Below are 57,524 nucleotides of genomic sequence, written 5' to 3' on the forward strand. Positions count from 1 at the left end.
GGAAAGAGGAAAGAGGAAAGAGGAAAGAGGAAAGAGGAAAGAGGAAAGAGGAAAGAGGAAAGAGGAAAGAGGAAAGAGGAAAGAGGAAATTAGGGATTGACAAGTGGTTAAAATGCCGGATCATTTTACCGCTTACCGCTTACCGCTTACCGCTTACCGCTTACCGCTTACCGCTTACCGCTTACCGCTTACCGCTTACCGCTTACCGCTTACCGCTTACCGCCCACTGTCCCGGTGAAGGTGGAAGATATTTTGCCGTTGCCGGTTTATGGGGCTACACTTGTTGCGTCGAGTCTTTCGTGTAAATTTGTTTAACCCCTATACCATTATGGTTTGAAGTTTTTAAGCTTGTGAATAAATTCTCTATAACTCTCCGTTTTGAAACCGACTATCGGCAATCGATATGATCAGGATTTTTCGTCATTACATTTCTAGCGCGTTTTTATGGTTGCTCGTTTTTGAAGCAATCATGTTTTATTTCGCGATGTACCTGGGTAGTCAGGTACGTTTTCTTTATCAGCCTTCCTGGTATTCGGAATCCGATATCGTTAATGCCAGTCTGATTTTCGCGGCTATTTTTACGTTATGCAATATCTCGCTGGGATTGTACCGGCGAAATTTGGGCATCCACGAATACGACTTATTGGCGCGCGTCAGCTTTAGCTTCGGCGTCGGCATCTTTGTCGTGGTGTCGATTTATTACATTTTCCCCAATTTTTTAATCGCGCGGAGCGTATTGGGCGTCTCTATCGTGATTGCCTTTTTAGGCATGATGCTAATTCGGTATTTTTTTTATCGCTATGCAAAAATCGATAGGATTAAAAAACAAGTGCTGGTCGTCGGTAGCGGCAATAAGGCAAAAGAATTGGTCGAATTGAATTCCGGATATTTGCATAAGTCCTTTAATATTGCCGGTTTCGTGGCTTTGCCCGGTGAAATGTGTTGCATCGATGAAGCGCTGTTGATCAAGCAAGATAAATCGCTTAACGAGGTCGCTCATGATTTGAATATCGATGAGATCGTTTTAGCGATCGATGATAGGCGCCGCGGTATGCCGTTGACTACTTTGCTCGATTGTAAAATGTCGGGTTTCGATGTGATCGACTTAGTGACTTTTTACGAACGTGAACAAGGCCTTATCTCCCTTACGAATGTTTATCCGAGTTGGTTTCTATTTTCGGATGGTTTTGCGGTCAGCGGGTTAAGGTCAATAGGCAAAAGATTTTTCGATATTGTGGTTAGTTTGATTTTATTGGCGGTGGCCTGGCCCTTCATGTTAATGACTTCGATCGCAATTTTGATCGAAAGCGGAATCAAGGCGCCGATTTTTTATCGGCAAGTCCGAGTCGGCGAAAATAATCGTAACTTCGAAGTCATTAAATTCCGCAGCATGGTCGTCGATGCCGAGAAGAACGGCGCGCAATTCGCTCAAGAAAAGGACAATAGGATCACTAAAGTCGGCGCTTTCATTAGGAAATGCCGTATCGACGAATTGCCGCAAATATTTAATGTGTTAACAGGCGACATGAGCTTCGTCGGACCCAGGCCGGAGCGACCCGAATTCGTCGAAGGGTTTGTTGAACGGATCGATTATTATGCCGAACGACATCGTGTTAAGCCGGGGATTACCGGTTGGGCGCAGATATCGTACCAATACGGAGCTAGTGAAGACGATACGATTAGGAAACTCGAATACGATCTTTATTACGTAAAAAATTACAGTTTATTTTTAGATATCAGCATCATTCTACATACGATTGAAATTGTTGTTTGGGGGAAGGGGGCTAGGTGAGAATTTATATTGAAAGATGAAAGATGAAAGATGAAAGATGAAAGATGAAAGATGAAAGGTGAGGAGTTTGGAGAGGTTGATTTGAATAAAAAATGTATTTTAGTGACCGGCGGTGCCGGTTATATCGGTAGTCATACTTGTGTGGAGTTGCTTCAGGCCGGTTTTGAAGTCGTCGTGGTCGATAATTTATCGAACAGTAAATTGGAAGCGTTGCACCGAGTCGAATCAATTACTGGTAAATCCCTTGCGTTTTATCAAGTCGATATTAGAGATCGAAGCGGAATGGACCGGGTTTTCAATGAGTACAACATCGATGCGGTGATTCATTTTGCCGGACTCAAGGCGGTTGGGGAATCGTGCAGTAAACCTTTGGAGTATTACCACAATAATATTTACGGTACTTTGGTGTTGACCGAAGCGATGGCGGAGGCCGGAGTCAAAAATCTGGTATTCAGTTCTTCGGCGACGGTCTACGGCGATCCGCATAAAGTGCCTATCGAAGAAAGCTTCCCGTTGTCGGCGACTAATCCGTACGGAAGAACCAAGTTGTTTATCGAGGAGATTTTGAGGGATTTATCGGCTGCGGATCGGTTGCAGGGTTCCGGGGCAGCACCTTGGAAAATTGCTTTGTTGCGGTATTTTAATCCGATAGGCGCGCATGAAAGCGGTCTGATCGGTGAGGACCCTAATGGCATACCGAATAATCTCATGCCCTATATTGCGCAAGTGGCGATCGGTAAATTGACGGAGTTGTCGGTATTCGGTAACGATTACCCAACGCATGATGGTACCGGCGTTAGGGATTATATCCATGTTGTCGATTTGGCGAAAGGCCACTTGAAAGCGCTTGAAGCCTTGTTTGCTTGTCCGGCCGATCAAGCCGCTTGCACGGCGTTTAACTTGGGTACCGGCAAGGGCTACAGTGTTCTTGATATGGTTCAAGCATTTGAGCGGGTTACCGGTCAAAAGGTGCCTTATAAAATCGTTCCAAGACGGGCCGGCGATATCGCCGAATGCTATGCCGCCCCGGCTTTTGCGCAACAGCAACTCGGATGGTATAGCGAAAAAAATCTGCAAGATATGGTTGCAGATACTTGGCGTTGGCAAAGCCGAAATCCGCAAGGGTATGCTTAATCAATTCGTTTCCTGATTACTAACAAGCTTCAGCTAAAATCGGAACGTAACAGATCCCATGAATGCTGTTAATCGTCACCCAAGCAGGGATTGCAGAAGGGGGCAGATTGAATGGATGCGACTAGGCAAAGTATTAAAGGCACATGAGTATCCTGCGGGACGGGTTATTTAACCCGTCCCCAACGTTTCTGCTTGCTTCGGCCATGGTTGAAACGTTTCGGGCTGGGTTGTAAACAAACCCAGTCCAGCCGTAACAATTCAGCTCCCCGGCAATTATCGTTCCCATGCTCTGCGTCACTGCCATTAAGTTAAGGATTTTTCCGTTCGCCCTGAGTCTGTCGAAGGGTGAATGGAAAAATCCTGGGTCGATAAGTTAAGCCGTCCATGGTTCGACAGGCTCACCACGAACGGCTTAACTTAATGGCAGTGATGCTCTGCGTGGGAATGCCTGAGTACCGCTCCAGCGGTACGAGACGCTAGAGCGTCTCGGGCTGCATTCCCACGCTGGAGCGTGGGAACGATAAGGGGGAGCTGAATAATTATGTCCTGCCAAAGAGTTGCCAAACCTTCAACAAAGCTCATAGCTTCAAGATGTTATTTATCCATGAAATCCTAAGCGTTAACCGGGCCTTACTATGCTGCGTTGCAACAACAGTTTCATCACGGCTTGAACGCTTTCGTCCAGCGAGAGTGCATGCGTATTGACTATCAGCTCGGGTTTTTCGGGTTCCTCGTAAGGCGAGTCGATACCTGTAAAAAAAGGAATCTTGCCGGCACGCGCTTTTTTATACAACCCTTTCACGTCTCTTTGTTCGCAGGTTTCCAGCGGGCATTGGCAGTAGATTTCGATGAAATCGCCGTGAGGGACCAATTTCCGTGCGGAACTTCGGTCTGCGCGGAATGGTGAAATAAAAGCCGTTAATGTAATCACACCTGCTTCAATCATTAATTTGGCCATTTCGCCGATTCTTCTGATGTTTTCTACTCTATCCTCATCGCTGAAGCCCAAATCGCTGCAAAGGCCGTGTCTCACATTATCGCCGTCCAAAACGAAGGTCGAACAACCATAACGGTGCAAATAGTCTTCGACGGCATGAGCCAATGTAGACTTTCCCGAACCGGACAAGCCGGTAAACCACAGTATCACGCTTTTATGTTTATGTAGTTTTTCTCTGTCGTTACGGGTGATGGTGGCGTTATGCCAAACGGTATCGGTGCTTTTTTGAGTCATATTGATTTGATGGGAATGAATTAACGAAAGGATGAATAATGCGTTTCGAAGCGATCGATAAATTGCGGGAGAGTTTCTATCGGTAGATGATTGATGCCGGCCGCGGCTTTGCGTCCGCCTCCGGTAGGAAACATCGCGCATAGTTCGTCGGCGCCGGTTTTATGAGTATGCGGAGCCCTGACGCTGACTAAATAGCCGCCCGAGCGGTTATGGCTCAGTATCGCATGCGCGCGGTCGGGATGAGCATTGGCTAACTCGTTGGCGAAAACGCCGCTGATGCGTCTGGCCCAAGCTTCGTCCGGTAAGATGAAAACCGCCACTGAGGCTGTGCTGTATTCCGATGCGATGTTTTTGGCATATGCCATGTCATTGTCATAGCCATCCACCAATCGATGATAGATTTCAGCTTTATCATTGATAAAATCGAAAGGCGACGGGTAACCGGCCATTTCTAAATACAGTTCGTCGGGCGGAAAATGCAGGTCCTCGACGCAACTACCGTAACCGTTATAATTGATACAGATGCCGAGTTGTTTGAGCTGTTCGGTGTGCATTTCGGACAAGGATAGTCCGCTAGCCAATTGCATGGCCGGTTGATCTAGATTATCCCCGAATGCGGCCGTGATGGCCCATTCCCGGTAGCGTCCTTGTAAATAACGGTCGACGAGTATACTGGTGCAGACATTGGCATCTGTATCGATCAGAGCGGTTAATGCGGTATGATCGGGTATATCGCCGGACCGGTGATGATCGACATAGAATACTTCGGCGCCTTGATCCAGAATGCGCTGGAGCGCGGGCAGATTCTTTTCCAATGAAATGTCCAGGACCAAGACTTTGTCGCCGGCTCGAGCGTCGACTCGCTCGAGCAAATCGATATCGCGCTTAATGCCGGTCACCAGTTGGGCGTTCACGGGCTCGGCAAGCCGAAGCTGAATTAAGGCGCAAATGCCGTCGGCATCGCCATTGAAAACATCGAAGCGCATGCGTTTTTCCTTAAATAATAAACAATGGAAGGCAAAGTATAGGCAAAAGCCGGCGCGATACCAACTGCCTAAGAGAAAAGGTTAGATAAACCCGCTATAATCTTTATCGTTGTCTGTAAAAATTGTAATTATTCAGCATAAGTCATGTATGAGAAGGTGTCAGGCATTGATTTATAAGGCTGTCTGCAACAGGACGTTGCAGTCAGAGCTTACAGGGATGTATTCACGCGTCCTTAGAAATCAATGCCTGACACCAACCTACCGCATGCGCTGAATAGTTACTAAAAATTTATCATTACCAAGGATTTTCCTATGATACCTGTTATTTTATCCGGCGGTTCGGGCACCCGGTTGTGGCCGTTGTCTCGCGGACAATATCCTAAGCAATTTCTGCCGCTGGTTTCCGAGCGGACAATGATTCAGGAAACCGTGCTGAGGCTCAATGGACTCAAACATATCAAACCTCCAATCGCCGTTTGTAATGAAGATCATCGCTTCATGCTGGCCGAGCAAATGTGGGAAATCGGCGTCAAACCGGCCTCCATCATTTTGGAGCCGGTCGGCAAAAACACCGCGCCTGCGGTCGCGATGGCGGCTTTATCGGTCGCTTCCGACGACGTGCTTTTGATCTTGCCGGCCGATCACGTCATTGCCGATTGCGCCGCGTTTCATCAAGCCGTTATCGCCGCCGATACCTTGGCTCGGCAAGGGCAATTGGTGACTTTCGGTATTGTGCCGACACAGCCTGAAACCGGTTATGGCTACATACAACGTTCGCAGTCGCAACAGGGCGAGGCATTTAAAGTCGCGGCATTCGTCGAGAAACCGGATGCGGAAACCGCGCAGCGTTATATCGAAAGCGGCGATTTTTATTGGAACAGCGGCATGTTCGCTTTCAAAGCCGGCGTTTATCTCGACGAATTGGCGAAATTCAATCCCGAGATGTTGCAGGTCTGTCGAGAAGCACTGCAATCGGCGCAGCAGGATTTGGACTTTACCCGTATCGGTAAGGATATTTTTTCGACCTGTCCGGCCGATTCGATCGATTATGCCGTGATGGAAAAAACCGCCAATGCCGTCGTTATTCCGCTCGATGCCGGGTGGAACGATGTAGGCTCATGGACGGCTCTTTGGGACGTGACGCCGAAAGATGACTCGGGCAATGCAGTCTTCGGCGATGTTTTGGCGATCGACACCGAAAATTCTTATTTGTATTCAAAAGATAAATTGGTTGCAGCAATCGGCGTTCAGGATCTGGTCATTGTCGAAACCGATGACGCCTTATTGGTCGCAACCAAGGACAAAGTGCAAGAAGTCAAAGCGATCGTCGATTTTTTGAAAAGCCAAAAGCGCAGTGAAGCCGATTTGCATCGCAAGGTTTATCGTCCGTGGGGGCATTACGATTCGGTCGATAATGGGGAACGTCACCAGACCAAGCGGATTTTGGTCAAGCCGGGTGCCAAGTTATCCTTGCAGAAACATCATCACCGCGCCGAACATTGGATTATTGTCAAAGGCACCGCTTTGGTCACCAAGGGCGATCAACAGATTCTGTTGGCCGAAAACGAGTCGATTTATATTCCTCTGGGTACCGTGCATTGTTTGGAAAACCCCGGCGTAATTCCTTTGGAAATGGTAGAAGTGCAATCGGGTAGCTATCTAGGCGAGGACGATATTGTGCGTTTTCAGGATCAATATGGTAGGGTTTAATTCCATAGAAGCCAACTTAAGGAAATAACGCGTCATTCCGCCAGGGATTGGCGGAAGCCAGTACCAGGGATGGCAACGCGTAGCTTCGCATCTATGCCGATATAACGAATAAAGCCGCAAACCCACCACAGAATAAGCACTAATAAGTTGGCGCTTATTGGGTTTGATTCATTGTAGGCCCGAGCGACCTCGTCGGTTATCGATGCGATAGCGTTTATAACCCGCCAGCCAAAATTTTTAGATCTTAATTTCATTAACGGGAGATATCGATGAAACAAATTATCACGAAAGCCGTATTTCCGGTCGCGGGTTTAGGCACCCGGTTTTTACCGGCCACCAAAGCTAGTCCGAAAGAAATGTTGCCGGTCGTCGATAAACCGTTGATTCAATATGCAGTCGACGAGGCAGTCGCCGCAGGAATCGATACGATGATCTTTGTGATTGGCCGGAACAAAACATCGATTGTCGATCATTTCGACAAAGCCTACGAGCTTGAAACCGAGTTGGAAGCGAAAGGTAAGATTCAGACTTTACGGATGATACAAAATATCGTACCGCCGCATGTCTCCTGCGTTTATATTCGACAGTCCGAAGCGCTGGGGTTGGGACATGCGGTTTACTGCGCGCGGCCTATCGTGGGTGACGAGCCTTTTGCCGTCATTTTGGCCGACGATTTAATCGAAGACAAACACCGTGGATGTATGCGACAAATGGTTAGCGTATTCAATCAGGAACGCAGTAGTATTTTGGGAGTCGAGCGAGTCGATCCTTCGGAAACCGGTAGTTACGGCATCGTTAAGACAGAACCGGTTTCGGAAAAACTAAGCGATGTGAAGTTGATTGTCGAAAAACCCAAGCCGGAGCAAGCGCCGTCGAATTTGGCGGTCGTCGGACGCTATATTTTGACGCCGGCTATTTTCGAAAAAATCAAACGGACCAAAAAAGGCGCGGGTGGAGAAATTCAACTCACCGATGCGATCGCCGCATTGATGGATGACGAGCAGGTTTTGGCGTATGAGTTTGAAGGACAGCGTTACGATTGCGGTTCCAAGCTCGGCTTTTTAATCGCGACGGTCGAGCATGGTTTATTACATGAAGAGTTGAAAAACGATTTTGCCGAATATTTGAAAAATCTCGCGGCTCGGATTTAATGTGTGCGTAAAAGTTCAGTATGAGCTAATGGGGAGATCGGGGGCGTTCCTCGCATAGACGCCAACTTAAGGCATAAAACGTTGATTTGTAGTTGAAAAATAAAAGTGTGGCCACAACATAGAGTATTTTTACCGACGAAAGTGAAAATCCCTATGAAGCAGCCACAGCTAACAGATACGCCTTTTGATGAATTTTTGCAAGAGCTCCCGGCAGATTTCCAGGAGCAGGCCTATGAATTACAGGCGTTTGCACGGGCACGGAAAATCCGATCACCGTTGCAATTATTGCAGTTAGTCCTGTTGTATTGCGGACAGGACTTGTCGTTGCGCAGCTGTGCCGGCGAAGTTGCCAAGCTTCAAGGCTATTTGAGCGACACGGCGGTGACCAAGCGACTGGCGGCCTGCGTGGTGTGGATCAAGTCGTTACTGAAGCGTGTGTTCGGATTGGATAAACAGATCAACAATGGCTCCTTGAATTTCATTGTGATTGACGGTTCGACCGTGCAAGAACCCGGCGCGAAAGAAACAACGTATCGCTTGCATGTGGCGATCGACTTGATGAGCTTNNCACTTCGCGAGGTCAACGTCACGACCGATAAAGTCGGCGAGAGCTTGGATCACTATCAGTTGACTGCAGGTGATGTCGCGTTGGTTGATCGAGGCTACAACCAACCGAAGTCTTTAGTCCCGCTCATTGATCGCGGCGGCCACGTCGTACTGCGCTACAATCCACACAGCATGACGCTTTACGAACGGTGCAACGAACCGAAAGGTGTTAAAATCGATTGGGAACAGCGCATACGCGATTTGAATGGTCAGCCGGGTGCGATACCCGTTTATCTGTGCCATCAAGACAAACGTATTGAAGGCGTGGTGCATGCGATGCCGTTACCGCCGGAACAGGCNGCGCAAGCACGCCGCAAAGCGAAACAACGCGCGCGTGATAAAGGTCGCACGGCGAGCCAAAAGACCTTGATGCTGAGCGGCTGGGTGTTGATTTTTACTTCGCTCCCCGAAGCGCTGCTCGACACGAAATCAATCGCTGAGCTCTACCGGGTTCGCTGGCAAGTGGAGCTGGTCATAAAGCGGCTAAAGAGCTTGCTCGATATCGACCGGCTACGCGCCCGAAAAGACAGCAAGCTGGCGGATTTATATTTGCACGGCAAGTTACTGTTTGCTGCAGTGACTCAAAAAATAGCGCAGCGCCGATTCGGCCGGGCGGCCACCACAATGGACGGTGATCGTTCGATTACCCATTGGCGTTTATGGCGCACGATCGCCAATGAGATCAAGGCAGGACTTACGGCTTGTTTTCCAAAAAATAAGCGCTTTATTGATGACCACGTAAAAAGCCTTTGTGAACGTCCGCGCAAGAGAAAGCTTCAGGGTTTGCCGGATCGTGTTTTGGAACTCATTATTGAAGGTCGGGGAGGTGGCGTTAGTCTTGCTTAATCAAATACTTAGATTCTTAAGTTGGCGCTTATGGGCGTTCCTCGTCCCACCAAGCCGGTGAAAATGTTGTAGACCCTTCATGCTTCGACTTGGCTCAGCACGAACGGTCTACAACACATGCAACTCCACTTTTTAGGATTAAGGGAAGTTCTTTATGACTAAGTCCTTAATTAATTTCTAGCCCTATTGAGACTACGCTGATTTTAATCCGTTTCGGTGTTGATCCCGTAGCCTTGAAACAAAGAGCGAATTTCTTCGAGTCCATCTTCGATAGACCAGCTAACCGAACGTGATAGCAAGTCGAGCAGGATGATGGCATTAACGGTGGCATCCTCGGTGCTTGCCGCTCTAAAACGGTTGGCAAGGGCTTTGTTGATGATTTGCAAGTTTTGATAACGTTGCATCAGTTCATCCAATTCGAAGGTATGTTCAAGACCTTGCTTATACTTGAAATATTGACCCAGCAAATACATCGATGTACTACGGTAAATTGTTTCGTCGTCGCTGGCCAAGGGTAGATGAAAGCGCGCCATCGGTTTTAAATGTTCGGTATGAGGGCAAGGGCTTGTCGCCATGATTAAACCCAGCAACGAGCTTAATGCCCGCTGCATCGTGGTTTTTCCGCTGATTGTTCGTTCCGGTGTGATAACATCTAGTGCGACCGATTCATAAGAAACCAGCGTGCCGCATAACTCCATAAGCGGCTGCAAATTGACGGCGACGGGACATTGCGGTGAATGTTCCTTTGCCAAGGTGCAATTACTGCATTGGTGGTATTCGAGCTCGGTCCAGAATGGCGGCTCAGTGAGTTGGGGACGGGTAAAATTCATCGTTTTTTGATCGATTTCAATTGCGAACTCGATGACGTTATTATCGGCGAATAAAAAACGATAGAGAAAGTGTAAGTTTTGATCGGTCATGCGGTTTTCCAATATGAAGCCGTCTTGTCGTTGATATTTAGGAACGAGCATGAAATAACTTAGACAATTGTCGGAAGGGGGGTTGGTGACTCGCTTGACAGGTGTCGGCGGCAGGGATAGCCGCCGTCAAGCCTACAGGGACGTATTCACGGCGTCCTGTCAAGCGAGTCACCAAACCGCCACAAAGCCTACTACTTGTATAAGTTATTTTGTGCATATTCCTTAGTGGGTCTTCGGTTTCTAAGTTTACTTTATCGATTGGACTTTATATAAGTATCGCTTAATTTTGGCAAAGGATGATTTAAATGGGTGGATTATGAACGAGGATGCGGCAAAAATTTTATTGGTGGATGACGAACAAAATGTTCTCAAGGCTTTATCCAGGATTTTGCGGGATTATCATTTAGTGACCGCGCAGAGTGGGGAAGAATCATTACTATTAGCCAAAGAAATCGAATTCGATTTAGTGATTTCGGATTATCGAATGCCGGGCATGGACGGTGTTGAGTTTCTAAAGAAGTTCATTAAGTTGCAACCGAATGCCATGCGGATGATTCTGACCGGCTACGCCGACCTCGAAAGTGCTCAGCATGCGATCAATGAAGCCGGCGTATTCCGGTTTCTGAATAAGCCTTGGAATAATCTTGAAATAATCAATGCGGTTGCAGTTGCGTTAGAGCATAAACGAATATTGCAAGAAAATAAGGACTTAGCCGATCAGGTACGAAGGCAGCAAGCGCTTTTGAAAGATCAAGATGCTATTCTTAGAGCACTGGAAGCCGAAGAACCCGGCATTACCAAGGTCAATTGGGCCGCGGACGGTTCGATCATCATCAATGAAGATGAATATGAATAACGGAGTTAAAGATTTACCTGATTAGCAAGTTTCTTCAGCTAAAGCCCAAAAACCAGGATATCCCTGGCAGGACGGGGCTTGCAACCCCGTCCTAAGCGTTTCGATTTTGGCCGAAGTAAGCCGAAATGTTTAGGTCAAACCGAAAAGTTGGGGACGGGTTAAATAACCCGTCCCGCAGAAGTCGCAGCGGTTACGACTGGCCCGCTCGGGCATTTGGCTCCGGCAAGCTGAAGCATCTTGCTAATCAGGAAGATTTAAAGCGAATCGTAGGGTACGCTGCGCGTACCTTATGTCGGCGCAAGGCACAATGATCCTAAATTCGGCCGTTTAACCATGAAGCACATGAAGTATTTCACGAGATCACCTAAACATTCCCGCTAAACTCTTGGGTGAGCGAAAGTTTTATACAAACGAATCCGTGGGAACCCATAGCTTGGCTGCCGAGGTAAGGTCGGTATGCATTCCCACGCAGGAGCGGTGGGAACGAGAAGTGCTTGCACTCAGGCTCCACAGTGTGTCTCAAAAGCTTGCCATCCATGGCACTGGATTCCGCCAGTCCATGGCGGAATGACGGGTTTACCTAAACTTAATCCTAAATTCGGCAGTTTCACCATGAAGCACATGAAGTATTTCAAGAAATTACCTAAATGTTTTCTTTATGATCTTCATGGTGAAATGCTTTTTCTAGAATGATGGTACGCACAGCGTCCCCTACAGTCTTCAAGTTTCGAAATTGGCGTCGTATGAATTTCTGCTATTAACGCGAACATAGCCTATTTATTGCCTAATCGGACTTTGATTGATAATTGCCCCCCGTTTTCTCGTAAATTGAAAATATCGTTTACGTTTTTTTCGGTTAGTATCCGGTCTTTTAAATACAGTAAATCATTGCACAAGACTTCCTCGACTTCCATTCCTGCTTGCAATTGAGTCCAGGACATTTCGATTATCGGCCTATCGTCCTCTTCCGATTCAGGCAAGTATTGCAGAAAGATATCGCTGACATCGGGGTCATAGAGGCTCCCTTTTTTCAGTTCAATATGCTTTTTGACTTGAACGATCGGTAACGATTCACCGGTTAGCGTGCCGTCGAGATAGGAAATGTAGTCCCTGATTATCGCGAGGATACGCGAGCCGATCGGTATTTCTGTGCCGACCAAGCCTTTCGGCATGCCTGAACCATCGTAATGTTCATACTGGTGATAAATGATCGAAGCGGCTTCTTGGAGTTGCCGGATGTCTCTTAGCATCATTTGCCCTTCCTCGGCATGTTTGTAATAGCGCTTTTTATCATGCCAAGAAAGTGAAAACAGCGGCTGTTTCAATAGCTCGTCGGGTAAGCTCATTTTGCCGATTTGCAACAACAGTCCGGCATACATCACGTTGTTGATGTCTTCATCGCTCAATTCCATGAGCCGCGCTATCTTTCGGCCATTTTCCGCAAAAAATTTGGCATGACCGCTTTTGATTCCGGGCCGCATTTCAATAATTCGGGCAAAGGTTTTAATCGAGTCGGTATATTGTTTTTTTAAGGCTTTGTTGGCTTTATCGATTTGCGCCAACGATTTTTTCAATTGCCCTGTTCTTTGTTCAACCTTGTCTTCGAGATGAGCATTGAGTTCCTTGAGTTGTTCGTTTTGGTCTTGAACGATGGCGAATAAGCGGTTACGTTCATCGCGAATGAATTTTTGCTCAAGCGCATTGTGTACTAGTATTTTGAGCTCGTTATCATCCCAGGGCTTACTGCAATAACTATAGATTTTGCCTTTATTGACAGCCGCGATCGTCGATTCGATGTCGGCATAACCGGTCAACAAAATACGCACCGTGTTCGGCCATTGTTCAGCCGCCTTGGCTAGAAATTCCGCTCCGTCCATTTTCGGCATGCGCATGTCGGACAGGATCAAGTCCACCGGCTCTTGGTTTAACAGCACCAAGCCTTCCGAACCGTTTTCAGCGGTATGAATCGTATAGTTGCAGGAACGGAACAAGCGCTTTAACGCCTTGAGTATATTCTGCTCATCGTCGACGAGTAGTAACACGGGCTGAATTTTTGCGTCCGTTGACGGAGCGTTCATAGAATGAATCCTGGGCAAGTTGACTATCGTTGTTTAAGGCATCTTTTGTTACTGTGAAAGTTCGTAGATTTGGACTCGTTATCTAATTTTTCGATATACAAAAGTTCAGCAACGAAAATGCCGGTTCCTAAGAGGTTGCGGTTGCTCGATCGACAGGCGTCGGCGGCAGGGAGCCGCCGTCGAGCCTACATGGACGTATTAACGGCGTCCTGTCGGGCGAGTGACCGCACCCTAATCATCCCCTCGTACTTTCATTTGCCGGGGTGACCAAAGCTTCTTCATGATCGTTAGGTTAATATAGCTTACTCCCTTTTGATTGAAAAACCGTCTAACGACCGTTTTTTGCTATTCGAAGTGAAATGTTTTTTTTAGATTAATTGTTTCTATAACGAATTTTTCCACTTGTTACCGCTTTTTACTCCCTTCATTCGACAAAGAATAATTCTATACGTCATTTAACTAATGAGTCATTTGACTGATTGTTCAAATGTTTCCGCCAAAGAATAATCGATTTCAGCCTTATTCGGCTGCGCCGGTATAAACCGGTGCATTTTTTGACTCTTAGGGGGAATGATCATGACGACTGTTTACAAGCTAGGCAGCCACAAACGACAACACGGTTTTTTGACGTATCTACTTTTTGCAGCATTATCGCTAAGTCATGTGCAGGAGTCGCAAGCAGGTGCGACTTTTAAAATCGACGAAACCAAATGGTTAAGCCTCGGTGCCGGTTTACGGACAAGCTTTACCTCGGTCGAGTCGGTTGCGGACGGTAATTGGTCGAACGACTTTTTCGTCGATAACATGCGTTTGTATTTGAATGCTCAGATTCACGAATACATCAAGTTGGAAATCAACTCGGAATGTCAAACCTGTAATTCAGGCGGTGAGCTTCGATTATTGGATGCAATCGGTAAATTCGAATTTCATCCGATGGCGAATTTGTGGGTCGGGCGCATGCTCGTGCCGGCCGAGCGCCGCGAAATGAACGGACCGTTTTATAGCGCCGTGCATAGCATTTATGTAACCGGCGACCGGATTAGCGGTACGCCGTTCGAGCCGGCCGATTTCAATACGACGATACGTAATGACGGAACATCTGCGGGTTCTTTCGGCCGTGACGACGGTGTGACGTTTTGGGGTTCTGTTTGGGACGGCCGCGTTCAATACGCGTTAGGTATTTTCCAAGGGTTAAGAGGCGGCGCGAATAAAGACGACAATCTGCTCTATGCGCAACGCTTGGCTTTTAACTTCTGGGAAGTCGAAAAAAATCCCGGTTACTACACATCGGGGACCTATTACGGTAAGGGGGGCGACATTCTGACCTTGGCGGTTTCTAATCAATATCAGGAAGATGGCGCTGGTGTCCTTGGTGATGCCGGTAATTTCAGGGGTACGGCGATCGATTTATTACTCGAAAAAGTATTGGGGAACGGCGGTGTCGTGACTCTGAACGGCGAATATAAGAATTACGGAATCAATGGTTTCAGCATGGCCAGCCGAAGAGCAGGGGGCGGGTTTGCGATGTTCGAAGGCAATGCCTATGACGTGAGTGGTATGTATTTATTTCCGCAAACGATCGGTATCGGCCAATTTCAACCCTTCGTTCGTTATGTCAACGTCATGCCGAAAAATAGTCCGGATCGGAATATGTTCGAGGCCGGGGTGAATTATGTCATCGACGGACATAACGCACGAATCGGTTTAAGTTGGCAATACGGCGATTTGATGACTAAGGGGCTCAATTACAGGGACGATGCGACAGGCGACCAAGTCAATGCCTTCCTTCTTGGCTTTCAGTACCAAATCTAATTTCAATTACATCGGGAATATACCATGAAGAAACTATCGAAAAATCTTAAATTGCTAAGCGTTGCAGCCGTTGCATCGTACTTAACGGTTACGGCTCCGAATGCTTCAGCTGAAGACACGATCAAAGTCGGCGTCTTACATTCGCTGTCGGGCACGATGGCGATTAGCGAAACCACGCTCAAAGATACGATGCTAATGCTGATCGAGGAGCAGAACAAAAAAGGCGGTTTGCTCGGTAAGAAGCTCGAGCCGGTCGTCGTCGATCCGGCCTCGAATTGGCCTTTGTTCGCCGAGAAAGCGCGCGAACTCTTGACCAAGGATAAGGTTGCGGCGATCTTCGGTTGCTGGACGTCGGTCTCGCGTAAATCGGTGTTGCCGGTCGTCGAGGAATTGAACGGCTTGTTGTTCTATCCGGTGCAATACGAAGGCGAAGAATCGTCGAAAAACGTGTTTTACACCGGTGCCGCGCCGAATCAGCAAGCGATTCCGGCCGTCGATTATCTGATGAGCGACTTCGGCGCCGAACGTTGGGTGTTGGCAGGGACCGACTATGTTTATCCTCGCACGACCAACAAAATTCTCGAAGCGTATCTGAAAGCCAAAGGCGTCGACGAAAAGGACATTATGATCAACTATACGCCGTTCGGCCATTCCGATTGGCAAAGTATCGTATCGGATATCAAGAAATTCGGTTCGGCCGGCAAGAAAACGGCGGTCGTGTCGACGATCAACGGCGATGCCAACATTCCTTTCTATAAAGAATTGGGTAATCAGGGTGTTTCCGCCGAGGACATTCCGGTCGTCGCGTTCTCGGTCGGCGAAGAGGAGTTGTCTGGCATCGATACAAAACCGTTGGTCGGTCATCTAGCCGCTTGGAATTATTTCATGAGTGTCGATACGACCAAGAACGCTGCATTCATCAAACAATGGCATGAGTTCATCAAGAACCCGAAACGCGTAACCAACGATCCGATGGAAGCGCATTACATCGGTTTCAATATGTGGGTCAAGGCGGTCGAAAAGGCCGGAACGACGGACCCGGATGCAGTGCAAAAGGCGATCATCGGCGTCGAGGCTCCTAACTTGACCGGCGGTATTTCAAAAATGCTGCCGAACCATCACATCACCAAGCCGGTATTGATCGGCGAAATTCAGGAAGACGGGCAGTTCTTGACCGTTTGGCAAACCAATAAATTGGTTCCGGGCGATGCCTGGTCGGATTATCTGCCGGAGAGTAAGCCGATCATTGCCGACTGGACGCCTCCGATCATGTGCGGCAATTTCAATACCGAAACAAAAAAATGTTCCGGGCAAAATTATTGACCGGGCAATATTGAAGTAGAGAGTAGGGTGCGAATTTAAGTTTAAGATTTCGCCCAAAATAACTTCCTCCCTGAAAAGGCTTTGTTTTCGTTAATAGCTGTAGTTGTTCCGATAAGGATTGAGGCGCGGGGCGGGTTATTCAACCCGCTCCGAACGTTTGGATTTGCTTTGGGCATGGTAGAAATGTTAAGGACGTGGTTGCAAACCCCGTCCTGCATAGTGCTGAAATTTGATTAGCAAAGAGTATATACCCATCGCACTTCAAATTTCGGCATTGACGCGTGGAGGTGCCGGGGTGTTCGGCAAAGGCTTTGACAGCAGGGATGCTGTCACAGAGCCTACATGGACGTATTCACGGCGTCCTTTGACGGACACCCCGGCGCCGAAATTTGACCAGCAAAGGGTATATATTCTTAACTGGTATCGCATACCGTTTGCAAAGTTACGCGGTGCGAGCCCTACGATTGATCATTTATTTTAGGAATTATTATGAAAGCGGATTCGTTCAAATGGCGGATGTCGTTGTTGGCTTTATTGATGCTATGCGTCCGGCCCGGTATTGCGTTGGATGAGTCGACCGCTGAAACGGCGGAAAGTCAGGAAGTCTCGGAACAGCAAGCCGAAACGGTTCTCGATCCGTTTGCCGATGCGCTGGCGCGCTTAATTAGCGGTAGTATGAAGGAACGCGAGCAGGCAAGCGAGCAACTGAGCGTGACCGGACACCCCGAGGCTTTACCGGTTCTGGAAGCCTTGTTGGATGGTCGCTTATATGCGTTACGCGATAAGCAAACGGCGGTTATCGCTACCGAAAGCGGACAAGGCTACCGGATCGCCGAGGCGTCGACCGGAGCCGATTTAGGTCTTATCGAGCGCTCTGACTTGTCGAAAGTCAACATTACCAACAGTTTGCGCACCAAGCTACGCAAGAAAATATCTCTTCTTCAGTTGCAATCGGATGATGCTTCGGTCAGGCTCTCTGCGGTCAATGCGATGGTCAAGACAGCCGACGCGAAAACGCTGGAATTGTTGAAGGAGTACGAATCGACCGAATCAGACGAAGATGTGCTCTCTTCGATGCGTCTGATTTTTGCACTAAACGATCTGCAAAATAACGACAAATCGGTTCGTCTGGACGCGATGGATACCTTGAAGGAATATAACAGTCTCGAAGCCTATAACCGGCTAAGTGTTCTAGTCGAAAAGGATAGCGCCGGCAATTTCATCGAACAGGACGTCGAGGTTAGAAAAAAAGCCCAATCCGCGTTGAAAAAAATTGAAGCGAGATTGCAATTCTACAACAGTGTCGAAACGATGTTTTTCGGCCTGAGCCTCGGAGCAGTGTTGGTGCTGGCTGCGATCGGTTTGGCGATTACCTTCGGCGTGATGGGCGTGATCAACATGGCGCACGGCGAATTGATGATGCTCGGCGCTTACACGACCTATGTGATGCAACAAATCATGCCCAATCATATCGGTCTGTCGGTGATTCTAGCGATTCCCGCGGCGTTCATGATTTCGGCTTTGGTCGGCGTCGCGATCGAACGCGGTATCATCCGGTTTTTATATGGGCGTCCGCTCGAAACCTTGCTGGCCACTTTCGGCATCAGTCTGTTTTTACAGCAAACGGTACGTTCGATTTTTTCGCCGCTGAACCGAAGCGTCACGACGCCGGAATGGATGAGTGGATCTTGGCAGATTAACGATTTTCTGTCGTTGACTTGGAATCGTTTTTACATCGTGCTGTTTTGCTTGTTGGTATTCGCGGCGCTGTTGCAAATTCTTAAGAAGACGCGGCTCGGTCTCGAAGTCAGGGCGGTCGCGCAAAATCGTAACATGGCCAAAGCGATGGGTATTCCGACCGCGCGGGTCGATGCGATGACCTTCGGGCTTGGCTCGGGTATCGCCGGTGTCGCGGGTGTCGCGTTGAGTCAGATCACCAATGTTGGACCAAACTTGGGTCAGAGTTATATCGTCGATTCATTCATGGTGGTCGTATTCGGTGGCGTAGGCAATCTTTGGGGCACATTGGTCGCCGGATTCTCGCTCGGTATCGCCAACAAGATGCTAGAACCGCATGCCGGCGCGGTGCTCGCGAAGATTTTGGTGTTGGTGTTCATCATTCTGTTTATTCAAAAACGCCCGCGCGGATTGTTTCCGCAGAAAGGCCGAGCGGCGGAGGCATGAGCATGAAGAGTCTATTTTTGGGGAGCCTATTTTTCAGTAACGATAAGACGGCGAATGTCGTGCTGTTTTCGTTGATCGCGCTGATCGTACTGGTGCCGCTCTGCAATGCGATTTTTCCAAGCGCTTCGGCGCTGCATTTTTCCGCATATACCGTTTCTTTGCTCGGCAAGTATTTGACTTTTGCGTTGCTTGGCTTGTCGCTCGACTTGGTTTGGGGGTATTGCGGCATCCTCGCGCTCGGTCATGGCGCTTTTTTCGCATTGGGCGGTTATTCGATGGGGATGTATTTGATGCGCCAAATTGGTGAGCGAGGCGTCTACGGCGATCCGGTTTTGCCCGATTTCATGGTGTTTTTAGACTGGAAAGAACTCCCGTGGTACTGGTACGGTTTCGATCAATTCTGGTTCGCGCTGCCGATGGTGTTTTTGGCACCGGGTGTGTTGGCGTTCGTTTTTGGTTGGCTCGCATTCCGTTCGCGGGTGACAGGCGTGTATTTGTCGATTATTACGCAGGCTTTAACTTATGCGTTAATGTTGGCGTTTTTTCGCAATGAAATGGGCTTCGGCGGCAACAACGGCCTGACCGATTTCAAGGACATTCTCGGTTTCAACATACAATCCGAAGCGGTCAGAGTGGCACTATTCATGATTTCCGGACTTGCCCTAATTGGTGCATTTTTGCTGTCAAGATGGATTTCTTGCACCAAACTGGGTCGTGTCGTGACCGCTGTGCGCGATCATGAGGCGCGCGTGCGCTTTTTGGGCTATCGTGTCGAAATGTTCAAGCTATGGATATTCGTGTTTGCGGCGATGCTGGCCGGACTCGCCGGGGCGTTGTATGTTCCGCAAGTGGGCATCATCAACCCGAGCGAATTTTCGCCATTGAACTCATTGGAAATCGTCGTCTGGGTCGCGATCGGCGGGCGAGGTACGCTGTACGGCGCGATCATCGGCGCGATGCTGGTCAATTACGGTAAAACGGTGTTGACCGGTTTACTTCCGGAAATCTGGTTGTTTACATTGGGCGCGACTTTCGTCTTAGTAACGGTATTCATGCCGAATGGCTTGGCAGGCTTGTTGCTTAAGAAACGCGAGGAGATGCATACATGAACAAGCCGTTGATGGATCGTTACAAAACCTTCGATTTCGTTAGAAAGCCGGTCAAGCCTGGCGAACTCGACGTGTCGCACAAAACGATACTCTATCTTGAAGATGTCAGCGTCAGTTTCGACGGTTTCAAGGCCTTGAATAATCTGTCCTTATATATCGACAACGGCGAACTGCGTTGCCTGATCGGACCGAACGGAGCCGGCAAGACGACGCTGATGGATGTGATTACCGGCAAGACGAAACCCGATAGCGGTTCTGTGTTTTTCGGGCAAACCATCGATTTGCTCGAAATGGACGAGCCGGCGATCGCTCAAGCCGGCATCTGCCGCAAGTTTCAAAAACCGAGCGTGTTCGAAAATTTGAGCGTGTTCGAAAATTTGGAATTGGCGATGAAGGCGGACAAGGGCGCCTGGCCGGCGCTGTTTGCAAGGCTGAACGGCGAGCATCGCGATCGTATCGAAGAGGTGTTGACGACGATCGGTCTGACCGAACACAGCGCACAACAAGCCGGGATCTTGTCGCATGGACAAAAGCAATGGCTGGAGATCGGCATGTTGTTGATGCAGGAGCCGAAGGTAATGCTGGTCGACGAGCCGGTCGCCGGCATGACGCATCAGGAAATCGACCGCACCGCCGAATTGCTGCTGTCGTTGCAGGGCAAGCATTCGATTGTCGTGGTCGAACACGACATGGAATTCGTCCGCTCGATCGCACGCAAGGTCACGGTGTTGCATGAAGGTTCGGTATTGACTGAGGGCACGATGGACGAAGTACAAAACGACCCGCGCGTTATCCAAGTGTATCTGGGGGACTAATGCTGAACATCAATTCATTGAATCAATACTACCGCGAGAGTCATACGCTGTGGGACTTGCAATTGTCGGTGCCCGAAGGGGGGTGCGTTTGCCTGATGGGACGCAACGGCGTCGGTAAAACAACCTTGCTGAAATGCATCATGGGTCTGATTCCAGTGCGCAGCGGCGAAATGCTGTTCGACGGCGTCGATCTCGCACCACTAAAATCCGAGCAACGCGCCGAACTCGGCATCGGTTTTGTGCCGCAAGGCCGTGAAATTTTTCCACTACTGACGGTCGAGGAAAACCTGAAAATCGGTTTGCGCGCAGCGCGTAGACACGGCATTAAAAAAGTGCCGGAGCATATTTTCGAGATATTCCCGGTGTTGAAGCAGATGTTAGGGCGACGCGGCGGCGATCTGTCCGGCGGCCAACAGCAGCAATTGGCGATCGGGCGGGCCTTGGTGCTCAATCCGAGATTGCTGATTCTGGACGAGCCGACAGAAGGCATACAGCCGAACATCGTTAGCGAAATCGGCGACGTGATCATTCGGCTTAATAAGGCAAAAGGCATTAAAACGCCGTTAGTCAAGGAGGCTGCCGAGGTTAAGAATGAGGTGCGTGAAGCGATCAAAATAATTAACCGCGAAATGGGCGTCACGGTGCTGCTGGTCGAACAAAAACTGCCGTTCGCGCGCAAGGTCGCCGATCGTTTCTGTATCCTGGAACGCGGACGCAGCGTCGCGTCGGGTGGAATGGACGAATTGGACGAAACGAAGGTCAAGCGCTATTTGACGGTGTGACGATGGTAAAAGCACATCGGCACGCATTGTGGTAGCGAAGTTTCAGATCGTGATTTCGGAGCCGGGAAAGTTGCTCTCTTTCCCACTCTCGGGCGCTCATTGTTATACACAAATATCGGTAAACTTGCTGAACAAAGGTCATCGTATACCCGGCAACGGTGCTGTTTGATAAATCTGCGGATATTGAACATCAGTGGCTTCGAAATCGCGACGAAGGCGTCGCTCCCACAAGGGGGTAGGGTGCTCTGTGGGAGCGATCCCCAGATCGCGATTTCGAAGTCGGGAACGTTGGGCGACAAAAAATGGTATCGAGGCCTCATTGGCTAAGATTGCAAAACGGTAATTTTTGACTTATGGATAACGATGAGCGCTCCGGCGTGGAAATGCAGATCTGGGGCGAGTAAATATGCCCCGATATGGGTTCCCACGGAGGACCGTGGGAACCAGAAAAAACTCTGCGCGAGATAAAACAACTATCTTAAGGTGAAAATGATGATAAACAACAAACACACTGTTACGCTATTCGCTTCAATATTTCCAGCAATTCCCAATTTGAGAAATTTCGCCGTATTCAGGATGCGGGGTATGCCTGTCGAGGAACGCCGTAAACCCATCCATGGGGGCTTGGCGGCGGCTCCCTGCCGCCGACATCCTCGCCAAGCACACCCCGCACCCTTTTTTATCCTCAAATTGGGAATTGCTGCAATATTTCTATTGCCGATACCGGCATTCGCACACCTCGGTATCGGTGCGGATCATGGATTCGGGGAAGGATTTATTCATCCGTTGCTCGGCCCGGATCACCTGCTCGTGATGATTGCGGTCGGTCTTTGGGCCTTCTGTTTTGGAGGGCTGGGGCGCTGGTTATTGCCCTTGAGTTTCTTGACGGCCATGGCTTTCGGGGCAGGGTTGGCATTCGCCGGTATTTCGGTGGCTTATCCGGAATTTTGGGTGGCGCTGTCGGTACTGGTCTCGGGAATTATCGTGCTGCGCGACTGGCGCATTTCGTTGACGCAGGCTTGCTTTGTGGTGGCCTTGTTCGCATTGAGCCACGGCTATGTGCATGCATTGGAAATCGGTCCCGATGCGGACCGGACTCTTTATGCCTTGGGCTTTATTCTTTCAACCGCCTCGTTGCACGGCATCGGCTTGGCGACAGGTTTACTGAGCCCCGTGATTTTGAAATGGACCCGAGCCTCTGTCGCCGTCTCGTGCGCGGCGGTAGGTTTGACGCTATTGCTCGGTGCTTGAACCAGTGTACAGCGACAGAGGTCCGCCAAAGGAAGCCGGAATCGATTCGTGTCAGAGTTGGCGGGCCGAGTTGTCGCTGGGCTTTACGAAGACCGAAAGCAGAACGGTGTTGCGGCGCAGGGCTCATCGCGGCCCGTTGACCGTGCAGCGGCCGTTTTATCCCGAAGGCGATGTGTGTCATCTGTATTTGTTGCATCCGCCTGGCGGCGTCGTTGCCGGAGACCAATTGACGATAGAAGTCAAAGCCGAACACGGCAGTCATGCATTGATCACGACGCCGGCCGCCGGTAAGTTTTACCGCAGTGAAGGCGGCAGCGCGTCTCAGTCGGTCGCGATGACGATCGAAGAAAATGCGGTCTTGGAATGGCTGCCGCAAGAAACGATCGTCTACGAAGGCGCGCGGCTGATGTCTGCCACGACGATTAATATCGGTGCCGGCGCGCGGTTCATCGCATGGGAAATCATCGTATTGGGTCGTCCCGCATCCGGCGAAGGTTTTGAGCTGGGTGAAGCCTTATTGAATTGGCGCATAGCGCTGGAAGACGAGCCGGTTTATTTGGAGCGTTTGCGTCTCGACGCGCAAGCCTTCGCGGCACGTTGGGGTATGAATCGTCATTCGACTTGCGGAACCTTGTTTGCTTATCCTGCTTCGACAGAAGTTCTGGAGATCGTGCGAAACATGATCGGAGACGCACCTGGACGCGGCGTCACATGCATAGATGATTTGTTGATTTGCCGCGCATTGGATCATAGAGCCGATAAACTGCGCGATTTCTTCAACGAAGTCTGGGCTTCGATTCGCGAGGCGACGGTGGGCCGCAAAGCTTGTATGCCGCGCATCTGGGCGACGTGAATACAAAATCCGATATCAAGGATAAATTATGCAATTGACACCACGCGAAAAAGACAAATTACTGCTTTTTACGGCCGCATTGTTGGCCGAACGGCGGAAGGATAGAGGCTTGAAGCTCAATTATCCGGAAGCGGTCGCCTATATTTCGGCCGCGATTATGGAAGGCGCTAGGGACGGGCGAACCGTCGCCGAATTGATGGAATACGGTAGAACGCTGTTGAACAAAGAAGACGTGATGGACGGCGTTTGCGAAATGCTGCCCGAAGTCCAGGTCGAAGCGACATTTCCGGACGGGACCAAACTGGTCACGGTTCATAATCCGATCGAATAGGAGATAGCATGATTCCCGGTGAAATCATTACGGCCGACGGCGATCTTGAAATAAATGCCGGACGCGAGGCGATCTGGCTGCTGATCGCGAACAGCGGCGACCGTCCGATTCAGGTCGGCTCGCATTATCATTTTTTTGAGACCAATCCGGCCTTGAAATTCGATCGCGACAAGGCACGCGGCTACCGGCTCGATATTCCGGCCGGTACAGCGGTGCGCTTCGAACCCGGTCAGCAACGCGAAGTGCAATTGGTTCCATTTGCCGGATTGCGCAGAATTTACGGTTTTCGCCAGCAAATCATGGGCGCGTTGGAGGACAGTCATGAGTAAATTAAGCCGTCGGGCTTATGCCGATATGTTCGGTCCGACTACCGGCGACCGCGTGCGTTTGGCCGATAGCGAATTGTTTATCGAAGTCGAAAAGGACTTGACGATCTACGGCGACGAGGTCAAATTCGGCGGCGGCAAGGTGATTCGCGACGGCATGGGTCAAAGTCAGGCCGGCTCGCAAACCGCGATGGATCTGGTGATTACGAATGCATTGATCGTCGATCATTGGGGCATCGTCAAGGCCGATATCGGCATCAAATACGGCCGTATCGCCGCGATCGGCAAGGCCGGCAATCCCGACGTGCAAGAAGGTGTCGACATCATCATCGGCCCCGGCACCGAGATCATTGCAGGGGAGGGGCAGATACTGACCGCCGGCGGCATCGACGCGCATATTCATTTCATTTGTCCGCAGCAGGTCGACGAAGCGCTGATGTCCGGCGTCACGACGATGCTCGGCGGCGGTACGGGGCCAGCGACCGGCACCAATGCGACGACTTGCACGCCGGGGCCGTGGAATATTCACCGCATGCTGCAGGCCTTGGACGGATTGCCGATGAACTTTGGTCTGCTCGGCAAGGGCAATGCGAGTCTTCCCGAAGCGCTCGAAGAACAAATCCGCGCCGGCGCGATGGGTTTGAAATTGCATGAGGATTGGGGGACGACGCCGGCCGCGATCGATTGTTGTTTGTCGGTGGCCGAACGTTTCGACGTGCAGGTCGCGATCCATACCGATACGTTGAACGAGTCGGGATTCGTCGAAGATACGATCGCCGCATTCAAAGGCCGGACGATTCATACTTACCATACCGAAGGCGCCGGCGGCGGCCACGCGCCCGATATCATCAAGGCCTGCGGTCAGGGCAATGTCCTACCGTCGTCGACAAATCCGACTCGGCCCTATACGATCAATACCGTCGACGAGCATCTGGACATGCTGATGGTTTGCCATCATCTGGATCCGGGCATACCCGAGGATGTCGCATTCGCCGAATCGCGCATCCGCCGCGAAACGATCGCGGCCGAGGATATTCTGCACGATCTCGGCGCGTTTTCAATGATTTCGTCCGATTCCCAGGCGATGGGGCGCGTCGGCGAAGTGATCACCCGAACCTGGCAGACCGCACATAAGATGAAGGTGCAACGCGGCAGTTTGCCGGAGGACAATGCAAGCCATGATAATTTCCGTATCAAGCGTTATATCGCCAAATACACGATAAATCCGGCGATCAGCCATGGTATCTCGCACGAGGTCGGTTCGGTGGAAGTCGGTAAATTAGCCGATCTGGTGCTCTGGCAGCCGGCTTTTTTCGGAGTCAAACCCAGTTTGATATTGAAAGGTGGTTTCATCGCTGCCGCGCCGATGGGTGATCCTAATGCGTCGATTCCGACGCCGCAGCCGGTTCATTACCGGCCAATGTTCGGTTCGTTCGGACAAGCTGCAGCGTCGACATCGATGATGTTTTTACCGCAAGCGGCTGTCGTCGCGGGGCTGGCCGATAGTATTCGGCTCGGGAAGCGCATCGGCGTTACTCGCGGGACGCGTTCGGTCGGCAAGCATTCGATGATACATAATCATTATCAACCGGTCATCGAAGTCGACCCGCAAACCTACGTGGTTCGCGCCGATGGGGTGTTGCTTACCTGTGAGCCTGCGGACGTGTTGCCCTTCGCTCAACGTTATTTTCTATTTTGAGATTATGCTGAAACTTACCGAATTTGCTAGTTCCGACGTGACTCCCGTCGATGTGCTGACGCTGCCTTTCGAAACGAGGCAGAAATGCCGTTTCCATGCCGTGACAGAAGGCGGCGTAGAAGTCTGCCTGTTTTTACCGCGCGGCCATTTGCTTCGCTCTGGATTGGTGCTGACCGGGCCCGACCGCTTCAATGTCTTGGTCGACGCCGCCCCAGAACCGTTGTCGGTCGTGCGCAGCAACGAACCATTGCGGTTTGCGCGCGCTTGTTATCACTTGGGCAACCGCCATGTCTCGTTGCAGATATTGCCGGGCGAATTGCGTTATTTGAGCGATCATGTACTCGATCACATGATCGAAGGCTTGGGTTTGACCGTGACCCACGCGGAATTGCCGTTCGAGCCGGAAGCCGGCGCTTATCACGGCCATGATCACTGATCTGGCCTTGCTGCGCCTGTTGCAATTAGTGAGTCCGGGCTTGCCGATCGGCATGTACAGTTATTCGCAGGGTTTCGAAGGCGCGGTCGAGGACGGTTTGATCAAAAACGACGCAGATGCCGAAGAATGGCTTTCCGGTATGTTAGACAACAGTTTACAGTATATCGATTTACCGATTTTGGTGCGTTTACATACGGCTTGGCAGAGTCGCGATTTCGATAATGTTTCGCGTTGGAGCCAGGTCTTGAAGGCTTATCGCGAAACCGCTGAGCTTCGATTCGAGGATAAGCAAACCGGACAAGCTCTCGCGCGATTATTGACCGACTTGAATATCGACGAAGCCAGAGACTGGCGACGTCGACCCGACGCCACGCTCGCGGCGCTTTTCGCATTGGCGGCCGTGCAGTGGCAAATAACGATGCGTGATGCGTTATTAGGTTATGTTTGGAGTTGGCTAGAAAACCAGGTTGTATGTGCAGTTAAATTGGTGCCTTTGGGTCAAGTGGCTGGCCAGCGCTTGTTGGGCGAATTGGCTCGAATGCTCCCTGCTGTAGTCGATCAAGCTTTATTGATTGCCGACGACGATATCGGCGGTAGTGCGTTCGGTCTCGCGTTGGCCAGCAGCCGTCATGAAATGCAATATTCGCGCTTGTTTCGTTCTTGATCCGAGGATGGAGCTCTGTTGGGAAAGGTATTCATGTGCTTCATGGTTAAACTGCCGAATTTAGGATTAATGATCCTGTTAACTTTTTATTGAGTGGAAAATAACAATGAGCGATAGACATGTTTTAAGAGTCGGTATCGGCGGTCCGGTCGGTTCCGGAAAAACCGCGCTGGTCGATGCATTGTGCAAACGCATGCGCGACGATTTCGAAATCGGTGTCGTCACGAATGACATTTATACCCGTGAGGATCAGCAGTTTTTGATTCGTAGTCAGGCTTTACCGGAAGAGCGGATTCTTGGAGTCGAGACCGGCGGTTGTCCGCATACTGCGATTCGCGAGGATGCGTCGATGAATCTGGCCGCGGTCGAAGAATTATGCGAACGCTGGGACAATCTCGATTTCGTGTTGGTCGAAAGCGGAGGAGACAACCTGAGCGCGACGTTCAGCCCGGAGCTGGCCGACTTGACGATTTATGTTATCGACGTGTCGGCGGGGGACAAGATTCCTCGCAAGGGCGGCCCGGGTATCACACGTTCGGATCTACTCGTGATTAACAAAATCGATTTAGCACCCTATGTCGGCGCGTCGTTGGAGGTGATGGATCGCGATGCGAAAAAAATGCGCGGCGATCGGCCTTTTGTGTTTACTAATTTGAAAACCGGCGAAGGATTGGATTTGGTTGATGCGTTTATTGTTCGAGCAGGTATGCTAGGTTCCGGTCAATGAAAAATTGGAATGTTTGTATGGATCACGCTTCAAATTTCGGCAGTACCTACGTTAAACAGTACCTAATTTGATGCGAAAGGTATAGATGTTTTTCGCTCAGTTGAAGCATGCGAATTGACTTGCTTGGAAACCGGATTGAAAAAAAGGGCTGATTTTCATCAGCCCTCAAGTGAAAATCACTTTTAAACGTCAAGCCTGCACGGACGTATTCACGGCGTCCTGCCAAGCGAGTTACCGAACTCTCAACAAAGCCCATAGTTCCAGGACGTTATTTATCACGAAATCCTTAGTTTCTTGAGTTACCGCTCGTTTGACTTGGGGCCGGAATTTTAAATTTTTCGAGTCAATCGTTCGGCGTAACCGGTATACGCTCGCGGCGTCAATTCAAGCAGCGCATTTTTCGCATCCTGCGGTATATCTAGTCCTTCGACGAACGTGCGCATTTGTTCCGGCGTGATGCGTTGACCGCGCGTCAATTCCTTCAGTTTTTCGTAGGGTTTTTCGATGCCGTAACGGCGCATCACGGTTTGAATCGGTTCGGCTAACACTTCCCAATTCGCGTTCAGGTCGGCCTCGAGCGCATCGCTATTGAGTTCTAGCTTCGAAATACCTTTCAGCGTCGATTGAATCGCGATGCTGGTATGTGCGATGCCGACGCCGATGTTGCGCAGTACTGTCGAGTCGGTTAAGTCGCGTTGCCAGCGGGAAATCGGGAGTTTTTCGGCAAGAAAGCTAAATACAGCGTTCGCGATGCCGAGATTGCCTTCGGAGTTTTCGAAATCGATCGGATTAACCTTGTGCGGCATCGTCGACGAGCCGACTTCGCCTGCGATGGTTTTTTGCTTGAAATAGCCCAGCGAGATATAACCCCAAACGTCCCGGTCGAAGTCGAGCAAGATCGTATTGAAACGCGACAGCGCATGGAAGAATTCGGCGATGTAGTCGTGCGGCTCGATTTGTATCGTGTACGGATTGAAGCTTAGGCCTAGCGATTCGACGAAGTTCTTCGAAAATTCGCTCCAATCGACGTCGGGGTAGGCGACACAGTGCGCATTGTAATTACCGACCGCGCCATTGATCTTGCCGAGCAGTTCGACTGCTTCCAGTTGTTTTTTCTGGCGCAGCATTCTCGCAACGACATTCGCGAATTCTTTGCCGACCGTGGTTGGGGTGGCCGATTGGCCATGTGTGCGCGATAGCATCGGTTGTGCGGCCGTGTCGTGTGCTATCCTGCGGATCGCTTCAATACATTGGTCGATTTGGCCGATGATTAATTGACGCCCTTCGCTAAGCATCAAGGCGTAGGAGAGGTTGTTGATATCTTCCGATGTGCATGCGAAATGAATGAATTCACTGACTTTTTCAAGTTCGGCGTTGCCGGCGATCTTTTCTTTGAGCAAATATTCGATCGCCTTGACGTCGTGGTTGGTCGTTTTTTCGATGTCTTTGACGCGCTGTGCATCCGCTTCGGAAAATTGCTCGACTAAGTCGTTCATTAATCTATTCGCGTTCTCGCTAAAAGCGGGAACTTCCGAAATTTGTGGATTCTTGGCCAGGGCTTGCAGCCAGCGAACTTCGACTTGCACGCGAAAACGGATCAGGCCGTATTCACTGAAGATGGGGCGCAAGGCTTCGACTTTGCCGGCATAACGGCCGTCGATCGGGGAAATGGCGGTAAGGGCGGTATGGGTCATTGTTAATGTATCCTGAAAATAAAACTCAAAAAATTAATGTTCCATCGTAATTATTCAGCATAAGTCATGTATGAGAAGGTGTCAGGCATTGATTTATAAGGCTGTCTGCAACAGGACGTTGCAGTCAGAGCTTACAGGGATGTATTCACGCGTCCTTAGAAATCAATGCCTGACACCAACCTACCGCATGCGCTGAATAGTCACGTTCCATCTTTCTGGTCTCGATGATGCCGCCGCCTAGACAGACTTCGCCGTCGTAAAACACGACCGACTGGCCCGGCGTAATCGCGCGTTGCGGCTGATCGAAACGGACTCTGACGCGGCTTCCGTCGTCCAGCGGTTCGACGATACAGTCTTGGTCGGGTTGGCGATAACGGGTCTTCGCGGCGCAACGTAGCGTCTCGGTCAGCCCCGTGTTACCGCACCAGTCGAGTTGTCCGGCTTCGAGCGTGGTGTGCATCATCAAGGGATGTTCGTGGCCTTGGCCGACGATCAGCACGTTGTTGTCGAGATCTTTGTCCAGTACGAACCAGGGTTCGTCCGGCGCGTCTTTGACGCCGCCGATGCCGAGTCCCTGGCGCTGTCCCATCGTGTAATACATCAGGCCGTGGTGCCGCCCGATGTATTGGCCTTCCGGCGTGCGCATTTCGCCGGGTTGGGCCGGCAGGTAGCGCTGCAGGAAGTCCTTGAATTTACGTTCGCCGATGAAACAAATGCCGGTGCTGTCTTTCTTGCGGCTGTTCGCGAACCCAGCCTTTTCGGCGATGGCGCGGATTTCCGGTTTGTGCAGATGACCGATCGGAAACAATGTTTTGGACAAGGCTTTCTGGCCCATCGCATACAAGAAGTAGCTTTGTTCCTTGTTAGGGTCCAAGCCTTTCAATAACTGGAACTCGCCGTCTTGTTCGCGGACGCGCGCGTAATGGCCGGTCGCGATATGTTCGGCGCCGAGGTCTTCGAGCGCATAATCCAAAAAGGCTTTGAATTTGACATGCTTGTTGCACAGGATGTCAGGATTCGGCGTGCGTCCGGCCTTGAATTCGGACAAAAAGACTTCGAACACTTCGTCCCAGTATTCGGCCGCGAAATTGACGGTTTTCAATTCGATGCCGAGTTTATCGCAGACTTGTTGAGCATCTGCCAAATCAGCCATTGCGGTGCAATATTCTGTGCCGTCGTCTTCTTCCCAGTTTTTCATGAACAGGCCGGTGACTCGATGGCCTTCTTTAAGTAGTTTCAATGCGGTGACGGAAGAGTCTACGCCGCCTGACATGCCGACGATGATGTGTTTATTCATGTATCCAGGTCGAGAAAGGATTCAATTAAGGTTAAAGGATGGCGTTTGCCGGAAAGGAATTCATCAATGCCGATCAATACCAAAGGGCTTCGTAAACGATCTTTTCTGGCGACGATTTCGGTGTGGGTTAACCAGTGTGTCGCGATGATGCCTTCATCCAAAGGTTGATTGGGGTCGAAAGAATGGCAATGGCCGGCAAAACAAATTCTCAGAAAACTTGGGCTAGTTGGGTTTCTTCGCCATAATTGAACTGAAACGATGTATTCAGGTTCAAACTGCCAGGCGGTTTCTTCGTTCACTTCACGTTTAACCGCGTTGATTAAGTCCTCGCCTTTTTCCAAATGCCCCGCGGGTTGGTTGAATGCGAGTCCGTTGGATGTTTCTTCCTCGACTAGCAGAAAACGTTGGTCGTTTTCAATGATCGCTGCAACGGTGACATGGGGTTTCCAGACCATCGGCAAACTCGTTTGTAAAAAGCGCTACATTTTACTTGATTTGGTGAATTTATGTTGTGAAAGATTGAAATTTACAGGCGCGCTCACTATGGTAAACTCTAAGTCGTTTTGATTCTTTTAGAATTGTTAAAAGTATGTCTGATTTTGACCCGTTAAAAGACAATGATGGCGAACTGGCTCTTCAAGAGACTAAGCCTCAATTGCAAAGGCCACCCCTTTATAAGGTTATTTTATTAAATGACGACTTCACGCCGATGGACTTTGTCGTTGAAGTGTTAATGGAGTTTTTTAATATGTCCGAGGATAAAGCGACACAAGTTATGTTACAGGTGCATACTCAGGGAGTTGGTGTGTGCGGAACCTATTCTAAGGATGTCGCGGAAACAAAAGTATGCATGGTCAACGAATATTCTCGGGAACACCACCATCCCTTAATGTGTTCGATGGAAATCGCGTAGGTCGGAGGAAATATGTTAAGCAAAGAGTTGGAGATTACTTTAAATCTCGCCTTTAAGAATGCTCACGAGAAGCGGCATGAATTTATTACCGTCGAGCATTTACTGTTGGCCTTGTTGGATAATGCCAGTGCCGTAGCGGTGCTTCGGGCCTGTGGGTGCGATTTCAAAAAGCTGCACGATGAACTGACGCAGTTTATCAACGATACGATTTCGCTGATTCCCGAGGGCGTACAGCGCGAGACGCAACCGACACTCGGTTTTCAGCGGGTATTGCAGAGGGCTGTATTCCATGTCCAGGCGACCGATAAGAAAGAAGTTTCCGGCGCTAATTTATTTGTTGCATTATTTAGCGAGCAAGACTCGCAAGCGGTTTATTTGTTGAATAAGCAGAATATAACCCGTCTCGATGTCGTCAATTATCTGGCCCATGGTGTTTCGAAGATAGAATCGGAGCGAGAGCGCGATATGGAAAGAGATCCGGAAACGAGCGGTGCGGCCGGCGATACATCCGAAAGTCCGTTGGAAAAATATGCGACCAACCTGAATGAGGAAGCGAGGCTCGGTAAGATCGATCCGTTGATTGGGCGCGAACTCGAGGTTGAAAGAACCATACAGGTGCTATGTCGCCGGCGTAAAAACAACCCGTTGTTAGTCGGGGAAGCCGGCGTCGGAAAAACCGCAATTGCCGAAGGCTTGGCAAAACGAATCGTCGAGGAAGAAGTCCCAGATGTACTGATGGGCAATGTGATTTATTCGCTGGATCTGGGCGCTTTAGTGGCCGGCACCAAATATCGAGGCGACTTCGAAAAGCGTTTGAAAGCATTAGTTAACCAGCTAAAAAGGCAGCCGGAAGCAATATTATTTATCGACGAGATCCACACGATCATCGGCGCTGGCTCCGCTTCCGGCGGAGTTATGGATGCGTCCAATCTGATTAAGCCGGTATTGGCTTCCGGTCAGTTGCGTTGTATCGGTTCGACAACCTATCAAGAATATCGCGGAATTTTCGAAAAAGACCATGCATTGGCGCGGCGTTTCCAGAAAATCGATATTGTCGAGTCTTCGGTCGAAGATACCATTCTGATATTGAAAGGGTTGAAATCGCGGTTCGAGGAGCATCACGATATTAAATATACGGCGGATGCTTTACGTTTAGCCGCCGAACTATCGGACCGCTATATTACCGACCGGCATCTGCCGGACAAAGCCATTGATGTCATTGATGAGGCAGGCGCGCGTCAACGCTTACTTTCGACCGATCAGCGTAAACCAATTATCGATTCGCCGGAAATAGAGGAAATCGTTTCGAAAATGGCCAGAGTACCGGCTAAATCGGTTTCATCCAATGATGTTGAGAAGCTTGAAGCGCTGGAAAAAAATCTCAAAATGCTGGTTTTCGGTCAAGACGAGGCAATTTCGGCGCTCGCTTCAGCCATCAAACTGTCGCGTGCAGGGCTTAGGGATACACAAAAAACGATCGGTTCGTTTCTATTCGCGGGACCGACCGGCGTGGGTAAAACAGAAGTCACTCGTCAATTAGCCAAAGTGCTGGGTGTCGAATTGATTCGTTTCGATATGTCCGAGTATATGGAGCGCCATACCGTATCGAGGCTGATCGGCGCGCCTCCGGGCTATGTCGGTTTCGATCAAGGCGGTTTGCTGACCGAGCAAGTGACCAAGCATCCTCATGCCGTGCTTTTATTGGACGAGTTAGAGAAAGCGCATCCTGATGTTTTCAATCTATTATTGCAAGTGATGGATCATGGCACGCTAACCGACAATAACGGTCGCAAAGCCGATTTTCGTAACATTATATTGGTTATGACCACAAACGCCGGCGCCGAAGAGGGAAGTCGTGCATCAATCGGTTTTACCTCGCAGGATCATGTATCGGATAGCATGAAGGTGATAGAAAAAAGTTTTTCTCCGGAATTCCGTAATCGCTTGGATGCGGTAATTCAGTTCAAGCCTCTGGATATTTCGATTGTCGGTCATGTGGTCGATAAATTTATCTTCGAACTGGAAGCTTTGTTGGCCGAGAAGCATGTCACGCTGATGTTGGAGTCTGAAGCGAGATTATGGCTTGCCGAAAACGGTTGCGATCCGAAAATGGGCGCAAGGCCGATGGCGCGCTTGATTCAGGAGAAAATCAAGAAACCGCTGGCTAATGATTTATTGTTTGGTAAATTGGTGCGGGGCGGGAATGTCCGAATCTATGTCGAAAACAATGAGCTGGCTTTTGCAATAGAAAGTAAGGAATTGACTGTTTCTGAAAAAAGTTAGCGGTTATCGTTCGCTAATCCCGCACTTGCGCGGGATTAGCGCATCCGGAAGGTGATTCTTCCTTTGCTTAAATCGTAAGGCGTCATTTCCACCTTAACTTTATCGCCGGTCAGAATACGGATGTAATGCTTACGCATTTTTCCGGAAATGTGTGCGGTCACGATGTGTCCATTCTCGAGTTCAACCCTGAACATCGTATTCGGTAAGGTTTCGACAACCTTACCTTCCATTTCGATTTGATCTTCTTTTGCCATGTACTTGATCCTAACTTTTAAAAAACGCGAATAATAGCACAGACAGCTTTTTAATAACAGAACTCTGTGTGTGAATGCGCGCCTGGTTTATGGGAAACGATAACTGATCAATGTCTCATAATCCGACCAGTTATGCTGTTAGTTTTTGGTTGTCAAGTCGATTCGTCGATAATCGATTTTTTAAACTTCAAAATTCATATACTCATCGTAGATCAAAATCCGGCACCGGGGCCCGTCGAGGGATGCCGTGAATACATCCATGCTCTATGCCTGCATCCATGCTGGCAATGTCTTTGCCGAGCTCCCCCCGACGCCTTTTTAAGGACTGCCGAAATTTGAAGTGCGAAAGGTATACAATCGTTCACAACTATTTGTTAATCGTTTAGCTCCTCCCGCTTTTTAGGTAGAGGATACTGGTTTTGATGGTAAATATTTGATTTAACGTAATATCTCTGTGCGTAGACCATCAGAAATCTTACCTATCAAGCTTTCATTATCTATCTTATAGAGATAGCTATCTGTTCGTTACCGCACCGACTGTTCTCGTTTTTGTAGGTAACATCTGTACTCAGTCATATAGAGTTTCGATACTGGGCTTTATTCATGGCTATATTATTTTAATAAGGAGACACTCATGAACAAAGATCAAGTAAAAGGCAGAGTCGAAGAAGCCAAAGGCAAAGCCAAAGAAGTTGCCGGCAAGATATTCGACGACAAAGGCATGGAGATAGAAGGAAATGTTCAAAAGAACATCGGCAAGGTTCAATCCGGTTATGGCGATGCAAAGGAAGATATTAAGGACGAGCTCGAAGACGATTGATACGAATACAATAAGCCGGAAAATGGCGGCTTACCGAAACGTTGGCTCGATTTCAATTTTTATCGCCGACAAATAACTAATTTCAATGGAGAATTACAATGCTTCAAACACTAGCGATTATTTTAATTATCCTCTGGGCATTGGGTTTGGTGTCTTCTTATACCATGGGTGGATTCATTCACATTCTGATCGTTCTCGCGGTTGTTTTGATCGTGTTGCGCGTCATACAAGGCCGAAGAGTCTTGTAGGCTGCAGCCATCGTAATGGAAACCCTGTTTTATCGAAAGTCTAAAAGAAACCAAGCTATGGCAGAGCCTGATACAGAGTGAGGAGTCCATATCATCATCGTAGATCAAAATTCGGCGCCGGGGTGTCCGTCAAAGGACGCCATGAATACGTTCATTTAGGCTCTATGCCAGAGATCCATGTTGGGGCAAAGCCTTTGTCGGACACTCCGGCGTCTCCTTGTGCACTACCGAAATTTGATGTGCGAAAGGTATAACTAGGGTTTATTAACGAAGTCGAACGATATTTTAGTATGAATAGAGGGCGAAATGAATTCAATCAAGATAATCGCAATCGTGCTGGTCATAGCCGGAATCTTGGGTTTAGCGTATGGCCAGTTCAGCTATACCAAGGAAACCCAGCAGGCCAAGCTTGGCCCTTTGGAGCTAACGGTTAAAGATACCGAAACGGTCAATGTACCGGTTTGGGCCGGCGTGGCTTCAATTTTAGTCGGTGGAGTATTGTTGCTTTACGCGGGCAAAAAGAGTTAACGTCCATCATTTGGGTTTCCCGTCGACGCATCAGGCTATTCAAATTTGCGATGAATATTCTTGTCCCGTGACTTGGTTTCGCCCGGTTGGTGAGAGGATTTTATTATCCAGGCTAAAGGCAATAGGGCCGTGTATAAAGTGCGCATCGAACCCATAAGGCTCAGCGCGGTTTTCAGCGGTGATGTCTCGGCAGCGACCGGTTTGTCGGTGGTGTCTCGGCATTTCAGGTCTTGACGCTTGGTGAGTTCGCCAATGATAAAGCCGATGCCGCCCGCCAACAGCAAGGTTGACGGAGCGGTTATTTGTTGGCGGATATCCCGGATAAGCGTTGCAGAGCGTGTATCGATTTTCCGTTGACGATTCAATAATTGCGCCTCCGCATCTCTGATCCGATGCTTCAGCGATCTAGACACACTTTGTTTTTGACGATAGACAACCATTATGACTCCACGCCTTGCCCCGATGGCTTGTGTCTCGGTTGAAGACTGCGGAGAGTTGCTGGAAACCCCAGATCGCGTGTCTTTAGGCGTATCACGTTAAAGAGAATCAACGCGATCAGCAAGTTGACAACGACGGCAAGGAGAATGGCGCTACTCAACGTGACCTCTTTTTCGATTAGTTCCACTACCACTGCCGCCATGACTCCCAGCCATGCGCTACTCAGAGAAAGAGAAATCATCACCCCTGAAATGATCATGGTCACCAGACTCTGACCCGCCCGCTGTGTCTCAAGCGTAGCGAGTCTTAAGCGATCATACGCAAGTCCATGTAATTCATGCCATAGCGATTGAGTGTCTTCCAGAATGGCGGTTTCACTTGGAGGTGGGCAGGCGCGCGAGGATGTTTGTTGTTCTATAGCCTCATTCTTTGCATTAGCGTTCATGAAAAAAGATCTAACGGCCGCTAATGACGCGACTTAACAAAAAACCGGTCGCTACCGCAAGACCCAGAGATGTTATTGGATTGTCGCGGACATAACATCGACAATTTTCGAGTAATTGCTGTTCTGCATTTTTCAGTTGCTGACCTTTATCGCTAAGGGCTTCAGCCGCATGCGTGGTTGCATTGGCGATCTTGTCGACAGTCTCATGCGCTGAACTGGCTGCTTTGTCTATAGTTTCCACAATGGATTACTCCTGAATTTGAATCGACATAAGTTTGTGGTTTGTTGGCTCATGATACTTGATGGGCTAATTGGGTGATTTGCTTAATAGTCGACTTAGCAAAAAGCCAGCCGCTGCCGCAATACCCACTGACATGATCGGATACTCGCGGATATAACCGCGGCAATTCTTGACCATTTGCTGCTCAGCATTTTTAAATTGCTCTCCTTTTTTACCGATTGCTTCTGCCGCATGGCTGGTTGCATCGGCCACCTTGTCGAAAGCCTCATGAGCTGAGTGTGATACTTTGTCAAATGTTTCCATGTTAGAGCTCCTTATCTCAGTCTCATGTCATTCTTAACCGACTGTACGCCATTGACGCTACGTGCAATTTCGACCGCTCTATTAATATCGGCCTGGGAATTCACGAAACCACTGAGTTGAACGACGCCCTTGAAGGTTTCAACATTGATCTGGGCGGATTTCAGATTGGGCTCATTTAATAGCTGTGCCTTGACTTTAGTGGTGATGACGCTGTCGTCAAAATATTCGCCGGTTCCTGAACGTTTTTCCGTCGTTGCGCAACCGACCGCTGACAATAATGTCAGGGCCAAAATAGATGCGGTAAATAATCTAATAAATTGTTTCATGGCTAAATCTCCAAATTATCCGCCTTAAGCGGTGGGTGTGAATCACATACGTGATAATCGTCTACACACTTATCGGCAGTCTCGGTGTGAATGGTTTATTGAGGCTGTTATACCTAATCGTAGATTAAAGTTCGGCGCCGGGGTGACCGTCAAAGGACGCTGTGAATGTCGATTTTGCAGGAGCAAAATCGACCTAGCACCCCAGTGCCTCCTTAGGCACTGCCGAAATTTGAAGTGCGAAAGGTATACAAGCTGAAAAATTTAAATGAAGAAGGACTCGTTAAACGCCGGTGGCGTTTTTCCTTATCATTATTGCAGGGTAGGGATGTATGTATACCCTTTGCTAGTCAAATTTCGGCGCCGGGGAGTTCGTTAAAGGACGCCGTGAATACGTCCATGTAGGCTCTGTGACAGCATCCCTGCTGTCAAAGCCTTTGCCGAACACCTCGGTGCCTCCATACGTCAATGCCGAAATTTGAAGTGCGATGGGTATATGTTCACCAAAACCCTGAGTCAATTCTAATCGTAAAAGTTGCTAGTGTCGGTTCGTTAGCGAACATACTAAAAGAATCGTTGCTCAAAAAATCGGGCAGGGTTCTTATGCTCCTCAGCAATTGCCAAGGAGCATAAATTTGATCTGCCGCCGTCATCCTCGTTAAACACACTCCGCGCTTTTATTCTTAGGCGGTTTTTCAATTAAAAGAGAGTCGTTCGTCGGAAACCATAGAAGTTGTGCTCAATTGAGTTATGTTTGCTACCGCACAGACGGCATTGACTTACTTGCACAGAATAAAGGGTTGATCGCATCCAGTATGACTGAAAGGCTACCGGGCGACATAACCAATCATTTGACAACAAGCCAAAAAGAAATATTGACCATGAAAACCAACCCAAAGTCAAAATCTCCTGAAAGGGCATTACAAACCAAGTCCCTGGGCGGACTGCTCGAGCAAAGCGAAGACATAAAAGACTTAGTGGAAGAGTGTGTCGAAGAATTGTCGACGGTCAACACAGCGGGTAGGGAAATAGCCGATACTCATAGTCTTCCGGCAGAAGCTGGTGACCTGCTTGAAAAGAACGAAGCGACTGAAGCTAAGATGGGGCAAGCAGTAGACGAGCTATCATCAGTGAATCAGGCGTTGGAGGTAGAGGTTGATGTGCACCACCTATTGAAACAACGGCTGAACATGGTCACCCAAGCTGAGATAGCCGCACGGCATGCGGCTTTTCATGATCCTTTGACCGGTTTGCCAAACCGCGAGCTGTTTGTCAACCGGCTGGAGCATGGATTAGCCCAGGCCAAACGCTATGGTTGGAATTTAGCAGTGATGTTCGTCGATCTTGATAATTTCAAGGACATTAATGATACACACGGACATGAAGTAGGGGATGCCGTGCTAAAAATCATTGCCGAACGGTTAGGACAGTATACTCGCGAAGTCGATACAGTTAGCCGCTACGGGGGAGACGAGTTTTTGTATTTGCTTATGGAGTTTGGAGACATTCATGGCGTCAAGATTATTGCGGAAAAGATCGCGAATGTGATTGCAGCACCTTGTCAGCTCAGCATCGGGGAACTCATCATCAAATCGAGTATTGGTATCTCGATATGTCCGAAGGACGGCATCACCGTATTCGATTTGATCAAGCGCGCCGATGAGGCGATGTACGTAGCAAAACGAACAAAGTCTAGCTATGCATTTGCACAGTGAAAGTGGCTATGTTGGTTAGCGTACAGTGTTCGAGGTCGATTTTTTGTATGTTAACCGTTAGGTTCACTCTTTATATACTGCATAACTGAAGCTACCGAAACGACGGTAGTGAGTAGATTTCTCTGCAAAGGAAGGGATTCCGGCAAATGAAAAAATGCCAAATTGTTTGCGTCGATTCAACCGGTTATCTCTTTTGGGACGATTTTTATCCGACAACTCAAGTTCACAGTATATTTGGTTCTGCAATGGCGAGTGTAGTTCCAGCAATTCCCAATTTGGGGATCAAAAAGGGTGTGGGGTGTGTTTGGCGAGGATGTCGGCAGCAGGGCAGATTTTTTCTCCTGCAAAATCTGCATTCATGCCATCCATGGCAATCAGATTCCGCCGTCAAGCCTACATGGATGTATTCACAGGCGTCCTGTCAAGCGAGTTAACGAACCGCCATAAAGCCTACTACTTGTAGAAGTTATTTTGTGCATATTCCATAGAGAGTCTACAGGCACGTATTCACTGCGGTCCCTTGACTGGCACACCGGCGCCGAATTTTGATCTGCGATGGGTATAGGTGTGAATAAAAAAGTAGCGATTTTTCTAGTGCGACTGTCAGTCGGACGACAATAGTTTGCAAAATCAAACTCAAAAAAACCAGGAGTACTACTACCATGCTCAACATAGCCAAAACACTAAAAGGTTACAAATTGCACAGCCTCGATGGGGAAATAGGGGAAGTGGAAGAATTCTACTTCGATGACCGGTACTGGACGATTCGCTATTTGGTCGCCGACACAGGCAACTGGCTTACCGGCAAACGGGTTTTGATCTCTCCGTATGCGTTGGCCGCAGTGAATAAAGAAGAACAGTTCATCACCATTAATTTGACCAAAAAGCAGATTGAAGACAGCCCATCCTTGGATAGTGACAAGCCTGTCTCGAGACAATTCGAACAGAACTACTACGGGTATTACGGATGGCCGATGTATTGGAACGGCTCATATATGTGGGGATCTTATCCCTACATTGTGCATGACCCTGAGATATGGAAAGAACTAAAACAAGATGAAGAAGAGTGGGATCCCAATTTGCGCAGTACTCACGATGTGATGGGGCATAACATTCAAGCTACTGACGGAAATATTGGTCATGTCGAGGATTTTATTATCGATGATGAGACCTGGGCAATTCGTTATTTAATCATCGATACGCAAAACTGGTGGCCGGGAAAAAAGGTCCTGGTTTCACCGAAATGGATTGAGCGGGTTAGTTGGGGTGAGTTGACAGTTTTCATTACTCTTTCATGCGAGACCATCAAACAGTCACCGGAATATACGGAGAAATCTCTGCTGACCAGAGATTATGAGACAGAACTGTATCAACATTACGGTTGCCAAGGATACTGGATCGATGAGACGGTTTCCAAGACGCATTCCCGTTGAAGTAATTATACCCTTTGGAACGAGCATGAAATAATTTAGACAACTGTCGGAAGGGGGGGTGGTGGCTCGATTGACAGGTGTCGGCGGCAGGGATAGCTGCCGTCAAGCTTACATGGACGTATTCACGGCGTCCTGTCAAGCGAGTCACCAAACCGCCACAAAGCCTACTACTTGTATAAGTTATTTTGTGCATATTCCTTTGCTTGTCAAATTTCGGTGCCGGGGTGCCCGTCAAAGGACGCCGTAAATACGTCCATGTAGGCTCTATGATAGCATCCATGCTATCAAAGCCTTTGCCGAACACCCCGGCACCTCCTCAGGCACTGCCGAGGAAATGCAGGTACAGCTCAAATCTTCAGAAGCAGGACTATCGGCACAGCACGCTGTCCTTCTCCTTAATATACAGCGCCGTCCCACGCGCTTTGCCGAAGTCTGGATTGCCGCTTTGTGCGCTACGGCAATGTTGTACGCAGCGGAACATCTCTTCGTTTACCTCAAGGGCTTCGCCACGTTGAATGCGGTTTACGGGGCGTTCGGCGGGATCATGGCTTTACTGCTGTGGATTTACCTTTTCGGGTGCATTTTTATCTTCGGCGCTTGCTTGTGCGCCGCTCAGGCCGAAGAACGTAGCACCGAGAAACTCCCTATGGCGCGCTTAACACAGGACAATAAACCATGAATACACAAACTCTGAATCCTGAATTGCTGAGGAAAATTGACGCCTATTGGCGTGCAGCAAACTATCTATCGGTTGGTCAGATTTATCTCTATGACAATCCGCTGTTGAAGAAGCCGCTCAAGCAGGCGCACATCAAACCGCGCCTGCTTGGGCACTGGGGCACGACGCCGGGGCTAAACTTTGCCTACGTCCACTTGAACCGTGTTATCAAGATGCATGATCTAAACGTAATCTACATTACCGGGCCGGGGCATGGCGGACCCGCGCTGGTGGCGAATGCCTATCTAGAGGGTACCTACAGCGAGGTGTATCCCAATATCGCCCAAAATGAGTCGGGGATGAAACGGCTGTTCAAACAGTTTTCCTTCCCCGGCGGCATACCGAGTCACGTTGCACCTGAAACACCGGGCTCGATTCACGAGGGAGGCGAGCTGGGTTATTCGCTGTCGCATGCCTACGGGGCAGCGTTCGACAATCCCGATCTGATCGTTGCTTGTGTCGTCGGCGATGGTGAAGCAGAGACCGGTCCTCTGGCTGCCAGTTGGCATTCGAATAAATTTCTCAATCCGGTCCACGACGGTGCCGTGTTGCCCATCCTGCATTTGAATGGCTATAAAATTGCCGGCCCCACGGTTTTGGCGCGCATTCCGCATGACGAACTGGACGCGATGTTTCGTGGCCTCGGTTACACGCCGTATTTCGTCGAAGGCGAGGATCCGATGGCGATGCATCAGCTGATGGCGGCTACGCTGGACACTGTGGTCGGCGAGATCCAACGCATCCAAACTGAAGCCCGCGCCAACGGATTCAAGAAACGTCCGAATTGGCCTATGATCATCTTGCGCTCACCGAAAGGCTGGACCGGCCCTAAGGAAGTCGATGACAAACCTACCGAGGGAACATTTCGATCGCATCAGGTTCCGATGGGCGACATGAGTGAAGCGGGGCATGTGAAGATTCTGGAAAAGTGGTTGAAAAGCTACCATCCGAAGCAATTGTTCGACAAGACCGGGAAATTGGTTGCCGAATTGGCTGAATTGGCGCCGGCCGGTGAGCGGCGCATGAGCGCCAATCCACACGCCAACGGAGGGCTCTTGTTACAGCAACTGCATCTGCCTGATTTTCACGACTACGAGGTTAAGGTGTCCAAGCCGGGAAACGTGGAGGCCGAATCCACCCGAGTGCAAGGGGAATTTATCCGCGACGTGATCAAACGGAACCCTGAAAACTTCCGTATCTTTAGTCCGGACGAAACGAATTCAAACCGCTGGGGCGCTGTGTTCGAAGTGACGAACCGTTGTTCGACCGCGGAAATTGTGCCCGGCGACGATCATGTTGCCCCTGATGGCCGGGTGATGGAGATATTGAGCGAGCATCAGTGCGAGGGTTGGCTCGAAGGTTACCTGCTGACTGGGCGTCACGGATTTTTCTCCTGCTACGAAGCGTTTATCCACATCATTGATTCGATGTTCAACCAGCATGCCAAATGGCTCAAGGTCTCGAATCAGATTCCATGGCGCCGCCCGATTGCATCTTTGAACTATCTGCTTTCTTCGCACGTCTGGCGACAGGATCATAACGGTTTTAGTCATCAGGATCCAGGCTTCATGGACCATGTCGTGAACAAAAAGGCGGAAGTCATTCGTGTCTTTCTGCCGCCCGACGCGAATACGCTGCTCTCGGTAACGGATCATTGCCTGCGTAGCCGCAACTATGTCAACGTTATCGTTGCCGGCAAGCAACCCTCTCTGCAGTGGTTAGACATGGATGAGGCAATTAAACACTGTACCGCTGGTTTGGGTATTTGGCCGTGGGCCAGCAACGATCAGGATGGCGAACCGGATGTTGTCATGGCATGCTGCGGCGACGTACCGACGCTAGAAACCTTGGCCGCCGTCGAGTTGTTGCGGGAATATTTCCCAGAGCTGAAGGTTAGGGTGATTAATGTAGTTGATTTGATGAAACTCCAGACCCAAAGCGAACATCCGAATGGTCTGAGCGACAAAGATTTCGATTTACTTTTTACCAAGGATAAGCCGATCATCTTCGCCTTCCACGGTTATCCATTGCTCATTCATCGGTTGACCTATCGTCGCAGTAACCACTCGAACCTGCATGTGCGCGGTTTCAAAGAAGAAGGCACCACCACTACGCCCTTCGACATGACGGTATTGAACGACCTGGACCGGTTTCATTTGTTTGGCGATGCCATTGACCGCCTCCCGCAATTGGGAGCTCGGGCTGCCTACGCCAAGCAAGCCATGCGAGACAAGCTCATCGAACACAAACAATACATCAGGAAGCATGGCGAGGATATGCCGGAAATTCGTCACTGGAAATGGAAAGGATAATCGTGAGAGTGGTGTGAAAAGTGTTTCCTGGCTACGATTCATTCAAATTAATCATACAAGGCTTGAGCGCAGCATCCCTGCTGCGCACACTTCTTTCAGCGCTACCTGAGACCACCTTAACTATTTGGAATACTGTATTTTTATACCTATCGCACTTCAAATTTCGGCATTGACGTATGGAGGCACCGGGGTGTTCGGCAAAGGCTTTGACAGCAGGGATGCTGTCACAGAGTCTACATGGACGTATTCACGGCGTCCTTTGACGGACACCCCCCGGCGCCGAAATTTGACCAGCAAAGGGTATATCCCGAACTAAGGTTGATTAGCAAGATGCTTCCCCAGTTGAGGAAATGTCTTCTGCATGAGCCTGCTCGAAGATCTTTTTCGCTTTATCAACCTCTTCGCTGCTTCCTGTATGGACTGAAATCAAGGCACTACCTCCCTTGATTTTTCCTTCATAGCGTTTGGCCTCATACTCCGGAATACCCAGTCCGATTAAAGCCCCCGTCAACCCACCTGCGGCCGCGCCTACTGCGGCTCCGCTCAAGGCGCCCATAATGGGTCCGGCGGCGATAAAGGGCCCCACTCCTGGAATAGCCAAAGCGCCGATTCCGGCTAGCAAACCGAGCACACCGCCGGTGCCTAAACCCACTGACCCACCAATAGCAGCCCCTTCCGGAGATTTGGTGTGCTTTTCATACGCAAAATCCTGGGTGGAGGATTTGTCGGGAAACAAAACTGATATGTCACTGTGGGAAAAACCTGCGGCATTCAGGTCATTAACAATGCTTTCTGCCTGCTCTGTACTTTGGGCGATACAAAAAACTGCTTTACTCATGTCGTTCTCCAGAACCTTTACGGCGCTTTAATTTCAAGTTGATTATCTATCTGCACTACGCCGGGTGTTTGCGTGGCGATTTGTTGCAGTGTCAAACGTTCTGCTTCACTTTCAACCAGTCCTCGCAAAGTCACGACTCCATGACGAGTTATGATTTTTGCATTCTTTGCGTTGAGTGAAAGCGATTCATCCCTAACGACGGCTTGACGTATGGTAGCTGTGATGTCGATATCACCTTTGGATTCTTTTTGATCTTCCGGGGTTAAATTGGCGTCATCTCTGTCGCGAACATTGCGTTCGGTATTGTCCATTTTCGAACTGGAGTCGGCCGCCAAATAGATGACGGTGTTCTGTTCGGCTTTAACGGTACCGGTTATCAGTATTAGGCTAGCGGTTAAAGTGAATAGTACTAACGGTAATCGTGTAGACATAGTGAGCTCCTAAATAGTGACTGTTTCTTTTTCGAAATAAGTTGTTTGGAATCGGATTTATCCCAGTGATTTAACAAATGATCACCACTTTACCTAACACAAACGGAATCTTTCATCGACTCTGGCTTACATTCAAACAGGCTGATTGAAGACATCATGATGCAAGCTAGAATAAAGTTTCCGGGAAAATGGTCTTAAAGTCGGTGCGGTGTCGCACATTGAAGATGATTGTTTTATCTGCCCAAACTCAGTTTTTTTGAAAATCATTTTGATCTGCGATGGGTATATGTTTGATAACGAACAGACTTAGCGGACAGACAGTCCTAATATAACGGCAAACGAGACGAACTATCGCCCGGGGGCATACCTCCGAGCCAGTCCTGCGAGGTTGACAGCCCGCTACATTTCGCTGCCGTATAGAGCCGTGTGACTTGCCCCCAAGTCAGACCTTTAGATTTTCTGAGGACAAAGTTATGCCTAAATCCGCCAAGCAACACGATGATGACGCCATCGCGTTACTCACTGAAGACCACAAGAAAGTAAAAAAACTGTTTGCGGATTTTGCCAAACTCGCCAAGGGCGACGGCACCGATAAAGCAAAAGCAGAAGCGGTTCGGGCGATATGCCTGGCGCTGACCATACATGCCCAAGCCGAAGAAAAAATCTTTTACCCGGCGGTTCGCGCCGTCATCAAGGACAACGATTTGATGGACGAAGCTCACGTAGAGCATGCCGGAGTCAAGAGCCTCATCGCGCAATTACATGCTATGGAACCGGCACACGATCACTACGACGCAACGGTTACCGTGCTCGGCGAAATGTTCGATCATCATGTAAAGGAAGTAGAGGACAAAATGTTTCCCAAGGCAAAGAAAGCCAGGGTGGACATAGACGCTCTAGGTGTAGCATTGATGCAACGCAAGCGCGAGTTACTGGCGGAGAGAGGCGAAGCCGAATAGCCGTTTAAGGCCAAGAAAGCTCAATCGCGTTGAGTGTTGCCGACAGCGCATCCTGCTTAGGCCACCCAGCGGCTTGATGAATTCCCGAGCCGATATTGGCATTGGCGCGGGAGTCGCGAAGAAAGACAAGAATGAAAAACAACTTAAATAGACGAGGAAAATACAATGGAAATTAAAGACAAAGTATCCGATTCCGCACATGCGGCTTACGATAATATCGCCGATGCAACCAGCCAGGTTGCGGAAACGCTTGGCGAAAAAGGCGAGCAACTGAAAAAAACCGAGCAGCAATTGATGAAAAATTGCCGCGGTTATGTTCGCGACAACCCTATAACATCGCTGAGTATCGCAGTGGCGGCCGGCTTTCTGCTGAGTCGCGTGGTTAGCGCTCGGTAAACCGTCAAACCTTATGGATCCGGATACTATACCCTTTGCTAGTCAAATTTCGGCGTCGGGGTGCCCGTCAAAGGACGCCGTGAATACGTCCATGTAGGCTCTATGACAGCATCCATGCTGCCAAAGCCTTTGCGAACACCCCGACGCCTCCATACGCTACTCCCTTTATACTCAAAAATTAGTTAACTTTATGAAGGTATGGGGTATGGCTAGCGAGGATGTCGGCAGCAGGGATCGCTGCCGCCAAGCCCCCATGGATGGGTTTACGGCGGTCCTCGATAGACACATCCCATACCTCTTATTCTTAGACGGTTTTTCAATCAAAAGGGAGTAATGCCGAAATTTGAAGTGCGATAGGTGTATAGAGGATGAAACTTTCGGGCATGCTGCAGCGCGCGGTGATACGGTGAGCGGTTCCGGCGTGCTGAAAGAAGAGCAACCGCTAGGGCATTAGTTGCGCGGGCTAACCCTCGATCGATTCCGGCCTTTTGCTCTGGAGACGTAGCGGGTGGGCAATGGCTTGGTGGACATGATCGTGACAGGAGTGATGGTTGGTGCGTTGCTGATCGGTGCCTGGCTAGGACTCATGGTAGCCGCCGTGCTTGAACTCGTCGATCATAACGTCATGGTTACGAGTAGCGCCATAGTACTTGCATTTGCTGCTCGGACTTAATCTTCCAATGCGAGACCGTTTTTTAAAAGTGACTTTTTATCCTAGAAAGAGCAGTTGGCATGTGTTGTAGACCGTTCGTGCTGAGCAAAGTCTAAGCATGAAGGGTCTACAACACTTTCACCGGCCTGGTGAAGCCTCAAACTACCGTTCACCCTTCGACATGGCTCTCCTGAGCGTAGCCGAAGGGGCTCTCCTGAGCGTAACCGAAGGGCTCAGGGCGAACGGTAGTTTGAGGCTCTCAACTGCTCTTTTTAGGTTTATTACCCACAGCGCCTCGGCAACACGCTGCCGTCGCAGAAAATCAATTGGAGATTCATAATGACTAAAGCAAATACAGGGTCTCAACCCGTCAAGGGCAAACCGGCAAAGTCCGGGCCGGAAGAAGTAACCGTTTCAATCGGTAGCGGCGGAGAGTGGCACCAGACGGCCACCGGCGATCAACCGGCGTTGACAACCAATCAGGGTTTGCCGATTTCCGACAATCAGAACTCCCTGAGAGCCAATCCGAGCGGTCCGACGTTGCTGGAAGATTTCATCCTACGGGAAAAAATCACCCATTTCGACCATGAGCGAATTCCCGAGCGTATCGTCCATGCCCGCGGTACCGGCGCACACGGCTTTTTCGAACTGACCCAATCCTTGGAGCAATACACGACCGCCAAAGTGCTGACTGAAGTTGGCGAACAAACGCCCCTGTTCACACGCATCTCAACCGTAGCAGGCGGGTCCGGCTCGCGAGATACTCCCCGCGATGTTCGCGGCTTCGCCGTCAAATTTTACACGAAAGAGGGCAATTGGGATTTGGTCGGCAATAATATCCCCGTGTTTTTCATTCAGGATGCCATCAAATTTCCCGACCTCGTTCATGCCGTGAAAATGGAACCCGACCGCGGCTTTCCTCAGGCAGCGACGGCGCATGACACTTTCTGGGACTATATCTCTCTGACACCGGAAGCAATGCATATGGTGATGTGGATCATGTCCGACCGCACCTTGCCTCGCTCGCTACGGATGATCGAGGGTTTTGGCGTACATAGTTTTCGTCTGGTGAATGCCGCGGGCGAATCGACCTTCGTAAAATTCCATTGGCGGCCGAAACTCGGTTTGCAATCGACCCTCTGGGACGAGGCGGTCAAGATTGCCGGCGCCGATCCCGACTTTCATCGCCGTGATTTATTTGAAGCGATCAGTGCCGGGGATTTTCCGGAATGGGAATTGGCGGTGCAGCTATTCTCCCAGGAAGAGGCCGATGCCTTCCCGTTCGATCATCTCGATTCGACCAAATTGATACCGGAAGAATGGGTGCCGTTGCAAGTTATCGGACGCATGGTGCTCAACCGCTGGCCGAACAATTTTTTTGCGGAGACTGAACAGGTGGCATTTTGTCCGTCCCATGTCGTGCCCGGTATCGATTTCTCGAACGATCCGTTATTGCAGGGGCGATTGTTCTCATATCTGGACACACAGTTATCCCGTCTGGGGTCGGCGAATTTTCACCAGATACCGGTCAATGCACCGCAGTGTCCGTTCGCCAATCACCAGCGCGACGGTCATATGCAAATGGCGCAGCCGACCGGACGCGTGTCCTACGAACCGAATACCCTAGCGGCAGATTCTCCGCGCGAACAACCGGAGGCAGGCTTTTACAGCGCGGCGTTGGCCGAGAGTGGCGTAAAGGGGAGGATTCGAGCGGAGAGTTTTGCCGATCATTACAGTCAGGCACGGCAGTTTTATCGCAGTCAATCGGTCTATGAACAGGCGCATATAGCTTCGGCGTTGGTCTTTGAATTATCGAAGGTCGAGCATCCGCATATCCGTGAGGCTATGGTCGGTCACCTACGCCATATCGAAGACGGCCTCGCACAACGGGTTGCCTACTGGCTCGGTATGGTCGAGCTGCCGCAAGCGCCTACTACTGCTGTTGCCGTTCAGGATTTAGACCTATCCCCGGCGCTGCAACTTATCGGCAAGATGAAGAGCACGCTTGAGGGCCGTGAAGTCGGGATATTGATAGCGGACGGGTCGGACGCGGTCACCATCGAAGCGGTCAAAGAGGCGGTCGCTGAAGCCGGCGCAAAAGTGAAGATTATCGCCGCTAAAATTGGCGAAGCGAAGCTCGCCGATGGCTCGCTTTTGAAAGTCGACGGGCAATTAGCCGGAACGCCGTCGGTGATGTTCGACGCGGTCGCCATCATTCTCTCCGACGAAGCCGCCGCTTTATTGGGCAAGGAAGCCGCCGCCATCGATTTCGCGCGCGACGCCTTCGGTCATCTTAAAGCAATTGGCGTGGACAAGGGCGGGGATGCTTTGCTAAAAACAGCGGGGATCGAACCAGACGCCGGTGTGATTGCCATCGATACCCTGGATCGCTTTAGCTTTATTGCCGCTGCCAAGACCCGTCAGTGGGCCCGCGAAACAAAAATCAGAACACTGGCTTGATGAATACACCTGCCACAGGATGTGTCCCACCTTTAACTGCCGTGCGTTAAGTATTAAAAGCATCTGGGTTGTTAAAGGTGGCATTATTGAGATTTATTCATTTGTTCTAATCCAGTTTCCGTTAGGATTGATACCCTCGTAGATCAAAATTCGGCATTGGGGTGCCTGTCAAAGGTCGCCGTTAATACGTCCCGGTAGGCTCTATGCCAGCTCCATGCTGGCAAAGCCTTTGCCAAATACCCCAATGCCTCCTTAGACACTGCCGAAATTTGAAGTGCGAAAGGTATAAATAGAGCCAATGAACTTCAAACTGATAACCATAACCCGTATATTATTAGTCATTTTACTCATCGGGTTCTTTGCCTTTGGAAGTATTCTACTAAGTTTTGGCTATTCCAATACCGTTAGAACAAGGTTTATTGAGACTATCGTTAATACCGAAAAGCTAAAACTTGATATAAAAGGTGAAACTTTTTTGGAAATAGGCTGGCAGCCTGAACTGACGCTTAATAATATTTCCATCAAAAATACGGCTTGGGCGAAGCCTGTAAATGTTGCACAAATCGATCAATTGTCATTAAAAATTTCCATACTAAGGCTATTTGATGGCGATATCTTTATTAATGATTTAAGCATTAGCAAGCCAAAGTTATTTTTATTAAAAAATAAGAAAGGTGATGCTAACTGGAATTTTTCTGACCGGAAAGCGGATTCAAACGTGCTTGAGTTACCGGTTATTTTAGAAAATGTGCATATTATTTCTGGAGGATTTCAATATTATGATGAAATCCGTGACATGAATTTTGAAGGGGAAATAGATGTCTTAAAAGGCTCTGGTGGCTGGCAACTGCCGATTATCCTTGAGAGTAAGGGAAGTTACCAACACAAAACGCTAAATCTGCAAGCTTCTGCTGGTTCATATTCAGAATTGCGCTCAGTAAAGAAACCTTATCCTGTCAAGTTGAATATGGCTTTTGGCAAAACTGAAATAGCAATTCGCGGCACAGTGAGTAATCCCCTGCAGGTACCCGATCTTAAGCTTAACCTTTCAATCAAAGGGCCTGATATTTCTGAATTATTTCCTCTAACCGGTATCCCTTTACCGCCCAGCCCAGCCTATAAAATAGCGGGAAATTTAAGCCGTCATGATACCACTTGGCGTTTTGACCACTTTAAGGGTGAAATTGGCCAAAGTGATTTGCAAGGAACAGTCCTAATCAATCCAAAACTTGAACCTTTGCATTTCGATATGGACTTGTTCGCCAAAACACTTGACCTTGCAGATTTAAGCGGATTTATCGGCGGCGAACCTAACCTTCCAAATCAGATTGATACGGAAGATGATTCTTTGATACCTGATCATCATTTCAACCTAAAACAACTTCGTGCAGCGAATGGTAAGGCTCGACTTCGTGCGACGAATATCATTAACAAGGACGTTCCACTAACAAATTTTGACGGAAAATTATCGCTCAACAACGGAGTATTGAAGTTCGAACCTGTCACCTTCGGAATTGACGAGGGCAGGGTGGACCTTTGGATGTCAGCTTATGGATCTGTTGACCCGGCAGAGGTTGACATTCAAATTCAAGTGATTGATCTGTCTTTGAGCAAGCTTATCAGGAAAGTTAATGACATTGAGAAAACGTTGGGGAACATTAACGGCAAATTGAAAATAAAAGGGTCTGGCAATTCGCTTAAAGATATACTTTCAAGCTCCAATGGAGAAGCTTATTTAGTGCAAGTCGATGGCAAAATTAGCGCGTTGATAGTTGAGTTGATAGGTTTAGATATTTTCCAAGCTCTTGGCTTTTATATCTTGGGAGATATTCAAATTCCTATTTACTGCGCCGTTGTCGATGTCGATATTAAAAATGGAATTGCCCAGGCAAAAACTTTATTGCTCAATACCCAGGATAGTGTGATTCGCGGAAATAGCCATCTGTCATTTAAAAACGAAACTTTTGAGCTTGCTATAACCCCTTACCCTCGTGATTTTAGTCCGCTTACCCTGCGTTCAACCTTAAATTTTTCCGGTACTATTTTAAACCCAAAATTTTCAATTAATCCTTTATCTACTCTTATGATGCTCCCACCAATAGATATTGGCCAGGTTCAAAACATCGATTGCCAGAAAATGATACGTCAAGCAAAGGATTAACCATGGGTGCTCGTTTTAACAACACGTAACCCAGCTTTTGCATTGAAAGCAGCCATTGACGATCTGACCCAATTGGCCACTGTGCGACCATTCGGGTTGTTCGAAATTATTTGTTCACTACAGGCTGGTTTTGGTTGTGAAACTATCCATGAGCTAATCTCCCAACATTCACATGCTAATGCTTAATTGCGATAATTCGTGAAAATAGAAAGTCAATTATAATCAATATGTTAAGATTGAATTTTATATCGCCTATTTATGCAATTAAGCACTAATCTTTAGTTGCAACCTGAATACTTCTGACGCAATTTCTACCATCGTGTTTTGCCATATAAACCCCATCATCCGCAGCCTTTAAAAGAGCATCTGGACCTTCCATTGCCTGATCCCGAACGGCAACGCCGATACTAATGCTACCCTTCCAAACTCCCATTCCAGCTTTGACTCTCATTTCGGCAACCACTTTTCTTACCAATTTTGCTAAATACATCGCCCCATTTAACGGTGTATCCGTACAAATAATGATAAATTCATCACCACCTAACCGACAAACAATGTCGTCGTTTCTAACACTATGATTCAACTCCCGAGCCAAAGCCTGCAACACAATATCGCCGGATTCATGGCCATAATTGTCATTAATCTGTTTAAAACCATCGGCATCGATCATCATGCACGCCAAGGATGAGGTCGGGCTATAGTCCGTATCCCAAAGTTGACGCAATACACCCATGGCATAACGGCGATTGGGTAGTCCTGTCAACGCGTCCGTCATGGCAATTTTTTCCAACTGGACATTGGCATCGGTCAGGGCCTGTGTTCTTTCCTGAACTTTCATTTCTAGCGTTTTGTTCATTTCCAGTAAAGCCTGATTCTGCTCGCTCAACTGTTCGAACAAGCACACCAATGCCGCTAATAAAGGCTCTGTTGATTGTAAACGATTTGTTTCCTCTGCCAGATAAGCGTCATTGGCGGAAGCGCCGGTCTGTATTGCGGCCAATTGCCGCGCCATATCCTGATCCACACCCAGGATATGATAGGCCAGCCAATTCGTCAGAAATTTTAATAATTGCTTGGCACCTACTGCAGCTACAAAACGAAGCTCTGAACTCATCTCAAGCACTTGCTGTATAAATATATCGTGATTTTTTTTATGGAATTGAAAATGTCTGGCATCAATCCCAAACTCCAACATAATCTTTTCCTCATTTTGAAAATGATATTGAGCGTAATCAGCCAGCCGACTCAACAAACTCTCGATATCGTCCAGCTTTAACTTATTTTCTGTTAATAGCTCGCCAAACTCATTTATCATATCCACCAATTTATGATGTTGCTCGTCAACAACTTCTAATCCGGTTAGATACATTTCCCCCCATTGAAATGACTGCATGAAAAATCCCCTTAAATTCTGTGCGCTAGCCAACCTGATCGATAAGGCATGTCGACGTAATAATTCCAATGATTGCTTAGGCGTAGTTTTTTGATTTTACAATCGGTTTTGTTGTGCTTATCCGGCTTTTTCATCTCAGAATATACCTTTGCATTTCAAATTTCGGCAGAGCCTTAGGAGGTGACGGGGTGCCCGTCAAAGGATACCGCGAAAGAGAAAATGCCTGCCAGGCCAAAGTAAAAGATGTTCACTGGATCCTCCGTAACCGGATGGACGTACTTTCATGGCGCCAGCTTTGCCATGACGCACAGGCCCAGGATGAGCAGAGGGACGAACACCGCAAGAAAAACAGCGAGACGCATCCCCAGCAAATCCGGCAGTAAGATGCCGCCGCGGTTGCCGATTTTCTCGATCGTCGAAGCGAGGTAGCCCGATGTTTCAGCATAGAAATAACTGCCCGCCATCAGGCCGAGGATACCTGCGATCGCGTCGTAGTTGCCCTGACCCAGCGCAACGATGCTGGTCCCCGGGCAGTAGCCGAGCACGCCGAGCCCGACACCGAAGAGCAGTCCTCCTGCAATGTTGGCGGCGTAGCGCGTAGGCTTTACATGCAATTTGACCAGGCCAAGGGCGCGCAGGGAAAAAATGCCGAGCATGCCGACGATGATTGCCGAGAGCATGACCTTGATGACAGTGAAATCCGTGAGGAAGAACTGGCCCATCAGCACCTCGTATTTTGCCACGCCTCCTTTCTGCAGCAGGAAGCCGAACACGACGCCGAATAGAAGACCGAGCACGAGTTGACGTGCTGAATCCGGTTTGCTGGGGTCGTCCGTGCCATTTTTTTCGTGTGCCTTCGCCGGGATCACAAGCGCCGGTGAGGCATTCTCGGGCAGGGGGTTTAGAGGCGTATTCATCGGACTATTCAGAGGCGATACAGCAGATGGGCGGTCGAGACGGCCGCGACGAAGAAGCAGACAAGCGCGATCCACGAACTCACCGATAGCTGTAGTGCGCCGCTAATGCCGTGGCCGCTGGTGCAGCCGCCCCCGAGCCGGGCTCCGTATGCCATGATCGCGCCGCCCACAAACGCCATTCCGAGACGCAGCGAGATATAAGGACCGAAACGGTGTTCCCACAAGGCGGGCACCCATGCGGTAGTCATATCGCTACTGGTGGCTGCCGCGATGAAGGCGCCGAGGAGCATACCGAGCACCAGCATCACCCCCCATTCGATCTTCGGCTTCGTGTCCTGATAAAACCTTAGGTTTTCGGTATGCTCCCTGTAAAACAGGTTTCCGAGCAGTCCTGCCAGCCGGGCGTAAGCGGTCGACACGCTCAACGGCTTGTTGGAAAAATAGAAGGTCGCCATTGACAGAAGACCGATCAGCATGCCGACGAGGTAGGGAGACCATGTACCCGATACATGTTGCATGATCACTTTACCTCCTTCGTTTCGTCGGGTTTTTCGAGCGGGATACTCAGATTTTCCCACGTGTATACCCTTTGCTGGTCAAATTTCGGCGCCGGAGTGTCCGTCAAAGGACGCCGTGAATACGTCCATGTAGGCACTGTGACAGCATCCCTGCTGTCAAAGCCTTTGCCGAAATTTGAAGTGCGATGGGTATATATTCCGCCAAGCATGTTGTGGATGTGTGTAAAGCCATTGCGATTGAGGATGTTCGCGGATACGCTCGAGCGGTGCCCATGTTGCATAGCACGACGATTTCGCAGTCCGTGGGAAAGCGGGAGGTTCCCCCTTAGATGGCCGACATAGTAGTGTACTACGCTCGGGATATGTGTCTTCAAACGCTGAAAAAACATGTAGCCTCCAAAGTTAACTTGTCGTGTGGTATGCACCGTTGTCGTATTCGCCATTTATCGCTATGGGAAGAGAAAATGATAGCCCCTCAGCTAAATTGTTAACAATAGTAGAGCAAAACATCGGTGCGTCACCATACATTGCCACGACTTTTCGCTCGGTGCTAGAGAAATACCGTAAACCCCAGAAATTCCCAGTTTGAGTAGTTTCGCCGATTATAGGGTGTGGGGTATGCCTGTCAAGAAACGCCGTAAACCCATGGTTGCCGTCATAAACTCACTTGGGTTAGTGGTTTGGAGAATCCCAATTCACTGCAAGAACTTACTGCTGGGAACCTTATCGGGAATTTCGTTCGCGATCGGTGCGTTGCCGTACACTGACGAAGAAATAGGCATGCGACTTCTGAAGTGAAGCGATTATACGAGTCGTTCTGTTGAGGCACTTTATTCTGTCTCAATTAGGGTTGTTTTATTAGCTTTTGAGTAGTATTCTCCAAGGGTCTAAATACTATTGAGATACACAAGGGAAGTACTGATGCAAAGCTACGAAACCGACGTAATAGCCTAGGCAAATGAACAAGCCGCGTTTATTCGTTCTGGCCGTTTTGACTTGCTCGACCTTGAACATATTGCGGATGAGATTGAAGACGTGGGCAAAAGTGAGCAACGTGAATTTGAAAATAGAATGGCTGTGTTGCTTGCACACTTAATTAAATGGCGGTATCAGCCCAACCCTCGAGGTAAAAGCTGGGAACGAACGATCAAAGACCAGCGCAATATGATTTTGCGCAGGCTCAATAAAACCCATAGTTTAAAACCCGAACTTGAAAACGCTGAGTTTTGGGCGGAGTCATGGGCCGATGCGGCGCGCATTGCAGAGAACGAAACCGGGATATTGAACGTGTTTCCTGAATCATGCCCGTGGGATTTCGATCAGGTCATGAACTCTGAGTTCTGGCCGGAATAAATGGCATTATAAGGTTGCGTGCGGGTTTCCAGCGCAGATCAGGATTACTCTTTGCAAGAGCAAGGCTTAAAACCCAGTAATTTTTAGTATGAAAAAATTCGCCGTATTTAGGCAGCAATTCCCAGTTTGAGCAGTTTCGCCGATTTTAGGGTGTGGGGTATGCCTGTCGAGGGATTATGACGTCATGGCAACGAGTAGCGCCATACTACTTGCATTTGCTACTCGTACTTATGCAACTTTTAGGCGTGATACACCGTAAGAGCCGCTATCCACAATTTTCCGCGACCGTTCGGCGTTTTCAGGCCACGCCCTCTGGGCAGCGAGATACGGAGAAGTTATGCTCGAGAGCTAGTGAACCGTCAACGAAGGGGCGAAGTAAGCACCGACATGTTGGTCGGAAACATCCTTTGAGAGTTAACCTCACCGGCCACTATACTCCTGGCGGCTGGCGTCGGCTTTATCCTTGGCGAACTTACCCAGCGCCAAACTACCAAATGTAGTACTGTTGCCGGTAATCAACGTATGACTGAGACGTCACCCTTGAGGATTGCGCTGAACCTCACGACCTCAATCCAAACCTTATACACGCCTTGCCTTTAGCTTGGATGGTGAGGTTTTTCCATCAAAAGGTTCAGGATGGCGAGTAATTTGGTTTTAAGATTTCAGGGCCACAAAAATGAATGTGCTCAAGTGTAGTATGTATAAAGGCCCCATTGGCTGTAATTGTCACCTCATGCATCAAAAACAAGACGGCGACTTGGCTTCCCCTCTTTTTCAAAGAGGGGAACTAAATACTTACGAATCGATTCAATTTCTTAATCTTGTTTCCAATGCAAAATAATACCCCTTATATTCTTTTTCTGACCTTTGTATTGTTAGTAACGGTGTCATTTTTCTTATTGATTAAAGATTTCTTATTGGCCTGTTTTTGGGCCATCATTCTGGCAGTAGTATTTGATCCTGTTTATCAGCGGATTAGACAATATTTTAAAAATTCGGAAATACTGCCGTTACTTTTAACTATGATAATGATTATTCTGGTTTTTGTTATTCCTTTGCTGACCATCACTTTGATGATTACCGAGGAAAGTACAATCCTTTATCAAAAAATTCAAGGCGGGGAAATTAATCCCCAAATATTTTTTCAAGAAACTCTTGCGTTTCTGTTGCCAATATTCAATAAGTTTTCATATATGGAAGCATTAAGCGTTGACGAGATAAGCGCCTCCGCAGGGAATGCCGTTGCACAAGCAATAAAATATATCGCACAACAAGTCCCAGGATTGACCCAGAATCTGTTAGCTCTAATCGTTCAATTTTCTTTGACCTTCTACATTTTGTTTTTTCTATTGAGGGATGGTCATCATATAATTAGAAAACTCATCTCACTAATCCCTATAGGTGACGGAATTGAAAAAGAATTATTTGAGCGTTTTACCAGTGTAGCTAGGGCGACTGTTAAAGGCGGTTTAATCGTCGCTGTTATTCAAGGCAGTATCGGAGGATTGTTATTTGGGTTTGTAGGTATTCCCGCTGCATTTTTATGGGGGATGTTGATGATAGTTTTATCTTTATTACCGATAGGTAGCACGCTAATTTGGGCACCCGCCGCGATAATTTTATTTTTACAAGGTCAAACGCTAAATGCAATTATCGTTTTGGGTGTCGGTATTTTAGTCATCGGTTTGATAGATAATTTTCTTCGGCCACGGCTGATAGGTAAAGACAGTAAGATGTCGGATTATCTGGTACTGGTATCCACTTTGGGTGGATTAGCCTGGTTTTCCTTAACAGGGTTTGTACTTGGTCCCATTATTGCCGCTTTATTTATTACCTGTTGGGACATCATGGGACTAGAA

At 48.9% G+C, this 57,524-nt stretch carries 53 protein-coding genes and 1 pseudogene (1 of these 54 only partly in view); 35 read left to right on the plus strand and 19 right to left on the minus strand.

From position 1 onward, the window contains the following. The first annotated feature begins 403 nt into the window (after nt 1-403). Together METBU_RS0100280 and galE are read left to right on the plus strand one after the other, a co-directional pair. On the plus strand, nt 404-1,792 hold the full coding sequence (locus tag METBU_RS0100280) for a TIGR03013 family XrtA/PEP-CTERM system glycosyltransferase (RefSeq protein WP_017838723.1): 1,389 nt from the start codon (nt 404-406) through the stop codon (nt 1,790-1,792). A gap of 51 nt (nt 1,793-1,843) precedes the next feature. Next, nucleotides 1,844-2,926, plus strand: coding sequence for a UDP-glucose 4-epimerase GalE (gene galE / locus METBU_RS0100285; protein WP_017838724.1), 1,083 nt, complete (start codon nt 1,844-1,846; stop codon nt 2,924-2,926). Nucleotides 2,927-3,545: 619 nt separating this feature from the next. On the opposite strand, the gene cysC is transcribed toward galE, so the two are convergent. Together cysC and METBU_RS0100295 are read right to left on the minus strand one after the other, a co-directional pair. Next, nucleotides 3,546-4,157, minus strand: a complete 612-nt coding sequence (gene cysC / locus METBU_RS0100290; RefSeq protein WP_014149195.1) for an adenylyl-sulfate kinase — start codon at nt 4,155-4,157, stop codon at nt 3,546-3,548. Nucleotides 4,158-4,177: 20 nt separating this feature from the next. After that, a complete protein-coding gene (locus tag METBU_RS0100295; RefSeq protein ID WP_017838725.1) occupies nt 4,178-5,143 on the minus strand; it encodes a DHH family phosphoesterase in 966 nt (321 codons plus the stop codon). A 312-nt stretch (nt 5,144-5,455) separates the two neighbouring features. On the opposite strand from METBU_RS0100295, the gene METBU_RS0100300 reads away from it, so the two are divergent. Next, nucleotides 5,456-6,853, plus strand: coding sequence for a mannose-1-phosphate guanylyltransferase/mannose-6-phosphate isomerase (locus METBU_RS0100300; protein WP_017838726.1), 1,398 nt, complete (start codon nt 5,456-5,458; stop codon nt 6,851-6,853). Nucleotides 6,854-6,885: 32 nt separating this feature from the next. On the opposite strand, the gene METBU_RS28530 is transcribed toward METBU_RS0100300, so the two are convergent. Next, on the minus strand, nt 6,886-7,107 hold the full coding sequence (locus METBU_RS28530; protein WP_017838727.1) for a hypothetical protein: 222 nt from the start codon (nt 7,105-7,107) through the stop codon (nt 6,886-6,888). Nucleotides 7,108-7,122: 15 nt separating this feature from the next. Here METBU_RS28530 and galU point away from each other — a divergent pair, with 15 nt between their 5' ends. Continuing rightward, a complete protein-coding gene (gene galU, locus METBU_RS0100310) occupies nt 7,123-8,004 on the plus strand; it encodes a UTP--glucose-1-phosphate uridylyltransferase GalU (protein ID WP_017838728.1) in 882 nt (293 codons plus the stop codon). A gap of 153 nt (nt 8,005-8,157) precedes the next feature. Next, complete coding sequence (locus METBU_RS22980) at nt 8,158-9,456, plus strand: transposase (protein WP_017838729.1); 1,299 nt, start codon at nt 8,158-8,160, stop codon at nt 9,454-9,456. Nucleotides 9,457-9,659: 203 nt separating this feature from the next. Here the strand turns inward: METBU_RS22980 and METBU_RS0100320 are convergent, their stop codons facing one another. Next, nucleotides 9,660-10,427: a DUF6901 family protein gene (locus METBU_RS0100320; RefSeq protein WP_017838730.1), complete on the minus strand. Its 768-nt coding sequence runs from the start codon at nt 10,425-10,427 to the stop codon at nt 9,660-9,662. A 265-nt stretch (nt 10,428-10,692) separates the two neighbouring features. Between METBU_RS0100320 and METBU_RS0100325 the strand changes: the two genes are divergently transcribed. Continuing rightward, the gene (locus tag METBU_RS0100325) at nt 10,693-11,232 is read left to right on the plus strand and encodes a response regulator (RefSeq protein ID WP_017838731.1); all 540 of its coding nucleotides are present in this window, start codon (nt 10,693-10,695) and stop codon (nt 11,230-11,232) included. 773 nt (nt 11,233-12,005) lie between these two features. Here the strand turns inward: METBU_RS0100325 and METBU_RS0100330 are convergent. Then, nucleotides 12,006-13,310, minus strand: coding sequence for a response regulator c-di-GMP phosphodiesterase, NosR family (locus METBU_RS0100330; RefSeq protein ID WP_017838732.1), 1,305 nt, complete (start codon nt 13,308-13,310; stop codon nt 12,006-12,008). 576 nt (nt 13,311-13,886) lie between these two features. Between METBU_RS0100330 and METBU_RS0100340 the strand changes: the two genes are divergently transcribed. The 14 genes from METBU_RS0100340 to ureG all read left to right on the plus strand — a co-directional run bounded on the left by METBU_RS0100340 (nt 13,887) and on the right by ureG (nt 27,622). Then, complete coding sequence (locus METBU_RS0100340; RefSeq protein ID WP_017838733.1) at nt 13,887-15,122, plus strand: hypothetical protein; 1,236 nt, start codon at nt 13,887-13,889, stop codon at nt 15,120-15,122. A gap of 24 nt (nt 15,123-15,146) precedes the next feature. Beyond that, nucleotides 15,147-16,445 (plus strand): urea ABC transporter substrate-binding protein, encoded by a 1,299-nt coding sequence (gene urtA / locus METBU_RS0100345; RefSeq protein ID WP_017838734.1) that lies wholly within the window; start codon nt 15,147-15,149, stop codon nt 16,443-16,445. A 489-nt stretch (nt 16,446-16,934) separates the two neighbouring features. Continuing rightward, on the plus strand, nt 16,935-18,629 hold the full coding sequence (urtB, locus tag METBU_RS0100350; RefSeq protein WP_017838735.1) for an urea ABC transporter permease subunit UrtB: 1,695 nt from the start codon (nt 16,935-16,937) through the stop codon (nt 18,627-18,629). Further along, nucleotides 18,626-19,738, plus strand: a complete 1,113-nt coding sequence (gene urtC, locus METBU_RS0100355) for an urea ABC transporter permease subunit UrtC (RefSeq protein ID WP_017838736.1) — start codon at nt 18,626-18,628, stop codon at nt 19,736-19,738. Before urtB ends, urtC begins: the two co-directional genes overlap by 4 nt. Beyond that, the gene (gene urtD / locus METBU_RS0100360; protein ID WP_017838737.1) at nt 19,735-20,553 is read left to right on the plus strand and encodes an urea ABC transporter ATP-binding protein UrtD; all 819 of its coding nucleotides are present in this window, start codon (nt 19,735-19,737) and stop codon (nt 20,551-20,553) included. Before urtC ends, urtD begins: the two co-directional genes overlap by 4 nt. Then, nucleotides 20,553-21,335, plus strand: coding sequence for an ABC transporter ATP-binding protein (locus tag METBU_RS0100365; protein WP_017838738.1), 783 nt, complete (start codon nt 20,553-20,555; stop codon nt 21,333-21,335). Before urtD ends, METBU_RS0100365 begins: the two co-directional genes overlap by 1 nt. Nucleotides 21,336-21,920: 585 nt before the next feature. Further along, nucleotides 21,921-22,586, plus strand: coding sequence for a HupE/UreJ family protein (locus METBU_RS0100370; protein ID WP_017838739.1), 666 nt, complete (start codon nt 21,921-21,923; stop codon nt 22,584-22,586). A gap of 4 nt (nt 22,587-22,590) precedes the next feature. Further along, nucleotides 22,591-23,439, plus strand: coding sequence for an urease accessory protein UreD (locus METBU_RS0100375; RefSeq protein ID WP_017838740.1), 849 nt, complete (start codon nt 22,591-22,593; stop codon nt 23,437-23,439). Between the two features lie 28 nt (nt 23,440-23,467). Then, on the plus strand, nt 23,468-23,770 hold the full coding sequence (gene ureA, locus METBU_RS0100380; protein WP_014148249.1) for an urease subunit gamma: 303 nt from the start codon (nt 23,468-23,470) through the stop codon (nt 23,768-23,770). A gap of 8 nt (nt 23,771-23,778) precedes the next feature. Next, complete coding sequence (locus tag METBU_RS0100385) at nt 23,779-24,099, plus strand: urease subunit beta (protein ID WP_017838741.1); 321 nt, start codon at nt 23,779-23,781, stop codon at nt 24,097-24,099. Continuing rightward, complete coding sequence (ureC, locus tag METBU_RS0100390) at nt 24,092-25,795, plus strand: urease subunit alpha (protein WP_017838742.1); 1,704 nt, start codon at nt 24,092-24,094, stop codon at nt 25,793-25,795. Before METBU_RS0100385 ends, ureC begins: the two co-directional genes overlap by 8 nt. A gap of 4 nt (nt 25,796-25,799) precedes the next feature. Further along, nucleotides 25,800-26,231 carry an urease accessory protein UreE gene (gene ureE, locus METBU_RS0100395; protein ID WP_017838743.1) on the plus strand — a complete coding sequence of 144 codons (432 nt, stop codon included), beginning with the start codon at nt 25,800-25,802 and terminating at the stop codon, nt 26,229-26,231. Continuing rightward, nucleotides 26,221-26,895: an urease accessory protein UreF gene (locus METBU_RS0100400; RefSeq protein ID WP_017838744.1), complete on the plus strand. Its 675-nt coding sequence runs from the start codon at nt 26,221-26,223 to the stop codon at nt 26,893-26,895. Before ureE ends, METBU_RS0100400 begins: the two co-directional genes overlap by 11 nt. Before the next feature lie 106 nt (nt 26,896-27,001). Continuing rightward, nucleotides 27,002-27,622, plus strand: coding sequence for an urease accessory protein UreG (gene ureG, locus METBU_RS0100405; protein ID WP_017838745.1), 621 nt, complete (start codon nt 27,002-27,004; stop codon nt 27,620-27,622). A 329-nt stretch (nt 27,623-27,951) separates the two neighbouring features. Here ureG and purB read toward each other — a convergent pair whose 3' ends face one another. From purB to METBU_RS0100420, 3 genes are all read right to left on the minus strand, one after another. Then, on the minus strand, nt 27,952-29,316 hold the full coding sequence (gene purB / locus METBU_RS0100410) for an adenylosuccinate lyase (RefSeq protein ID WP_017838746.1): 1,365 nt from the start codon (nt 29,314-29,316) through the stop codon (nt 27,952-27,954). A 145-nt stretch (nt 29,317-29,461) separates the two neighbouring features. Beyond that, nucleotides 29,462-30,613, minus strand: a complete 1,152-nt coding sequence (gene mnmA / locus METBU_RS0100415; RefSeq protein ID WP_017838747.1) for a tRNA 2-thiouridine(34) synthase MnmA — start codon at nt 30,611-30,613, stop codon at nt 29,462-29,464. After that, complete coding sequence (locus METBU_RS0100420) at nt 30,610-31,068, minus strand: NUDIX hydrolase (protein ID WP_017838748.1); 459 nt, start codon at nt 31,066-31,068, stop codon at nt 30,610-30,612. Before METBU_RS0100420 ends, mnmA begins: the two co-directional genes overlap by 4 nt. A gap of 134 nt (nt 31,069-31,202) precedes the next feature. Here METBU_RS0100420 and clpS point away from each other — a divergent pair, with 134 nt between their 5' ends. After that, nucleotides 31,203-31,526: an ATP-dependent Clp protease adapter ClpS gene (clpS, locus tag METBU_RS0100425; protein ID WP_017838749.1), complete on the plus strand. Its 324-nt coding sequence runs from the start codon at nt 31,203-31,205 to the stop codon at nt 31,524-31,526. Between the two features lie 12 nt (nt 31,527-31,538). Further along, on the plus strand, nt 31,539-33,809 hold the full coding sequence (gene clpA, locus METBU_RS0100430) for an ATP-dependent Clp protease ATP-binding subunit ClpA (RefSeq protein WP_017838750.1): 2,271 nt from the start codon (nt 31,539-31,541) through the stop codon (nt 33,807-33,809). A gap of 35 nt (nt 33,810-33,844) precedes the next feature. Here clpA and infA read toward each other — a convergent pair whose 3' ends face one another. Then, entirely contained in the window at nt 33,845-34,063 is a 219-nt protein-coding gene (gene infA / locus METBU_RS0100435) for a translation initiation factor IF-1 (RefSeq protein ID WP_014149038.1), read from the minus strand. Between the two features lie 634 nt (nt 34,064-34,697). Here infA and METBU_RS0100440 point away from each other — a divergent pair. The 3 genes from METBU_RS0100440 (at nt 34,698) to METBU_RS0100450 (ending at nt 35,659) form a co-directional block, all read left to right on the plus strand. Further along, nucleotides 34,698-34,883, plus strand: coding sequence for a CsbD family protein (locus METBU_RS0100440; protein WP_017838751.1), 186 nt, complete (start codon nt 34,698-34,700; stop codon nt 34,881-34,883). Nucleotides 34,884-34,981: 98 nt separating this feature from the next. Further along, the gene (locus METBU_RS27135; protein ID WP_014149036.1) at nt 34,982-35,131 is read left to right on the plus strand and encodes a lmo0937 family membrane protein; all 150 of its coding nucleotides are present in this window, start codon (nt 34,982-34,984) and stop codon (nt 35,129-35,131) included. A 306-nt stretch (nt 35,132-35,437) separates the two neighbouring features. Further along, on the plus strand, nt 35,438-35,659 hold the full coding sequence (locus METBU_RS0100450) for a hypothetical protein (RefSeq protein ID WP_017838752.1): 222 nt from the start codon (nt 35,438-35,440) through the stop codon (nt 35,657-35,659). Between the two features lie 35 nt (nt 35,660-35,694). On the opposite strand, the gene METBU_RS0100455 is transcribed toward METBU_RS0100450, so the two are convergent. The 5 genes from METBU_RS0100455 to METBU_RS0100475 form a co-directional block, all read right to left on the minus strand. Next, a complete protein-coding gene (locus tag METBU_RS0100455) occupies nt 35,695-36,099 on the minus strand; it encodes a hypothetical protein (protein ID WP_017838753.1) in 405 nt (134 codons plus the stop codon). Further along, nucleotides 36,099-36,542 carry a phage holin family protein gene (locus METBU_RS0100460; RefSeq protein ID WP_017838754.1) on the minus strand — a complete coding sequence of 148 codons (444 nt, stop codon included), beginning with the start codon at nt 36,540-36,542 and terminating at the stop codon, nt 36,099-36,101. Before METBU_RS0100460 ends, METBU_RS0100455 begins: the two co-directional genes overlap by 1 nt. A 10-nt stretch (nt 36,543-36,552) precedes the next feature. Next, a complete protein-coding gene (locus METBU_RS0100465) occupies nt 36,553-36,783 on the minus strand; it encodes a DUF883 C-terminal domain-containing protein (protein WP_017838755.1) in 231 nt (76 codons plus the stop codon). Nucleotides 36,784-36,849: 66 nt separating this feature from the next. Then, nucleotides 36,850-37,086: an ElaB/YgaM/YqjD family protein gene (locus METBU_RS0100470; RefSeq protein WP_017838756.1), complete on the minus strand. Its 237-nt coding sequence runs from the start codon at nt 37,084-37,086 to the stop codon at nt 36,850-36,852. An 11-nt stretch (nt 37,087-37,097) separates the two neighbouring features. After that, nucleotides 37,098-37,412 carry a BON domain-containing protein gene (locus METBU_RS0100475; RefSeq protein WP_014149030.1) on the minus strand — a complete coding sequence of 105 codons (315 nt, stop codon included), beginning with the start codon at nt 37,410-37,412 and terminating at the stop codon, nt 37,098-37,100. Between the two features lie 878 nt (nt 37,413-38,290). Between METBU_RS0100475 and METBU_RS0100480 the strand changes: the two genes are divergently transcribed. The 4 genes from METBU_RS0100480 to METBU_RS0100495 all read left to right on the plus strand — a co-directional run bounded on the left by METBU_RS0100480 (nt 38,291) and on the right by METBU_RS0100495 (nt 43,587). Further along, nucleotides 38,291-39,124 carry a GGDEF domain-containing protein gene (locus tag METBU_RS0100480; protein WP_040575394.1) on the plus strand — a complete coding sequence of 278 codons (834 nt, stop codon included), beginning with the start codon at nt 38,291-38,293 and terminating at the stop codon, nt 39,122-39,124. 662 nt (nt 39,125-39,786) lie between these two features. After that, the gene (locus METBU_RS0100485; protein WP_017838758.1) at nt 39,787-40,557 is read left to right on the plus strand and encodes a PRC-barrel domain-containing protein; all 771 of its coding nucleotides are present in this window, start codon (nt 39,787-39,789) and stop codon (nt 40,555-40,557) included. A gap of 334 nt (nt 40,558-40,891) precedes the next feature. Further along, nucleotides 40,892-41,236, plus strand: a complete 345-nt coding sequence (locus METBU_RS0100490; RefSeq protein ID WP_017838759.1) for a YhjD/YihY/BrkB family envelope integrity protein — start codon at nt 40,892-40,894, stop codon at nt 41,234-41,236. Continuing rightward, nucleotides 41,233-43,587, plus strand: coding sequence for a phosphoketolase family protein (locus METBU_RS0100495; protein ID WP_017838760.1), 2,355 nt, complete (start codon nt 41,233-41,235; stop codon nt 43,585-43,587). Before METBU_RS0100490 ends, METBU_RS0100495 begins: the two co-directional genes overlap by 4 nt. Nucleotides 43,588-43,909: 322 nt before the next feature. Here the strand turns inward: METBU_RS0100495 and METBU_RS0100500 are convergent, their stop codons facing one another. Continuing rightward, the gene (locus METBU_RS0100500) at nt 43,910-44,425 is read right to left on the minus strand and encodes a hypothetical protein (protein WP_017838761.1); all 516 of its coding nucleotides are present in this window, start codon (nt 44,423-44,425) and stop codon (nt 43,910-43,912) included. 17 nt (nt 44,426-44,442) lie between these two features. After that, nucleotides 44,443-44,856: a BON domain-containing protein gene (locus METBU_RS0100505; RefSeq protein WP_017838762.1), complete on the minus strand. Its 414-nt coding sequence runs from the start codon at nt 44,854-44,856 to the stop codon at nt 44,443-44,445. Nucleotides 44,857-45,329: 473 nt separating this feature from the next. Here METBU_RS0100505 and METBU_RS0100510 point away from each other — a divergent pair, with 473 nt between their 5' ends. From METBU_RS0100510 to METBU_RS0100530, 4 genes are all read left to right on the plus strand, one after another. Continuing rightward, nucleotides 45,330-45,815: a hemerythrin domain-containing protein gene (locus tag METBU_RS0100510; RefSeq protein WP_017838763.1), complete on the plus strand. Its 486-nt coding sequence runs from the start codon at nt 45,330-45,332 to the stop codon at nt 45,813-45,815. 165 nt (nt 45,816-45,980) lie between these two features. Next, nucleotides 45,981-46,211 carry a DUF883 family protein gene (locus METBU_RS0100515; RefSeq protein WP_017838764.1) on the plus strand — a complete coding sequence of 77 codons (231 nt, stop codon included), beginning with the start codon at nt 45,981-45,983 and terminating at the stop codon, nt 46,209-46,211. A gap of 991 nt (nt 46,212-47,202) precedes the next feature. Beyond that, complete coding sequence (locus METBU_RS0100525) at nt 47,203-49,323, plus strand: catalase (protein WP_017838766.1); 2,121 nt, start codon at nt 47,203-47,205, stop codon at nt 49,321-49,323. 298 nt (nt 49,324-49,621) lie between these two features. After that, nucleotides 49,622-51,484, plus strand: coding sequence for an AsmA family protein (locus tag METBU_RS0100530; RefSeq protein ID WP_017838767.1), 1,863 nt, complete (start codon nt 49,622-49,624; stop codon nt 51,482-51,484). Between the two features lie 271 nt (nt 51,485-51,755). On the opposite strand, the gene METBU_RS0100535 is transcribed toward METBU_RS0100530, so the two are convergent. From METBU_RS0100535 to METBU_RS0100550, 3 genes are all read right to left on the minus strand, one after another. After that, nucleotides 51,756-52,877, minus strand: coding sequence for a GGDEF domain-containing protein (locus METBU_RS0100535; protein ID WP_017838768.1), 1,122 nt, complete (start codon nt 52,875-52,877; stop codon nt 51,756-51,758). A 281-nt stretch (nt 52,878-53,158) separates the two neighbouring features. Next, nucleotides 53,159-53,794, minus strand: a complete 636-nt coding sequence (locus METBU_RS0100545; protein WP_083877577.1) for a YeeE/YedE thiosulfate transporter family protein — start codon at nt 53,792-53,794, stop codon at nt 53,159-53,161. 8 nt (nt 53,795-53,802) lie between these two features. Continuing rightward, nucleotides 53,803-54,312, minus strand: coding sequence for a YeeE/YedE thiosulfate transporter family protein (locus METBU_RS0100550; RefSeq protein ID WP_040575258.1), 510 nt, complete (start codon nt 54,310-54,312; stop codon nt 53,803-53,805). A 969-nt stretch (nt 54,313-55,281) separates the two neighbouring features. Between METBU_RS0100550 and METBU_RS22990 the strand changes: the two are divergent. Both METBU_RS22990 and METBU_RS0100565 read left to right on the plus strand, forming a co-directional pair. Further along, a pseudogene (locus METBU_RS22990) lies at nt 55,282-55,665 on the plus strand (DUF29 domain-containing protein); the annotation flags it as partial. Nucleotides 55,666-56,495: 830 nt separating this feature from the next. Next, nucleotides 56,496-57,524 carry the 5' portion of an AI-2E family transporter gene (locus METBU_RS0100565; RefSeq protein ID WP_017838773.1) on the plus strand. 30 nt of this gene lie beyond the right edge of the window, so the window shows 1,029 of its 1,059 coding nt (coding positions 1-1,029); its start codon is at nt 56,496-56,498; its stop codon lies off the right edge, out of view.

The organism is Methylotuvimicrobium buryatense 5G, from assembly GCF_000341735.1.
In the GTDB taxonomy this organism is placed as follows: domain Bacteria; phylum Pseudomonadota; class Gammaproteobacteria; order Methylococcales; family Methylomonadaceae; genus Methylotuvimicrobium; species Methylotuvimicrobium buryatense.

What these genes read in the sequence shown, in the direction of transcription:
- METBU_RS0100280 (WP_017838723.1), top strand. Translation starts at nt 404, where the DNA reads ATGATCAGGATTTTTCGTCATTACATTTCTAGCGCGTTTTTATGGTTG.
- galE (WP_017838724.1), top strand. Translation starts at nt 1,844, where the DNA reads ATGAAAGGTGAGGAGTTTGGAGAGGTTGATTTGAATAAAAAATGTATT.
- cysC (WP_014149195.1), bottom strand. Translation starts at nt 4,157, where the DNA reads ATGACTCAAAAAAGCACCGATACCGTTTGGCATAACGCCACCATCACC.
- METBU_RS0100295 (WP_017838725.1), bottom strand. Translation starts at nt 5,143, where the DNA reads ATGCGCTTCGATGTTTTCAATGGCGATGCCGACGGCATTTGCGCCTTA.
- METBU_RS0100300 (WP_017838726.1), top strand. Translation starts at nt 5,456, where the DNA reads ATGATACCTGTTATTTTATCCGGCGGTTCGGGCACCCGGTTGTGGCCG.
- METBU_RS28530 (WP_017838727.1), bottom strand. Translation starts at nt 7,107, where the DNA reads ATGAAATTAAGATCTAAAAATTTTGGCTGGCGGGTTATAAACGCTATC.
- galU (WP_017838728.1), top strand. Translation starts at nt 7,123, where the DNA reads ATGAAACAAATTATCACGAAAGCCGTATTTCCGGTCGCGGGTTTAGGC.
- METBU_RS0100320 (WP_017838730.1), bottom strand. Translation starts at nt 10,427, where the DNA reads ATGCTCGTTCCTAAATATCAACGACAAGACGGCTTCATATTGGAAAAC.
- METBU_RS0100325 (WP_017838731.1), top strand. Translation starts at nt 10,693, where the DNA reads ATGAACGAGGATGCGGCAAAAATTTTATTGGTGGATGACGAACAAAAT.
- METBU_RS0100330 (WP_017838732.1), bottom strand. Translation starts at nt 13,310, where the DNA reads ATGAACGCTCCGTCAACGGACGCAAAAATTCAGCCCGTGTTACTACTC.
- METBU_RS0100340 (WP_017838733.1), top strand. Translation starts at nt 13,887, where the DNA reads ATGACGACTGTTTACAAGCTAGGCAGCCACAAACGACAACACGGTTTT.
- urtA (WP_017838734.1), top strand. Translation starts at nt 15,147, where the DNA reads ATGAAGAAACTATCGAAAAATCTTAAATTGCTAAGCGTTGCAGCCGTT.
- urtB (WP_017838735.1), top strand. Translation starts at nt 16,935, where the DNA reads ATGAAAGCGGATTCGTTCAAATGGCGGATGTCGTTGTTGGCTTTATTG.
- urtC (WP_017838736.1), top strand. Translation starts at nt 18,626, where the DNA reads ATGAGCATGAAGAGTCTATTTTTGGGGAGCCTATTTTTCAGTAACGAT.
- urtD (WP_017838737.1), top strand. Translation starts at nt 19,735, where the DNA reads ATGAACAAGCCGTTGATGGATCGTTACAAAACCTTCGATTTCGTTAGA.
- METBU_RS0100365 (WP_017838738.1), top strand. Translation starts at nt 20,553, where the DNA reads ATGCTGAACATCAATTCATTGAATCAATACTACCGCGAGAGTCATACG.
- METBU_RS0100370 (WP_017838739.1), top strand. Translation starts at nt 21,921, where the DNA reads ATGCCTGTCGAGGAACGCCGTAAACCCATCCATGGGGGCTTGGCGGCG.
- ureA (WP_014148249.1), top strand. Translation starts at nt 23,468, where the DNA reads ATGCAATTGACACCACGCGAAAAAGACAAATTACTGCTTTTTACGGCC.
- METBU_RS0100385 (WP_017838741.1), top strand. Translation starts at nt 23,779, where the DNA reads ATGATTCCCGGTGAAATCATTACGGCCGACGGCGATCTTGAAATAAAT.
- ureC (WP_017838742.1), top strand. Translation starts at nt 24,092, where the DNA reads ATGAGTAAATTAAGCCGTCGGGCTTATGCCGATATGTTCGGTCCGACT.
- ureE (WP_017838743.1), top strand. Translation starts at nt 25,800, where the DNA reads ATGCTGAAACTTACCGAATTTGCTAGTTCCGACGTGACTCCCGTCGAT.
- METBU_RS0100400 (WP_017838744.1), top strand. Translation starts at nt 26,221, where the DNA reads ATGATCACTGATCTGGCCTTGCTGCGCCTGTTGCAATTAGTGAGTCCG.
- ureG (WP_017838745.1), top strand. Translation starts at nt 27,002, where the DNA reads ATGAGCGATAGACATGTTTTAAGAGTCGGTATCGGCGGTCCGGTCGGT.
- purB (WP_017838746.1), bottom strand. Translation starts at nt 29,316, where the DNA reads ATGACCCATACCGCCCTTACCGCCATTTCCCCGATCGACGGCCGTTAT.
- mnmA (WP_017838747.1), bottom strand. Translation starts at nt 30,613, where the DNA reads ATGAATAAACACATCATCGTCGGCATGTCAGGCGGCGTAGACTCTTCC.
- METBU_RS0100420 (WP_017838748.1), bottom strand. Translation starts at nt 31,068, where the DNA reads ATGGTCTGGAAACCCCATGTCACCGTTGCAGCGATCATTGAAAACGAC.
- clpS (WP_017838749.1), top strand. Translation starts at nt 31,203, where the DNA reads ATGTCTGATTTTGACCCGTTAAAAGACAATGATGGCGAACTGGCTCTT.
- clpA (WP_017838750.1), top strand. Translation starts at nt 31,539, where the DNA reads ATGTTAAGCAAAGAGTTGGAGATTACTTTAAATCTCGCCTTTAAGAAT.
- infA (WP_014149038.1), bottom strand. Translation starts at nt 34,063, where the DNA reads ATGGCAAAAGAAGATCAAATCGAAATGGAAGGTAAGGTTGTCGAAACC.
- METBU_RS0100440 (WP_017838751.1), top strand. Translation starts at nt 34,698, where the DNA reads ATGAACAAAGATCAAGTAAAAGGCAGAGTCGAAGAAGCCAAAGGCAAA.
- METBU_RS27135 (WP_014149036.1), top strand. Translation starts at nt 34,982, where the DNA reads ATGCTTCAAACACTAGCGATTATTTTAATTATCCTCTGGGCATTGGGT.
- METBU_RS0100450 (WP_017838752.1), top strand. Translation starts at nt 35,438, where the DNA reads ATGAATTCAATCAAGATAATCGCAATCGTGCTGGTCATAGCCGGAATC.
- METBU_RS0100455 (WP_017838753.1), bottom strand. Translation starts at nt 36,099, where the DNA reads ATGGTTGTCTATCGTCAAAAACAAAGTGTGTCTAGATCGCTGAAGCAT.
- METBU_RS0100460 (WP_017838754.1), bottom strand. Translation starts at nt 36,542, where the DNA reads ATGAACGCTAATGCAAAGAATGAGGCTATAGAACAACAAACATCCTCG.
- METBU_RS0100470 (WP_017838756.1), bottom strand. Translation starts at nt 37,086, where the DNA reads ATGGAAACATTTGACAAAGTATCACACTCAGCTCATGAGGCTTTCGAC.
- METBU_RS0100475 (WP_014149030.1), bottom strand. Translation starts at nt 37,412, where the DNA reads ATGAAACAATTTATTAGATTATTTACCGCATCTATTTTGGCCCTGACA.
- METBU_RS0100480 (WP_040575394.1), top strand. Translation starts at nt 38,291, where the DNA reads ATGAAAACCAACCCAAAGTCAAAATCTCCTGAAAGGGCATTACAAACC.
- METBU_RS0100485 (WP_017838758.1), top strand. Translation starts at nt 39,787, where the DNA reads ATGCTCAACATAGCCAAAACACTAAAAGGTTACAAATTGCACAGCCTC.
- METBU_RS0100490 (WP_017838759.1), top strand. Translation starts at nt 40,892, where the DNA reads ATGCAGGTACAGCTCAAATCTTCAGAAGCAGGACTATCGGCACAGCAC.
- METBU_RS0100495 (WP_017838760.1), top strand. Translation starts at nt 41,233, where the DNA reads ATGAATACACAAACTCTGAATCCTGAATTGCTGAGGAAAATTGACGCC.
- METBU_RS0100500 (WP_017838761.1), bottom strand. Translation starts at nt 44,425, where the DNA reads ATGAGTAAAGCAGTTTTTTGTATCGCCCAAAGTACAGAGCAGGCAGAA.
- METBU_RS0100505 (WP_017838762.1), bottom strand. Translation starts at nt 44,856, where the DNA reads ATGTCTACACGATTACCGTTAGTACTATTCACTTTAACCGCTAGCCTA.
- METBU_RS0100510 (WP_017838763.1), top strand. Translation starts at nt 45,330, where the DNA reads ATGCCTAAATCCGCCAAGCAACACGATGATGACGCCATCGCGTTACTC.
- METBU_RS0100515 (WP_017838764.1), top strand. Translation starts at nt 45,981, where the DNA reads ATGGAAATTAAAGACAAAGTATCCGATTCCGCACATGCGGCTTACGAT.
- METBU_RS0100525 (WP_017838766.1), top strand. Translation starts at nt 47,203, where the DNA reads ATGACTAAAGCAAATACAGGGTCTCAACCCGTCAAGGGCAAACCGGCA.
- METBU_RS0100530 (WP_017838767.1), top strand. Translation starts at nt 49,622, where the DNA reads ATGAACTTCAAACTGATAACCATAACCCGTATATTATTAGTCATTTTA.
- METBU_RS0100535 (WP_017838768.1), bottom strand. Translation starts at nt 52,877, where the DNA reads ATGCAGTCATTTCAATGGGGGGAAATGTATCTAACCGGATTAGAAGTT.
- METBU_RS0100545 (WP_083877577.1), bottom strand. Translation starts at nt 53,794, where the DNA reads ATGAATACGCCTCTAAACCCCCTGCCCGAGAATGCCTCACCGGCGCTT.
- METBU_RS0100550 (WP_040575258.1), bottom strand. Translation starts at nt 54,312, where the DNA reads ATGCAACATGTATCGGGTACATGGTCTCCCTACCTCGTCGGCATGCTG.